47 protein-coding genes are annotated in these 41,844 nt (G+C 61.1%); 24 read left to right on the top strand and 23 right to left on the bottom strand.

Annotated features, from left to right (window positions below):
• From AC1DLV_RS27860 to AC1DLV_RS27885, 6 genes are all read left to right on the top strand, one after another.
• Nucleotides 1-384: hypothetical protein (locus tag AC1DLV_RS27860; protein ID WP_476836307.1), on the top strand; the 384-nt coding region annotated here is incomplete at its 5' end.
• Nucleotides 384-626, top strand: a complete 243-nt coding sequence (locus tag AC1DLV_RS27865; protein WP_476836308.1) for a hypothetical protein — start codon at nt 384-386, stop codon at nt 624-626. The genes AC1DLV_RS27860 and AC1DLV_RS27865, both read left to right, overlap by 1 nt.
• Nucleotides 623-1,396 carry a DNA cytosine methyltransferase gene (locus AC1DLV_RS27870; protein WP_476803277.1) on the top strand — a complete coding sequence of 258 codons (774 nt, stop codon included), beginning with the start codon at nt 623-625 and terminating at the stop codon, nt 1,394-1,396. The genes AC1DLV_RS27865 and AC1DLV_RS27870 overlap by 4 nt, the downstream gene beginning before the upstream one ends.
• Entirely contained in the window at nt 1,393-1,860 is a 468-nt protein-coding gene (locus AC1DLV_RS27875) for a hypothetical protein (RefSeq protein ID WP_476836309.1), read from the top strand. The genes AC1DLV_RS27870 and AC1DLV_RS27875 overlap by 4 nt, the downstream gene beginning before the upstream one ends.
• A 467-nt stretch (nt 1,861-2,327) precedes the next feature.
• Nucleotides 2,328-3,416: a tyrosine-type recombinase/integrase gene (locus tag AC1DLV_RS27880; protein ID WP_476803279.1), complete on the top strand. Its 1,089-nt coding sequence runs from the start codon at nt 2,328-2,330 to the stop codon at nt 3,414-3,416.
• A 631-nt stretch (nt 3,417-4,047) separates the two neighbouring features.
• Entirely contained in the window at nt 4,048-4,350 is a 303-nt protein-coding gene (locus AC1DLV_RS27885; RefSeq protein WP_476803280.1) for a DUF982 domain-containing protein, read from the top strand.
• Between the two features lie 14 nt (nt 4,351-4,364).
• Here the strand turns inward: AC1DLV_RS27885 and AC1DLV_RS27890 are convergent, their stop codons facing one another.
• Nucleotides 4,365-6,230, bottom strand: coding sequence for a L,D-transpeptidase family protein (locus AC1DLV_RS27890; RefSeq protein ID WP_476803281.1), 1,866 nt, complete (start codon nt 6,228-6,230; stop codon nt 4,365-4,367).
• A 276-nt stretch (nt 6,231-6,506) separates the two neighbouring features.
• Between AC1DLV_RS27890 and AC1DLV_RS27895 the strand changes: the two genes are divergently transcribed.
• The 3 genes from AC1DLV_RS27895 to AC1DLV_RS27905 all read left to right on the top strand — a co-directional run bounded on the left by AC1DLV_RS27895 (nt 6,507) and on the right by AC1DLV_RS27905 (nt 8,724).
• Entirely contained in the window at nt 6,507-6,902 is a 396-nt protein-coding gene (locus AC1DLV_RS27895; protein ID WP_476803282.1) for a rhodanese-like domain-containing protein, read from the top strand.
• Nucleotides 6,903-6,976: 74 nt separating this feature from the next.
• Entirely contained in the window at nt 6,977-7,783 is an 807-nt protein-coding gene (locus tag AC1DLV_RS27900; protein WP_476803283.1) for a MerR family transcriptional regulator, read from the top strand.
• Nucleotides 7,784-7,794: 11 nt separating this feature from the next.
• Nucleotides 7,795-8,724: a hypothetical protein gene (locus AC1DLV_RS27905; protein ID WP_476803284.1), complete on the top strand. Its 930-nt coding sequence runs from the start codon at nt 7,795-7,797 to the stop codon at nt 8,722-8,724.
• A 19-nt stretch (nt 8,725-8,743) separates the two neighbouring features.
• Here AC1DLV_RS27905 and AC1DLV_RS27910 read toward each other — a convergent pair whose 3' ends face one another.
• The gene (locus AC1DLV_RS27910) at nt 8,744-9,655 is read right to left on the bottom strand and encodes an alpha/beta hydrolase (RefSeq protein WP_476803285.1); all 912 of its coding nucleotides are present in this window, start codon (nt 9,653-9,655) and stop codon (nt 8,744-8,746) included.
• 47 nt (nt 9,656-9,702) lie between these two features.
• On the opposite strand from AC1DLV_RS27910, the gene AC1DLV_RS27915 reads away from it, so the two are divergent.
• On the top strand, nt 9,703-10,152 hold the full coding sequence (locus AC1DLV_RS27915) for a MarR family winged helix-turn-helix transcriptional regulator (RefSeq protein WP_476803286.1): 450 nt from the start codon (nt 9,703-9,705) through the stop codon (nt 10,150-10,152).
• 1 nt (nt 10,153) lies between these two features.
• Here the strand turns inward: AC1DLV_RS27915 and AC1DLV_RS27920 are convergent, their stop codons facing one another.
• The 4 genes from AC1DLV_RS27920 to AC1DLV_RS27935 form a co-directional block, all read right to left on the bottom strand.
• Entirely contained in the window at nt 10,154-11,038 is an 885-nt protein-coding gene (locus AC1DLV_RS27920) for a protein-methionine-sulfoxide reductase heme-binding subunit MsrQ (RefSeq protein WP_476803287.1), read from the bottom strand.
• 81 nt (nt 11,039-11,119) lie between these two features.
• A complete protein-coding gene (locus AC1DLV_RS27925) occupies nt 11,120-11,848 on the bottom strand; it encodes a class I SAM-dependent methyltransferase (protein WP_476803288.1) in 729 nt (242 codons plus the stop codon).
• A gap of 26 nt (nt 11,849-11,874) precedes the next feature.
• Entirely contained in the window at nt 11,875-12,486 is a 612-nt protein-coding gene (locus AC1DLV_RS27930; protein ID WP_476803289.1) for a pyridoxamine 5'-phosphate oxidase family protein, read from the bottom strand.
• A gap of 63 nt (nt 12,487-12,549) precedes the next feature.
• Nucleotides 12,550-12,903 carry a gamma-butyrobetaine hydroxylase family protein gene (locus AC1DLV_RS27935; protein ID WP_476803290.1) on the bottom strand — a complete coding sequence of 118 codons (354 nt, stop codon included), beginning with the start codon at nt 12,901-12,903 and terminating at the stop codon, nt 12,550-12,552.
• Nucleotides 12,904-13,111: 208 nt separating this feature from the next.
• On the opposite strand from AC1DLV_RS27935, the gene moaA reads away from it, so the two are divergent.
• The 10 genes from moaA to AC1DLV_RS27985 all read left to right on the top strand — a co-directional run bounded on the left by moaA (nt 13,112) and on the right by AC1DLV_RS27985 (nt 21,038).
• On the top strand, nt 13,112-14,107 hold the full coding sequence (moaA, locus tag AC1DLV_RS27940) for a GTP 3',8-cyclase MoaA (RefSeq protein ID WP_476803291.1): 996 nt from the start codon (nt 13,112-13,114) through the stop codon (nt 14,105-14,107).
• Nucleotides 14,108-14,135: 28 nt separating this feature from the next.
• Complete coding sequence (locus AC1DLV_RS27945) at nt 14,136-14,606, top strand: hypothetical protein (protein ID WP_476803292.1); 471 nt, start codon at nt 14,136-14,138, stop codon at nt 14,604-14,606.
• An 89-nt stretch (nt 14,607-14,695) separates the two neighbouring features.
• The gene (locus AC1DLV_RS27950; RefSeq protein ID WP_476803293.1) at nt 14,696-15,616 is read left to right on the top strand and encodes a DMT family transporter; all 921 of its coding nucleotides are present in this window, start codon (nt 14,696-14,698) and stop codon (nt 15,614-15,616) included.
• A gap of 2 nt (nt 15,617-15,618) precedes the next feature.
• Nucleotides 15,619-16,242: a molybdenum cofactor guanylyltransferase MobA gene (gene mobA / locus AC1DLV_RS27955; RefSeq protein ID WP_476803294.1), complete on the top strand. Its 624-nt coding sequence runs from the start codon at nt 15,619-15,621 to the stop codon at nt 16,240-16,242.
• On the top strand, nt 16,242-16,754 hold the full coding sequence (gene mobB, locus AC1DLV_RS27960; protein ID WP_476803295.1) for a molybdopterin-guanine dinucleotide biosynthesis protein B: 513 nt from the start codon (nt 16,242-16,244) through the stop codon (nt 16,752-16,754). Before mobA ends, mobB begins: the two co-directional genes overlap by 1 nt.
• A gap of 161 nt (nt 16,755-16,915) precedes the next feature.
• Nucleotides 16,916-17,692 (top strand): ABC transporter substrate-binding protein, encoded by a 777-nt coding sequence (locus AC1DLV_RS27965; protein WP_476787614.1) that lies wholly within the window; start codon nt 16,916-16,918, stop codon nt 17,690-17,692.
• Nucleotides 17,693-17,827: 135 nt separating this feature from the next.
• A complete protein-coding gene (locus tag AC1DLV_RS27970; RefSeq protein WP_476836310.1) occupies nt 17,828-18,541 on the top strand; it encodes an ABC transporter permease in 714 nt (237 codons plus the stop codon).
• Nucleotides 18,538-19,362, top strand: a complete 825-nt coding sequence (locus AC1DLV_RS27975) for an ABC transporter permease (protein WP_476803297.1) — start codon at nt 18,538-18,540, stop codon at nt 19,360-19,362. The genes AC1DLV_RS27970 and AC1DLV_RS27975 overlap by 4 nt, the downstream gene beginning before the upstream one ends.
• A 93-nt stretch (nt 19,363-19,455) precedes the next feature.
• Entirely contained in the window at nt 19,456-20,325 is an 870-nt protein-coding gene (locus AC1DLV_RS27980; RefSeq protein WP_476803298.1) for an NAD(P)-dependent oxidoreductase, read from the top strand.
• Between the two features lie 11 nt (nt 20,326-20,336).
• Nucleotides 20,337-21,038, top strand: a complete 702-nt coding sequence (locus AC1DLV_RS27985; RefSeq protein WP_476803299.1) for a DNA alkylation repair protein — start codon at nt 20,337-20,339, stop codon at nt 21,036-21,038.
• Here the strand turns inward: AC1DLV_RS27985 and AC1DLV_RS27990 are convergent, their stop codons facing one another.
• The 4 genes from AC1DLV_RS27990 to AC1DLV_RS28005 all read right to left on the bottom strand — a co-directional run bounded on the left by AC1DLV_RS27990 (nt 21,039) and on the right by AC1DLV_RS28005 (nt 23,383).
• Nucleotides 21,039-21,530: an Lrp/AsnC family transcriptional regulator gene (locus AC1DLV_RS27990; RefSeq protein ID WP_476782515.1), complete on the bottom strand. Its 492-nt coding sequence runs from the start codon at nt 21,528-21,530 to the stop codon at nt 21,039-21,041.
• Nucleotides 21,531-21,638: 108 nt separating this feature from the next.
• Nucleotides 21,639-22,256 (bottom strand): uracil-DNA glycosylase family protein, encoded by a 618-nt coding sequence (locus AC1DLV_RS27995; RefSeq protein WP_476803300.1) that lies wholly within the window; start codon nt 22,254-22,256, stop codon nt 21,639-21,641.
• Nucleotides 22,257-22,258: 2 nt separating this feature from the next.
• Nucleotides 22,259-22,870 carry a glutathione S-transferase gene (locus tag AC1DLV_RS28000; protein WP_476803301.1) on the bottom strand — a complete coding sequence of 204 codons (612 nt, stop codon included), beginning with the start codon at nt 22,868-22,870 and terminating at the stop codon, nt 22,259-22,261.
• A gap of 45 nt (nt 22,871-22,915) precedes the next feature.
• Nucleotides 22,916-23,383, bottom strand: coding sequence for a thermonuclease family protein (locus AC1DLV_RS28005; RefSeq protein WP_476803302.1), 468 nt, complete (start codon nt 23,381-23,383; stop codon nt 22,916-22,918).
• 226 nt (nt 23,384-23,609) lie between these two features.
• On the opposite strand from AC1DLV_RS28005, the gene AC1DLV_RS28010 reads away from it, so the two are divergent.
• Nucleotides 23,610-25,127 carry a sensor histidine kinase gene (locus AC1DLV_RS28010; protein WP_476803303.1) on the top strand — a complete coding sequence of 506 codons (1,518 nt, stop codon included), beginning with the start codon at nt 23,610-23,612 and terminating at the stop codon, nt 25,125-25,127.
• A gap of 2 nt (nt 25,128-25,129) precedes the next feature.
• On the opposite strand, the gene AC1DLV_RS28015 is transcribed toward AC1DLV_RS28010, so the two are convergent.
• Nucleotides 25,130-26,125, bottom strand: a complete 996-nt coding sequence (locus AC1DLV_RS28015; protein ID WP_476803304.1) for a nicotinate-nucleotide--dimethylbenzimidazole phosphoribosyltransferase — start codon at nt 26,123-26,125, stop codon at nt 25,130-25,132.
• A 202-nt stretch (nt 26,126-26,327) separates the two neighbouring features.
• On the opposite strand from AC1DLV_RS28015, the gene AC1DLV_RS28020 reads away from it, so the two are divergent.
• Both AC1DLV_RS28020 and AC1DLV_RS28025 read left to right on the top strand, forming a co-directional pair.
• The gene (locus AC1DLV_RS28020; protein ID WP_476803305.1) at nt 26,328-26,558 is read left to right on the top strand and encodes a DUF1289 domain-containing protein; all 231 of its coding nucleotides are present in this window, start codon (nt 26,328-26,330) and stop codon (nt 26,556-26,558) included.
• Nucleotides 26,559-26,573: 15 nt separating this feature from the next.
• A complete protein-coding gene (locus tag AC1DLV_RS28025; RefSeq protein WP_476803306.1) occupies nt 26,574-27,275 on the top strand; it encodes a TIGR02281 family clan AA aspartic protease in 702 nt (233 codons plus the stop codon).
• Nucleotides 27,276-27,277: 2 nt separating this feature from the next.
• On the opposite strand, the gene dusA is transcribed toward AC1DLV_RS28025, so the two are convergent.
• From dusA to AC1DLV_RS28065, 8 genes are all read right to left on the bottom strand, one after another.
• Nucleotides 27,278-28,282: a tRNA dihydrouridine(20/20a) synthase DusA gene (gene dusA / locus AC1DLV_RS28030; protein WP_476803307.1), complete on the bottom strand. Its 1,005-nt coding sequence runs from the start codon at nt 28,280-28,282 to the stop codon at nt 27,278-27,280.
• 184 nt (nt 28,283-28,466) lie between these two features.
• Complete coding sequence (locus AC1DLV_RS28035) at nt 28,467-29,171, bottom strand: GntR family transcriptional regulator (RefSeq protein WP_476803308.1); 705 nt, start codon at nt 29,169-29,171, stop codon at nt 28,467-28,469.
• 109 nt (nt 29,172-29,280) lie between these two features.
• Nucleotides 29,281-30,018: an aspartate/glutamate racemase family protein gene (locus AC1DLV_RS28040; RefSeq protein ID WP_476803309.1), complete on the bottom strand. Its 738-nt coding sequence runs from the start codon at nt 30,016-30,018 to the stop codon at nt 29,281-29,283.
• Nucleotides 30,019-30,028: 10 nt separating this feature from the next.
• On the bottom strand, nt 30,029-30,751 hold the full coding sequence (locus tag AC1DLV_RS28045; protein WP_476803310.1) for an ABC transporter ATP-binding protein: 723 nt from the start codon (nt 30,749-30,751) through the stop codon (nt 30,029-30,031).
• Nucleotides 30,752-30,753: 2 nt separating this feature from the next.
• Entirely contained in the window at nt 30,754-31,533 is a 780-nt protein-coding gene (locus AC1DLV_RS28050) for an ABC transporter ATP-binding protein (protein ID WP_476803311.1), read from the bottom strand.
• A 4-nt stretch (nt 31,534-31,537) separates the two neighbouring features.
• Nucleotides 31,538-32,518 carry a branched-chain amino acid ABC transporter permease gene (locus AC1DLV_RS28055; RefSeq protein WP_476803312.1) on the bottom strand — a complete coding sequence of 327 codons (981 nt, stop codon included), beginning with the start codon at nt 32,516-32,518 and terminating at the stop codon, nt 31,538-31,540.
• A gap of 4 nt (nt 32,519-32,522) precedes the next feature.
• Nucleotides 32,523-33,389 (bottom strand): branched-chain amino acid ABC transporter permease, encoded by an 867-nt coding sequence (locus AC1DLV_RS28060; RefSeq protein ID WP_476803313.1) that lies wholly within the window; start codon nt 33,387-33,389, stop codon nt 32,523-32,525.
• 69 nt (nt 33,390-33,458) lie between these two features.
• A complete protein-coding gene (locus AC1DLV_RS28065; protein WP_476803314.1) occupies nt 33,459-34,658 on the bottom strand; it encodes an ABC transporter substrate-binding protein in 1,200 nt (399 codons plus the stop codon).
• A 777-nt stretch (nt 34,659-35,435) separates the two neighbouring features.
• On the opposite strand from AC1DLV_RS28065, the gene AC1DLV_RS28070 reads away from it, so the two are divergent.
• Nucleotides 35,436-36,122: a helix-turn-helix transcriptional regulator gene (locus AC1DLV_RS28070; RefSeq protein ID WP_476803315.1), complete on the top strand. Its 687-nt coding sequence runs from the start codon at nt 35,436-35,438 to the stop codon at nt 36,120-36,122.
• Nucleotides 36,123-36,217: 95 nt separating this feature from the next.
• Here the strand turns inward: AC1DLV_RS28070 and AC1DLV_RS28075 are convergent, their stop codons facing one another.
• The 4 genes from AC1DLV_RS28075 to AC1DLV_RS28090 form a co-directional block, all read right to left on the bottom strand.
• The gene (locus AC1DLV_RS28075; protein ID WP_476803316.1) at nt 36,218-37,657 is read right to left on the bottom strand and encodes an HlyD family type I secretion periplasmic adaptor subunit; all 1,440 of its coding nucleotides are present in this window, start codon (nt 37,655-37,657) and stop codon (nt 36,218-36,220) included.
• A complete protein-coding gene (locus tag AC1DLV_RS28080) occupies nt 37,657-39,390 on the bottom strand; it encodes a type I secretion system permease/ATPase (RefSeq protein WP_476803317.1) in 1,734 nt (577 codons plus the stop codon). The genes AC1DLV_RS28075 and AC1DLV_RS28080 overlap by 1 nt, the downstream gene beginning before the upstream one ends.
• 105 nt (nt 39,391-39,495) lie before the next feature.
• Complete coding sequence (locus AC1DLV_RS28085; protein ID WP_476803318.1) at nt 39,496-40,101, bottom strand: PE-PGRS family protein; 606 nt, start codon at nt 40,099-40,101, stop codon at nt 39,496-39,498.
• Nucleotides 40,102-40,373: 272 nt separating this feature from the next.
• On the bottom strand, nt 40,374-41,480 hold the full coding sequence (locus AC1DLV_RS28090) for a hypothetical protein (RefSeq protein ID WP_476803319.1): 1,107 nt from the start codon (nt 41,478-41,480) through the stop codon (nt 40,374-40,376).
• Nucleotides 41,481-41,844 lie beyond the last annotated feature (364 nt).

Below are 41,844 nucleotides of genomic sequence, written 5' to 3' on the forward strand. Positions count from 1 at the left end.
CTCCCTCCCGCGTGGATCAGTCCTGACGGCGTCCATCATGAAGTGGCAGACGTTGAGGCTGGTGCCATCGCGGCTCAGACCCATTTCGACGCGGCCATCCGCTCTGCGCTAGTCCACACCTCACCAGTATCCGCGCCGGGGGTGGTGGAGGCGCCTCGCAAAGGGTGGCCGGAGCCCGGCGACAAGATGCAGTTCCTCGACAAGAACGGCTACGACCATGATCTGAAGGAGGGCCGCGCCCTCTTCACCAAGGGCCAAGTTGTCACCGTCAAGCACATCAACGTTGGCAGCTACAGCCACTCCATCGAGTTTGAGGAAGCCCCCGGCAAGCACCTCAACGGCGTCATGTTCGAGCTCCGCTCCCCGGCTGTGGAGGGCAAGTGATGGCGAAGCGCGTCACCGTCGACCATCTGTGGGCGCTTGTTCATGCCGTCGAACTGGCGGAGGAGTTTTTCTCCTGCGCCGACCCTGACGACATCCAAAACGCACCCGGCCTCCAAACGATAAAGCTCGCGAACGAAAGCACGGCTTGGCTGCGTCGAGAGATCGTGAGGCGTCAAAATCAGAAGGCAATCCGCGCCGCTCTCGCCGCCCATAGTGCCKGCGCGCGGGGTAACGCAGAATGAGCGCCCGCGCCTACTACAACGAATTTGACCCATATGCGGCCCAGTGGCTGCGCAATCTCATTTCCGCTGGCCTGATCGCGCCTGGCGACGTTGACGACAGGAGCATCACCGATGTCCGAGCGGACGACCTTAGAGGCTACACCCAATGCCATTTCTTCGCTGGCATTGGCGGGTGGTCCCTCGCCCTCAGAATTGCCGGATGGGGCGATGATAGACCTGTTTGGACAGGTTCGTGCCCATGCCAACCGTTCTCAGTCGGCAGCGCCGGCAATGGCGGCGCGAAAGGCCAAAGCGATGTCCGCCATCTCTGGCCAGCTTTCTTCGGGCTCATCCGAGAGCAGGCGCCTCCAGTTGTCTTTGGAGAGCAGGTTGTCGACGCGGTTAATTGGGGATGGTTCGACCAACTCTGTGGGGACATGGAAGGCATCGGCTACGCCTGCGCGGCGGCGTCTATTCCAGCTATTGCCGTTGAAGCGCGACACGTCCGCAAACGCCTCATCTGGTTGGCCGACGCCAGTGGCCCGGGACGGGAAAGACATAACACGCTCGAACGCCTTCCTGTCGCAAAGGCTCCGCCACTCCCCCTCTATGGCGACCCGCTTGTTGACGCAGGGCGCGCCTTGGACGGTGATTACAGCCATTTACTGCCTTGCGATGGGGTATCCGTCGCAGTGGAACGACACGCGGCCAAAGGCTACGGCAATGCCATCGTCCCGCAAGTCGCGGCAGAAGTGATCGGCGCGTATCTCGAAGCGAGGTCCGCAGCATGACCGCCCTCCCCACCGACAGCACGAGAACAGCAATGACCGCTGAGAAGACGAGCGCGCGCCCTTCATATTGCGCAAAATGCGGCGAGGAGATGGGGAGCAAAGGTGGCTTGCTCATCAGCAACAAGCTTTATCACCATGGGTGCTCGCCTTACCCGCCGAGCTTGGGTGACGTGGTGCTCACCTATCAGGATTTCACCATCGCAGCCAACCGCCGTGCCGAAGCAGCGGAGGCCGAACTCGACCGCCTGAAAGCGCGTGTAGCGGAGATGGAGCGCAAGCTTCTGCTGACACCGATGGCCGAGCGCATTGCCGAGCTTCCCCACTTCATGGCCGCGATGTCCGAATGGGGATGCGAAGACCCGAACGAGCGGGCCGACGCGATCACCGCGTTTCTCAACTCGGCGGTCGGTCTTCGCGAGTACCTGGAAGACCAGAGCAAGGCTGGAGGGCGCGATGGCCACTGACCTCCCTCCCGTCCCCTCCCCACCAAAGGAGACACGAATGAATGAGGCGCTGAAGGCGTCGAAGCGCGCCGCTTGTCAATTCGCGGATATCACCCCGGACGTAAGAGGGCGTGTGGCCATGCGGGCACATACCGTTTGGCGCTGCGAATGGCCAGCACCGGACCTGCCGACACTGCCGGTGTCGATGACATCTGCCTATAGCTTCTCTTGGCCGCCAGACAGGCGATGGGTCGGACCAGGCGATTGCGCAAAGTGTGCCTGCTGGGTCGCCCGCCCCGCAGCGAAGGACGAGGCATGACGAGAGCCCTCACCATGGACGAAGCGGCCGATGTTCTGCGCATCTCGCGTCGATCGATGCAGGACATCGTCAAACGCCACCCCCACTATTACTGCAATGGCCGCCGGAAGCTATTCACCGAAGCCGACATCGCCGCTATCGTAGCCGGCCTCCGCCAGGAAAACCCCTCATGCCGCTCAAGCTCCGGCCGCCCCGCAAAGGCAAATCGCCAAATTACTCGATCCGGGGCACACACCTCGGCGTCTACGTTGACCGAACTACAGGAACTCCTGTCGAGGCGACCGCGAAGCAAATCCTCGCGTCCATCAAACGAGACATCGAACGTGGTCGAACTGCCGAGCCGGTAGACCCTGGCAAGCCGCAAGAACCCGTGTTTGAAGAGGCCGCTCTGGCTTACATCAAGGGCGGCGGCGACGGCCAATATCTTGGCAAGTGGGACCCGGCTGCAAAGGCATGGGTCGGCGGCCTTATCCCTCATTTTCTCGGGACTGGCCTCTCGAAGATCGATCAGCAGGCAATCGATCAATGTGCGGTGAAGCTCTACCCGCAAGCCTCCGCCATGACGCGCAATCGGCACGTCTACACTCCGGTCTCGGCGGTGCTGAAGCACGCCGGCATCGACTTCAAGATCAAGCGACCGAAAGGCTGGCGCGGTAAGTCCCGCGTCGACTGGCTGCAGCCCGATCAGGTCTTTCGGATGATCGACAAGGCACGCGCAATTGATGCCGAGTTCGCCGGTCTCCTGACCTTCCTCTGCTACACCGGTTGCCGTTTGAACGAGGCCCTGGGTCTGACTTGCGACAGGCTGATCATTTCCGAAGCGTTCGCCTATCTGCCTCAGACCAAAAACGACGATCCCCGCGGCGTCCACTTGCCCCCAGTGCTTGTTGCCGAGCTTGCAAACCATCCGCGCGGGCTCGACCGTGGAAAGCAGAAGCTATTCCGGTTCCGCAAGTGCGGGCGACTCTACACGCTCATGAGGAAGGTCAAGGAAGCTACCGGCCCAGATGTGGAATTCGCCACGTTCCACACTTTCTGCCACACTTGGGCGACATGGATGCGCCGCTATGGCGGGCTCGATACGCGCGGCCTGGTCGGGACTGGACGCTGGCGTGACCAGAAATCGGCGGCTCGCTATGAACACGTGGTCGCTTCAGAAGAGTCGAAGCGGGCCGATTTACTCCCCACCCCGCGACAGCCTAGAAAAGCAAGAAACGTGGAGAATCCGGGGAAAGCTAAACTGAAGGTGGTCAAGTAACTGATTTCTTTAGATGCGGTCTTGCCTTCACACGGGTGGGGTCGCAGGTTCAATCCCTGCATCGCCCACCATATTTTCAAGCACTTAGCCGCGTCGCTAATTTCCCTTGTACAGTTTCAGCCTCAGGGCTGTTCAGCGTTTTGATCCTGCTGCCGCCTGGCACCAGGGAGGCGTTCGAAACGGTCGCCGAGGACGTCGGGCTGTTGCGGCATTCTAATTAGCGCTCTGCCAAGAATCGTCGGCACACTGCCACGTAGCCGTTGCACAGCCACTTCGCTCTTCTGGGAACCGCGCATCAATCCATTGATCTAATTGCAAATGAGGCCCCCAAGGCGCAACGTTTGTAATTGGGCGGATGGAGCGGCCGACGCGACGCCGGACATCCACTAAATGAGTGTGGCGTCGGCCATCCGCCAACTTCCCTAGGAGCAATCGGCTGACAAAAATCCCCACCGCCCTTGGGCGGGTGGGTTTGGCGGCGCAAGCCCTGCTTCATCAATCTTGCCGCGCAAGAGGGCAGAGCTGAATGCCTGCCCTTGACCGCGTACATCACCGCCCCATGTTTTTGACAACTGCCTGAGATCGGCAGCTTTCGCTTGCTCAAAAGACGCCCAAGAAAATGGAGGAAGTGATGAAAGCCAAGGCTTTCAGTCGCCCGCTATTCGTCAAGCACGAACACGTCACTTGCGAAATCACCTGCATAACCGACGCGATCGCCTTTCTGACCGATTGGCCAGAAAAACGCCGAGGACCGATCTACAGCGTTGCCGCGCGCGCTTGCCATGCGGCACGCAACGGTCAATTTCCAGTCGAAGGCGCGCGCAGTGCTGTGCAGAGTTTTGCAAGGTCGGCAAACATCCTTGAACAAAACCCCAAGCCGGTCGAGGCATGGATGGTCGCGACCAAAAGCAGGCGCGGCGGCCTGCCTGTCTGACGGATGAGGCGCTACTAGATGCTTGGAGCCCGTGCGGCGTCGGTGCGCGCCATCGCGTCCTTCAGCCGTGCGTCGCGGTCGTAGACATCGCCGAAATACTCGACCTTGCCGTTGAGGTCAGGCCAGGCGGTGAAGTAGGCGACATAGACCGGGATCTTGCGAGTGACCTTTTCAGACGAGTGGCCCTGCTTCAGCTTTGCCGCGATGTGATCGACATCGGTTCCGAGCACGGCGGCTGCCATGCCGCGCGGATCGGAAAGACGGATGCAGCCATGGCTGAAGGCACGGTTGTCGCGGTCAAACAGCGCCTTTTGCGGCGTGTCGTGCATGTAAATCGCATGCTTGTTCGGAAACAGGATCTTGAGCTCACCAAGCGCATTGGCCTCGCTGGGCGCCTGGCGCACGCTGTAAGGCACCTTGGCGCCGTACTGCGCCCAGTCGATCGCCGATGAGGGGATTCGCTGGCCGCGCGAATCGGTGACCTCGTAGCCGGCACGGTCGAGATAGCTCGGATCGCTGCGCAGCCGCGGCAGCATCTCGTTGACGATGATCGACTGCGGCACACCCCAATAAGGATTGTAGTCGACCTGCTCGATATCATCCTGGAAGAAGCTGGTCTGGTTGGTGGCCCTGCCGATCACGGTCCTCATCTTGAGCTTCTCTACGCCGCCGTCGATGTAGCTCGCGGTGAAGGCCGGCTGATTGATGAAGACGCGTGGGCTACCCAGATCGGACGGCAGCCAGCGTAGCTGTTCAAGCGCGACCAGGACCTTGTCGAGACGATCAGCCTTGGATGTGCCGGCAAGGATCGACACGGTGCGTGGACCTACGACGCCGTCGGCCTTGAGCCCTGCCCGCTTCTGCACGGCCTCGATGACCGGTACCAGTTCAGGAGAATAGACCTCGCTGTTGCCGAGCCGGGCAAGGGTCTCGCCATATTCGCCGCCCATCTCGTCATCGAGATCGCGGGCAATGAGATGCAAAAGCTTGGGCAGCTCGGGGTTGGTCTCGCCCGGCTTGAGCAGCAGCTTGGGGTCAACGACGATGTCGTTTTCCTCGCTCGCCCTCAACGCCTCGAGCTCGACGCGCAGCGCCTTGTATTCCGGGTTTTGCGGGTGCTTTGATTCGAGGAAGGAGCGGACATCCTGCGCCTGGCTGAGCGCCTTGAGCGTGGCCACCATGTCGAGCGGCTTGGGCGCGAAGTCGTAATAGCCGGAGATGCGGTTTGGATCGATCCTGCCGCCTTGCGCATCATGCACGTAGCGCAGCGCGCGCGCCGACATCGCCATCTCGAATCGAATCAGCGTCTTCAGCCGGCCAGCCGCGTCGTCGGCCGGGTAAGTGGCGGGCGGCACCGACACGGCATAGTCTGCCGACATCAGCCCATGGCTCGCAGCATCGCTCAGTGTGCGGATCGCGTCTTCGGCCCGGCTGTTGGCCGCGCGATCGCTCACCCAGATGAATTCGGGATTGGCTGAATAATAATCGAGCAGCGCCTTGGCGATGTCTTTTTCGGCAACGAGGTCGAAGGCGTTGAGGCCGGCAAGCGCTTCGCGGAATGCGGTACCGGCAAGCGAGGGCTCGAGCGATACCGACTGTGTGCCGGCAACGAGCTTGGAGAAGTCGACCGTCACCATCGGGTCGGTCTTGTAGGTGTAGTAGGACGGCGCGCTGATCTTGGCTGCCGGGGCCGGTGCCCGCTTCTTCTGGTGCGAAGGGGCCGGAGGGAATTCGGCTTGCGGTTGGCGAGGCTCGCGATTGCCGCCGAAAAGCATTTGGAACAAGCCCTGCGCGCCCGCCTGCGGAGCGCCCATGGCAAGTGTTGCGGCCAAGGCGGCCAGCGGAAGCGAAATCGGCCTTTTCAGGAAAGAAAACGTCATAAAACACCTAACCCTGCCGGAAACCGCACTGGAATCCCCATGCGCCGGTGGAAGAATTCCTGTCGCCGAATGGCTGATGTAAGGCGCGACTGTATCGATTCATACCGATAACGTTAAGCTTTGATAAATTTCCCGATAGCTGTTGCCGAACAGTTTCACATCATCGTGAGGTTGCCGGGCCACTGGCATGATCCGGCCGGGATGACAGGCCTTGCTGCTTCATGCGATCAATTGGCCGACAATGACGGCGTTGAGCAGGATTGGCGCGAGGGCAAGATGAAAAAGGGCTACAGGGAACTGCTCGACGAGGCCAATGCGGTGGTCGAGGTGGTGTCGCCGGAGGAAGCGGCAACGCTGCTTGACGATGCCGAAACCGTCTTCGTTGACCTGCGCGATCCGCGTGAAGTCGAGCGCGAAGGCAAGATTCCAGGCGCCCAGCACTGCCCGCGCGGCATGCTCGAATTCTGGATCGACCCGGAGAGCCCCTACCACAAGCCGTTCTTTTCCAGCGGCAAGAGCTTCGTCTTCTTTTGCGCTGGCGGCTGGCGTTCGGCACTTGCCGCCAAGACCGCGCAGGAGATGGGGCTGGAGCCAGTTCACCACATTCTCGGTGGCTTCACCGCCTGGCGCGCAGCGGGCCTGCCGACCGAACCGGGCGACAAGAAAGGCTGAGGCCTGGACCGCCATGGCGAAAGCCTTTTCGAGCGCTTGACCTCGCCCCAGGGGCTGACCCTAGACATGCGCTCATGACCGATTCTTATCTTCTCGCAGGGCGTTTCGGAGCCGCCACACGATTGTCGCCGAAGGCGTTGCGGCTCTATGCCGAACAAGGCCTGCTGGCGCCGGCCTATGTCGATCCGCAAACAGGCTATCGCTACTACGCAGCCGAACAGGCGCCGCGTGCGCGGCTGATCGCGAAGCTGCGCCGGCTCGGCCTGCCGGTGGCCAGGGTCGCACGGCTTGTCGAGCTCACGCCTGAGGCGCGAATCGTCGAGCTGCAAGCATGGCTGGCCGCGCAAAACGACATGTTAGCCGAGCAGGCTGAAGGTGTGCGGGCGCTTGCCCGGCAAGCCGCTGGTGGCGAACCCGCATTGACTGGGGCGATCGGCCTTCGCGAAATGGCGGCCAGCAAAGTCGTGTCCCGCCAGCGGCAGGTCAGCGTCGAGGCATTGGACGATTTTATCGCCAGCGCCGAGGCCGATATCCGCGCGCATCTGCGTGCCTCGGCATTGCCAGGCGACGGACCAATGAGCGTGCACTATCACGACCTCATCAGCCGCGACAGCGAAGGCTTTGTCGAGGTCGCCATCGCCTATGAAGGAAACCTCGAGCCTGCCGGCGACCTACGCATCAGGCTGCAGCCGGCGCGGCGCGAGGCCTATGTGCCGGTGCCCAAGGCCTATGAGAATTTCCCGCTCATCTTGCGCGTCTACGACGCTCTTGAAGCATGGCTCGATGCGCGAAGCGATCTGAGCTGCACCGACAGTCCCTACGAGACCTATCCCGGATCCGGCGGCGCGCGTTTCGACGTCGCCTATCCGATCACCCTCTAAGAGAGCCCGTCATGACGCATTTTTCCTACACGGGCTCCGGCCCGTATTGCTATGCTAATTCCTTCGCGATGATGTTTGGCGCCGATGCCGCCTCCACTGCTGTCATCGAAGTCGCCACCGGCAGCCCGTTCGGCATGCAGCTGATCGGCGGAACGATGCCGTTCTTCGACCCCTATGGCTGGGATCCCGAGAAAGGTTTTGAAGACGCGCTTTCGGCACTTGGCTGGACATCGACTGTCACCCAAGGCGGAGACGCCGACGAGGCCCTCGCCCGCCTCAAGGCGGCTCTCGCTGGCGGGCCGATCTGGATTGGCCCTGTCGAGATGGGACATCTCCGGCACCAGCCGGGCATGCGTGGGCCGATCGAGGCCGACCACTATGTCGTTGTCCTGGAAGTCGATGACGAACGTGTGCTGATGCATGACCCGCAAGGCTATCCCTATGCCTGCCTACCGATCGCCGACTTCATGGCCGCATGGAGCGCCAAGACGCTGACCTATGGTACGCCTTACACGATGCGGACCGGGTTCAATCGCATTGCCGAAGTCGCCGAGGTGGACACCATCAAGGCGTCCATCGCCGCAGCAATCCGCTGGCTGACGATGGAAGGCGATCTCGGCATGCCCTCGGGCAGCCTCGGCAATGGCGAAGCCGCTGAAACACTGGCGGCGAGAATCGAGGCCGGATGCGACGACGCGTTGCGAGGCCATATGATCCATTTCGCGGTCCGGGTCGGCACCCGCCGCGCCGCCGACGCCGCGACTTGCCTGGCGCGAGCCGGATACGCCGAGGCAGCACAGATTGCCGGCAAGCAGGCGCGCCTCATCGGCGCGATGCAATATCCGCTGGTTGTCGGCAACGACGTTTTTGCGGCGGCAGCCCTTCGTGATCTGGCGCCCACCTACGACATGCTGCGAACAGCTTTGCAAAACCAAAGCTGAATGCAGGCGTGGGCCCTCACTAGTGAACGGTGGTGAGTTCAGGCGCGTCGGCCAGAAAGGCGACCGCCTCATCCACCACCGTAGCCGCGGACAAGACGCGCCTGTGGCCGAGCCCGTCGGCCCAGAATAGCCTGACATGGCCGCCCGCGCCTGCCATGGCGCGTGCATCCGTAGCCGGCACCTCCCTGTCGTCTGGCGCGTGGATGACGAGAGTTGGAACATCGAGTCGCATCAGCAGCCTGGAGCTGACGAAATGGCTGATCGGCGTGCCGGTGACACGCTCGACCTGGCTTGCAATGGCGCGCTGCGACTTCGGCCCGAGCTTGATGTAGCGGCCGAAATCCGCAAACAGCCTGGGCATCGAATCGGGCGCTGAAATCAGCACAAGCCGTCCTGCCGCCAGCGGCGCGAAACCATTGACCGTGCCGGCAGCAGCATTGACGGCCACCGCCCCGCCGAAGGAATGGCCGACAATTGCCTCGAATGGACCGAACCACTGGGCCGCGAGGCTGGTGGCTTCGACCGCCTTGGCCATGTCGAGTGCGCGACCGAGCGAGCCGCCATGGCCAGGCAGGTCGAGTGAGATCACCCGATAGCCGGCATCCCGGTAGCCTTCGATCAGCGCCCGCATGTATTCGGTGCGCGAGCGCCAGCCGTGGATGACAAGCACTGTGCCTCGGTCGCTGCGCTCCTGAGCAGGACGAAACTCGTGCATGGCAACGCAGCCGCGTTGTGTCTTGATTCGGTGATGGCGGGCCTCCGCCATGAAATCGGATGCCTTGGCGATGGCTCGCTTTTCGCCTTCGGACAGAGACCGTTCGGCTGGCGTGTGCCGGAATAGCTCGAATGCCACACGGCCGGCGAGACGCGGCGAAACCAGCTCGGCCGCGCCGAACAGCCGCCGGATGACCTGCAGCCCGATTGATGCCATAGTGATCGTCCATCCATAAGTTCAATCATGAACATAATAGTTCAATCATGAACAATAAGCAAGATTTGCCGTGGGACAACCCGCGGTTCCGCAACTGGGTCGCGGTGGCGAAAGCGTGCCACTCGATGGAGCGTGCCTTGGCGAGCGCGCTGCAGCCGCATGACCTCAAGCCGGCACAGCTCGATGTGCTGATGAACCTCTATCGCCATCCCGGCATGTCGCAGCACGATCTCGCCCGCAAGCTTTTGGTCGGGCGCTCCAACATCACCATGCTGTTGCCGCAGCTGGAAAAGCGCGCGCTGGTCAGCCGCGAGGCCGACGCCAAGGACCGCCGCATCATGCGACTGACGCTGACCGAAGGCGGCGAATCTCTATTGATGCGAGCGCTGAAGACCTATGGCGCGTTGATCGAAAAGGCGATGAGCGCCTCGACGCCCGAGCAATGCGACCTGATCGGCGCGCATATGCTGCGCGTTGCCGATGCCTTGAAAGAATAGGTCAGGCTGCCGCACTAGCGGCCCGCCTGCCCCGTGGCGCCTTGGCATTTCCAAGCGATCTGACATAGCCGAGCACAGCCAAGGCCAGACCTGTCGCCAGGATCCACCATGCCGGCCGGATAGTGTAGGAAAACTGCAGATTGGCCCAGAGTACGCGGCCTGGCGGCACACCGGTCGCAAGCCCATACCAGGCCGCCTCGACCACAACAGTCGAAAGAGCCGCCGCAACGGCGATGCCAATGAGTACAAGCGGCGACGTGAGGGCGAACCCGCGCCACTGCGCCAACCGGTAAAACATCAGCAGCATGAAGAAGCCTGCCATCAAGGTCGGCTGGTAGACGTCGGCCTTGGACTGCATGAAGAAATGCAGCGCCGCCAGTATGCCTATGCCGTAGACGATCTTGTGCAGCAGGTTCCAGTTGCGCCCGAGCCTCTTGATCGCCGCATCGGTCGATGTCGCGCCGAGAGCTATGAGCCCGAGCAGCGCGACAAAGCCGATGGTGAGATAGATGCGCAGCGCGATCTCGCTGACCACGCGCAGCACATCCCAATTCTGGTCGAAGACATAGAGCACCAGGTGCCCAAGCGCGTAGCACAGCGCCGTCACCCCGAGCATGCGGCGGATGAGGATCAGCTTCGGCCACTGCCCGATGCGGCGTAGCGGCGTGACCGCCAGCGACAACAAAAGGAAACGGATCGCCCAGTCGCCGGTTTCATGGATCGCCGCAGTGTATGGTCGCGGGCCAAGCAGCGTGCCGGCACCCGCCCCTTTCGGAAAACCTGCCAGCGCGTAGTAGGCAAGGAGCAAAACCGGCACCAATGTGCCGGCAAATGCCACAGCCTTCAGCGGCGAGAATTGTCCGGCGCGGTCTGTCCAAGGTGTCATGCAAAAGCTCCAGCAGTTTTGCCGGTATACGTCGCCAAAGCCGCTTGAGTTACACCGACGGCTATCACTTTGTTTTGAGGCCTAGCGATCAGCCGCAAGCAGAAGCATCATCGGCCGCAACCGCTCTTCCGCCAATGCCGGCCACGCCTCGATCTGGGCGTCGCTTGGTCCCCACTCCTCGACATGCGCGATGGTGAAGCCAAGGCCGATCAGAAGATTGAGATAGGTGCCGATGGTGCGATGCTGTTTGATCACGCCTTTGGCGAGCCAATCCGTGCTGCGTCGCCCCTCCACCTGGTAGCTGTCGACAGGCCAGGTCTTGTTGCCGCTGGCGTCGACCGACCAGCCCGGACGCGTAGGTGCTGTGTAGATCGGGTGTTCCACCGAGGCGACCAAGCGGCCGCCCGGCACAAGCGCGCGATGCACGTTCGCCAACATCTCGGGCAGGTTTTCGATGTAGTGGAAAGCAAGCGAACTGTAGGCCAGATCGAAGGAGGCTTCTGGCAGAGCAAGCTTTTCGAGGTCCGCGCGCTCGTAGGTGATGGCAGCGTCGGACGTCATTTCCCGGGCGCGGGCCAGCATGTTTTCCGAAACGTCGAGGCCGAGCACCTCGGCTGCGTCCTGCTCGCGTGCCCAGCGGCTGAACCAGCCGAAGCCGCAGCCGAGATCCACGACCTTGCGGCCCTTGAGATCAGGAACCAGCGCGCGCAGCGCAGGCCATTCCGGCGCGCCCGCCAAGCCTTCGACCGATCGGTTGAGACCACTATAGCCTTCGAAGAAATCGGGATTGTCGTAGATATTCTGGGTCATGGACGCACTCACAGGCAGGCAGCTACCTACCACATCGATTTCTTGGCACGCTCGGGCCATTCGCGGTCATAGCTCTCGCCGTCGATGCTTTTGCCGCTGGTGACGGCGAGGATCTGTCCTGGCGTCGGCAGCGACTTCGGATCGACATGGCGTTCGGGGTTCCACAATTCGGACCGAACAATGGCACGGGCACACTGGAAATAGACCGCGTCGACATCGATCACCGTCACCGAGCGCGCCGGCTTGCCTTCGACGGTGAAGGACGCGCACAGCTCGGCATCGACGCTGATATGGGCGCGTCCGTTGACGCGCAGCGTCGTGCCAGAGCCCGGCACCAAAAACAGCAGCGCCACGCGCGGGTCGCGGATGATGTTCTTGAGCGAATCCGCACGATTGTTGCCGCGTCGGTCAGGCATCATCAACGTGCGCGGATCATGGATGCGCACGAAGCCGGCAAGATCGCCGCGCGGCGAGCAGTCGAGACCTTCGGGCCCGCTGGTCGCCAGCGACACGAAAGGCGAGGCCTCGATGAAGGCTGCGTATTCGGGAATGACGTGGTCGAGTTCCTTGACCAGCGACGTTTCGCCGGGAAGGCCGTAAAGTGCTTCAAGTTGTTCGACGGTGGATATGACCGACATCGCCAGCCCCTCTTGCTTTGCTCCTGCCGCACTTAGCCGGCCAATTTGAACCGCCGAAGACAGTTACCGCTCGCGGCTCAGCCCTTTTTGCGCCAGCTCGCCGAGATATTCCTGCCAGCGCTTGTCCTTCTCGTGGCTAAGCGTGTGCAGGTAATTCCAGGTGAAGATGCCGGTGTCGTGGAAATCGTCGAAGGTGATACGCACGGCGTAATTGCCCACCGGCTCGACCTTGAGGATCGTAACCTCTTTCTTGCCCGGAACCGTCACGCGCTGTTCCGGTGAGTGGCCTTGCACCTCGGCCGAGGGCGAAAGCACACGCAGCAACTCGGCTGGCAGCTCGGAGGGGCGATGGTCGGGAAAGGTCACCGTCAACAGCTTGCGGTCCTTGGAGACCCTCAGTTCTTTCGGTGCCGTCATGATCCGTCCTGCAAATTTGAACTGCCTTTCACTACTGCGCTTCGAACGCTGCGAAAAGCACTATCCGCCGCGCCGAACCGACAAAGCGAGCGACTCCACCCCAGGGCAAGAAACTTTCATCTTGATTGACAGGCTCAAGCGTACAACATAGCCGTAGTATGCAGGCGCTGCACAAGATGCCGCAAAACGGGAAACGGAAGCGCAGACCATGGATATGATCGATCCTTTCGGTCGCTCGATCAGTTATCTGCGCGTGTCGGTGACCGACCGCTGCGATTTCCGCTGCACCTATTGCATGGCCGAAGACATGGCCTTCTTGCCCAAAAAGGACCTGCTCTCGCTCGAAGAGCTCGACCGGCTCTGCACCGTCTTCATCGAAAAGGGCGTCAAGAAACTGCGCCTGACCGGTGGCGAACCGCTGGTGCGCAAGAACGTCATGCACCTCATCCGCCAGTTGTCGCGTCATCTCGATAGCGGCGCGCTGGAGGAACTGACGCTGACCACCAACGGCTCGCAACTGTCGCGCTTTGCCCAGGAACTCGCCGATTGCGGCGTCAAGCGCATCAATGTCTCGCTCGATACGCTCGATCCCGACAAGTTCCACGCCATCACGCGCTGGGGCCACCTCTCCAAAGTGATGGAAGGCATCGACGCCGCACAGGCGGCCGGCCTGCACATCAAGCTCAATGCAGTGGCGCTCAAGGGCTTCAACGACGCCGAGATCCCGGACATGCTGCGTTGGGCCAATGGCCGTGGCATGGACCTGACCGTCATCGAGACCATGCCTATGGGCGAGATCGATGCCGACCGCACCGATCAATACATGCCTTTGTCACTGCTGAGGGCCAATCTCGAACGGCAGTTCACGTTGACCGACATCCCGTTCAAGACAGGCGGTCCTGCGCGTTATGTCGAAGTCGCCGAAACCGGCGGGCGGCTCGGCTTCATCACGCCGATGACGCATAATTTCTGCGAAAGCTGCAATCGGGTGCGGCTGACCTGCACCGGCACGCTCTATATGTGCCTCGGCCAGGAAGACGCCGCCGACCTCAGGGCGCCGCTCAGGACCTCCGAGGGCAACGAACTGTTGTCGAACGCCATCGACGAGGCAATCGGGCGTAAACCCAAGGGCCACGACTTCATCATCGATCGCCGCACCAATCGTCCGTCCGTCTCTCGTCATATGAGCGTGACTGGCGGCTGACAGGCGCGTTTCTCGAAGAGGGAACCGCATGATCCGCAAGGTGGCAACGACGCTGTCGGCATGCGCGCTTGCCTTGGCAATCTCAAGTCCCGTCTCCGCCAAGCCCTTCACCTACACCAATGCCCAGTTCGGAACGTCGGTGACGTTTCCCGACGAAATCTTCACCAGCCATGCCGAGGAACCGGCCAATGGCGACGGCCTGCTGTGGCTGGCACCTGACTGCGGGAGCCTTGCTGTCTACGGCTCCATCAACGCGCTCGAACAGACGCCTGAACAGCTTGCCGATTTCAGCTCCAAGGGAGTGGATGTCAGCTACCGCAAGGTGGGCAGGGATTGGGTTGTATTGTCGGGCCATGAAGGGCCCAACATCTTCTACCACCGCCTCGAGTTCGGCAGCGGCGGAGTCATTCACGCGTTCCTGCTCAAGTACCCTGCGTCGACCAAGGCGAAATACGACCCGTTGGTCAGCGCTATCGCCGAAAGCCTCAACGGCCCATAGGCCGAATGCTGCCTGGTCCATGCGTTTGCCATTGCTGTTTCGCGCACCGATGCTAAAGCCGTAGGCAACAGCAGCAACGGAAAGCTCAATTGCCACTTTCCTCGAATATTCGCGGCGCTATGTTCATGGTCGTCGCGATGGCCGCCTTCACCTTCAACGACACGCTGAGCAAGCTCGCTTCCCAGACGATCAATCCGGGCCAGCTGATGCTCGTGCGCGGACTGTTTGCGACCACGCTGATCAGCCTGCTGGCGTGGCAGCAGGGCGCGCTCCGGGGGTTCCGCCAGTACTGGCATCACATGGTGTTTTTGCGCCTTGTCGGCGAAGTCGGCGGGACGGTGTGTTTTCTCGCTGCCCTGCCGCATTTGCCGCTGGCCAACATTTCCGCCGTGCTCCAGGCACTGCCGCTGGGCGTGACCATGGGGGCGGCACTGTTTCTGGGCGAGAGCGTCGGCTGGCGCCGCTGGGTCGCGATCGCAGCCGGCTTCGGCGGCGTGCTGATCATCGTGCGTCCCGGCTTCGACGGCTTCAACGCCTTTTCGATCCTGGCGCTGCTCTCGGTTGCCTTTTGCGCGGTGCGCGACCTTGCGACGCGCAAGATCCCCAGTCACGTCCCATCCCTGTTCGTGTCGACCGTCACCACCATCATCATCACCGTCACCGGGGCGCTGACGATCGTGCCCTTCGGCGGCTGGGTGCCGATGACATTCGACCTCGTCTTGTTCCTCGCAGGTGCGGCGGTGCTGGTTCTCTTCGGCTATCAGTTCGTCATCATGGCGATGCGCGAAGGTGAAATCTCCTTCATCGCGCCGTTCCGCTATACTGCCCTGATATGGGCGATCACGCTCAGCATCGTGGTCTTCGGCGATGTCCCTGATTTCGCGATGATGGCAGGTGCGGCGGTCATCGTCGCGTCAGGTCTTTATTCGCTCTATCGCGAGCGCGTCGTCGGCAAAGGCCGGCCGGCAGCCGAGAGCACAAGCGCCTCCATGGCGCCCGACGGGGTGTAGTCATGGCGACTGAGATCGCAGGCCTGATCCTTGCCGGCGGCCGTTCGAGCCGGATGGGCGGCACCGACAAGACGCTGCTGCCGCTCAACGGGCGCCCTTTGATCCGCCAGGTGCTCGACCGGCTGCAGCCGCAGGCATCTCCTGTCGTCATCAATACCAACGCCGATCCGTCTCAGTTTGCTGGCTTGGGCGTTGAAATCATTGCCGATACAATCGCCGGCTATCAGGGACCGCTTGCGGGAATTCTTGCCGGGCTGGAATGGGCTGTCGGCAAGCACGGCGTGACTCACCTCCTCAGCGTTGCCGGCGACACACCATTCTTCCCGGATAATTTTGCCCGGCAACTGGCAGCGCGCGCTGTTGGAGGCCGGATCACCGTTGCGGCCTCGAACGGGCGCGTGCATCCGACCTTTGCGCTGTGGCCGGTTTCGCTTCGCGATGCGCTTGCAGCCTTTCTGGAAAGCGGCGATACCCGCAGGGTCATGACGTTCATCGAGCAGGCAGGCCTAGACGTGGTGGATTTTGAAGCCGTGCAGCGCGGCGCAAGGAGTGTCGACCCGTTCTTCAACATCAACACGCCTGAAGACCTCGCCGAGGCCGAGAGCCTTTTGGGCGGAGCCAATTGATGGCGCATCGTGTTTTTGGCATCACCGGCTGGAAGAACTCCGGCAAGACGACCTTGACCGAGCGGCTGGTGACGGAGCTCGTCGGGCGCGGCTGGAAGGTCTCGACCATCAAGCACGCCCACCACGATTTCGACATCGACAAGCCAGGCGCCGACAGCTTTCGTCATCGCGAGGCCGGTGCGACCGAAGTCGCCATCGTGTCGGGCCGCCGCTGGGCGTTGATGCACGAGCTGCGTGGTGAAGACGAGCCGACACTGGACCAGGTTTTGGCGCGGCTCGCGCCTTGCGACCTGGTGCTGGTCGAAGGCTACAAGCGCGAAAACCATCTCAAGATCGAGGCGCGCCGTCTGGAGGCCAAGGACCGATCGCCGCTGACCACGAAAGACCCCGCGATCGTTGCCATCGCTTCCGATCATCCAGCCGACGACGAGCAGGTGCCGGTGTTCGGCATCGACGACATCAAGGCTATTGCCGACTTTGTCGAAATTCGATCCGGCCTGAAGGGACAGTGACGCTGCGTCATCATGAGCAGCTGGAGTCCATGTCGCAAAAGCCCTTTTCACGATTGATTTTTAACTGAAAACAGTGGGAGTATCGCCGCTACTGGCGGAGATCACCCGCCCAACGGCCGCAATGGACAGGAACCGGCCGGATGGTAACAGAGAGGAACATGATGCGTATTTCCAAGATCGCTTTGGCTGCGTCGGCAGCGCTTGCGCTGACCATCGGCATGGCACAGGCGCAAGAAAAGAAACTCACGATCGCCACCGAAGGCGCCTACCCTCCCTACAACAATCTGACCCCCGACGGTAAGCTTGTGGGCTTTGACGTCGACATCGCCAACGCGCTTTGCGACGAGATGAAGGTGAAGTGCGAGATCGTCGCCCAGGAGTGGGACGGCATGATTCCGGCACTTCAGGCCGGCAAGTTCGACGCCATCATCGCGCAGATGTCGATCACGCCTGAGCGCAAGCAGAAGATCGACTTCTCCAAGAAGTACATCAACACCCCTGCCGTGATCGCTGCTCCCAAGGACACCGACATCAAGGGCGTGACCAAGGCCGACCTCGCTGGCAAGACCATTGGCGTTCAGGGCTCGACCATCCACTACAACTACGCCGAGAAGGTCTTCACAGACAGCACGGTCAAGTCCTATCCGAGCGCGGAAGAGTACAAGCTGGACATCATCAATGGCCGCGTCGACGCAGTCAGCGATGACCTCGTGTCCATCCAGGGTTGGCTCGACACTCCGGATGGCGCCTGCTGCAAGATCGTAGGTACGATCCCCAACATGCCTGAAATCCATGGCGAAGGTGCCGGCGTCGGCGTCCGCAAGGGCGAAACCGCGCTTGCCGACCAGTTCACCACGGCGATCGCAGCCATTCGCGCCAACGGAAAGTACAAGGAAATCAACGACAAGTACTTCAAGTTCGACGTTTATGGCGATTGAGTCGACCAGAGGCTGACGAGACTGAACAGGCGGCGGGACAAGTTCCCGCCGTTTGTCTAACATAGGCACAACAACAAGCCGTCATTGAAGGCGGCGGCATTCCCGCAGCGGGAATGCAATGGGGATAGTCTACCGATGCAAAGCGTTTGGGCGCTTCTGGGTTTCGGGCCCGACGGATGGGGAAACGCACTCGCCTACGGCGTGCTCGTCACCGTTTCGCTCGCTGTGGTAACGCTGCCGCTGGGGTTGCTGATCGGTTTCCTGGTCTCACTCGCCAAGCAGTCGAGCGAACCGTCGATGCGGCTCGCCGGCAACATCTACACCACCATCTTCCGTGGCCTGCCGGAGCTGCTGACGCTGTTTCTGGTTTTTTATGGCGCGCAGATCGGCATCCAGCAGATCGTGCAATTTGTCAGCCCTGGCACGACTGTAGATATCAACAGCTTCGTCGCCGGCATGGTCGCGCTCGGCGTCGTCTTCTCGTCCTACGCCAGCGAGGTTTTCCTTTCTGCCTTTCGCGCCATCCCACGCGGCCAATATGAAGGCGGCTATTCGATAGGGCTGTCGCCGCGTCAGACCATGCGGCTGGTGATCTTGCCGCAGCTCGTGCGCATCGCCCTACCCGGCCTGGCCAATCTCTGGCTCATCCTGCTCAAGGACACGGCACTTGTGTCGGCAATCGGACTGACCGACATCTTGCGCCAAGCCAGCATCGCCTCTCGAGCAACCAAGCATGCATTCCTGTTCTTCGGAGTCTCCTGCCTGATCTATCTCGTGCTGGCCATCATCTCGTCCTTCGGCATCAACGCCATTGAGCGCTGGGTCGGCAAGCGGGAGGCGCAACGATGAGCACGACCAGTGAGGCAAAGGCACTGAGGCCTGTGGCACCCCCTCGCGGATGGTCACGTGAACGTATCTTCGGCTGGGTCTTTGTCGCCCTTTGGATCGCACTAGGCCTTGGCCTTGTCACCTATCTATTCAGCGCGTGGAATCCCGACCTTTTCGCCAAATATGCGCCGTCCTATCTCTCGGGACTGCGCGTGACATTGACGCTGGTGGCGATCTCCATCGTGCTGGGCGCGATCCTGTCACTGCCGATCTGCTATGCTCGCATGTCGAAGAACCGCGTACTGAACGCAATTTCCTACGGCTATGTCTATTTCTTCCGCGGCACGCCGCTGCTCGCCCAGACCTTCCTGATCTACTACGGCTTCGGTTCGTTCAGGCCGCAACTGGAGGCGATCGGCCTATGGAGTTTCTTCCGCGAAGCCTGGTATTGCGCCGTCTTTGCCTTTGCGCTCAACACGGCTGCCTATCAGGCGGAAATCCTGCGCGGCGCGATTGAAAGCGTCGGCAAGGGGCAGTGGGAGGCCGCATCCGCACTTGGCCTGTCGAAGCTGCAGACGCTCTACAAGATCGTCCTGCCGCAAGCTCTGATCGTCGCGCTCAGGCCATACGGCAACGAAATCATCCTGATGATCAAGGGCTCGGCCATCGTCGCCATCATCACGGTTTACGACCTGATGGGCGAGACGCGCCGCGCCTTTTCACGCACCTTCGACTTCCAGACCTATCTCTGGGCGGCCCTGCTCTATCTCTCGCTGGTCGAAACCTTGCGCCATTTTGTCGATTGGATCGAACGACGCATCACTCGCCATCTGCATCGCTGAGCAAGTCCTGGCCCAACCACGATCGCCTTGACGAATCCGCCTGATGTCATAGACCTCGGGCACCACAACATTTGCACTTCGAAAGGGTGAACCATGGCATCGGTCGCGTTCCTTGGTCTTGGCGTCATGGGCTACCCCATGGCAGGGCATCTCAAGAACAAGGGCGGTCACGACGTGACAGTCTACAACCGCACCACGGAGAAGGCGCAAAAGTGGGCCGCCCAGCATGGCGGAGCCTTTGCGCCGACGCCTGAGGAAGCCGCCAGGGACAAGGATTTCGTCTTCGCCTGCGTCGGCAATGACGACGACCTGCGCGAAGTCACCATCGGTGCACAGGGCGCATTCCGTTCGATGAAGAAGGGTGCGATCTTCATCGACAACACCACCGCTTCGGCCGAGGTAGCCCGCGAGCTCGATGTCGCAGCCAAGGCCGGCGGCTTCCATTTCCTCGACGCGCCGGTGTCCGGCGGCCAGGCGGGCGCTGAAAACGGCGTGCTCACGGTCATGGTCGGCGGCGAACAGGACGCCTTCGACCGCGCTCGTCCGGTGATCGATTCCTTTGCCCGCATGGTCGGCCTGATGGGTTCAGCCGGCGCTGGCCAGCTGACCAAGATGATCAACCAGATCTGCATCGCCGGCCTCGTCCAGGGCCTCGCCGAGGGCATCCACTTCGGCAAGAAGGCAGGCCTCGACATCGAAAAAGTGGTCGACGTCATCTCCAAGGGTGCCGCCGGCTCCTGGCAGATGGAAAACCGCCACAAGACCATGAACGCCGGCAAATACGATTTCGGCTTCGCCGTCGACTGGATGCGCAAGGACCTCGGCATCTGCCTCGAAGAGGCTGACCGCAACGGCGCCAAGCTGCCGGTCACAGCCCTTGTCGACCAGTTCTACAAGGATGTGCAGGGCATAGGCGGCAAACGCTGGGATACCTCCTCGCTGCTCGCACGGCTCGAGAAATAAGGCCATCCGCCGTGGCGCTGTCGTCAGAATCCACTGTCGATGAGATTGTCACGCATCTGCGCACGCTTGGCTCGGAGGAAGACCGCGCCGGAATCGCCCGTTTTGGCATTCGCAACGACCGGGCACTCGGCATTTCCAATGCCGTACTGCGGCCGATCGCCAAGACGCTCAAGCAGGACCACGAGCGCGCGCTGGCACTTTGGGCGACCGGCATCCGCGAGGCGCGGATCCTGGCGGTTGCCACTGATGAGCCTCAAGTGGTCACACGTGCGCAAGCAGATGCCATAGCGGCCGATTTCGACAGCTGGGAGATCGTCGACCACGCCGTCTATCTCTTCTGCGATGCCGGACTCGCCCATGAGACCATCGCAGCCTATGCAGCCGATGAGCGCGAATTCGTCCGCCGTTCTGCCTTCTCGGCGATCGCAACCGCTGCGGTGCACCTGAAGAAGGAGCCGGATGAAACCTTCATCGGCTGGCTGGCTCTGATCGAGGCGCATTCCACCGACGAGCGGAATTTCGTCAAAAAGGCCGTGAACTGGGCGCTGCGCCAGGTCGGCAAGCGTTCGCCGGCCCTGCATGCTCCAGCGCTAGCATTGTCGGAAAAGCTCGCCGCCTCGCCCGACAGGACAGCAAGATGGATCGGCAAGGACGCGGTGCGCGAACTTACCGATCCCAGGACGCTTGAGCGTCTCCATGCAAAGAAGCGCTGATCAGGCTGCCGACGCGCCGCTTTCCTTGTCGAGGGTCATGTAGTCGAGTGGCAGTTCGGTCGTGTACTTGATCTGCTCCATGGCGAAAGCCGACGACACATCGCGGATTTCGATCTTGGCGATCAGGCGCTTGTAGAAGGCATCGTAGGCGGCGATGTCGGGCACGACGACCCGCAGCAGATAATCGACATCGCCGCTCATGCGGTAGAACTCGATGACCTCGGGGAATTCCTGGATGACCTCGGAAAACCGCCGCAGCCACTCATGGCTGTGCGAATTGGTGCGGATCGACACGAAGACGGTGACGCGCGTGTTGATCTTTTCCGGATCGAGGATGGCGACGCGCCGCTTGATGACGCCTTCCTCCTCGAGCTTCTGGATACGGCGCCAGCACGGCGTGGTGGACAGGCCGACTTTCTTGGCGACATCGGCCACCGCCAAAGTCGCGTCCTCCTGGAGGAGGCGAAGGATTTTCCGGTCGAGGCGGTCCATATGCAGGCTCCGTTAGAAAAGGTTCGCCATAATCCTGTGATTTACCCCATCATACAAGAAAGGAATTCTCCGCACACCCTGCATTTTCGGTATCGATTTCCATACCACCTAGGAAAGACGACGCTGGATTTCCGTCCTGAGAAAAGGCAGCAATTCCATTTCGAACCACGGATTTCGTTTGATCCAGCCGGTGTTGCGCCAGGACGGATGCGGCAGTGGCAGCACATGCGGGCCCGATGAGCGCGCCCAGACCGAACGCCAATCGGCGACTGTGTCGGTCAAGGACGAGCCCCGCGCGGCGCCCATGTGCCAGCGCTGCGCATATTGGCCGATCGCCAGCACCAGATCGACCTGGGGCATCAGTGCCATCAGGCGCGCGTGCCAGGCCAGCGCGCATTCCCGTCGTGGCGGCAGGTCGCCGCCCTTCGTGTCCTGCCCTGGAAAGCAGAATCCCATCGGCACGATGGCGAACTTTTCCGGATCGTAGAAAGTCTGCGAAGAAACGCCCAGCCAGTCGCGCAGCCGATCGCCTGAGGCATCGGTGAACGGTGCGCCACTCAGATGCACCTTGGTTCCAGGCGCCTGCCCGGCGATGAGGATACGTGCACGTGATGACGGCACCACCACAGGCCGCGGCTCATGCGGCAAGAGCCTGCCCAATGGCTGGTCAACGCAGATGCGGCAGGCCCTGATCTCCACAACGAGCTGATCGAGTTCGGCAGACATGGTCAGGCCGCTGCACTCGGGCGGGCGGCAATCGCGCGGTACCAGCGCAGCACATTCGTAAACGCCTCCGGCACCACGATGCGCGCCGGCTTCATGAAATCGATGGCAATCATTCCGGTGATGTCCGCGATGGAAAAATCGTCGCCGGCGGCAAATTCGCGCGTCGCGAACTCCTTGTCGAGCAGCGCCAGGAACTCGATCACCTTCGGCTTGTTGGCTTCGCCCCATTCCGGCACCTGCGGCACCTCCCATTCCTTCATCGCCGGATGGATGTGACGGAATGCGAAGCTGACCGGCTGGAACAGGTTGAACTCGATGCGCCGCTGCCACATCTCGACCAGCGCCTTGCCCAGCGCCCCACGGCCAAACAGCGCTGGTTCCGGATGAAGCTCCTCGAAATAGCGGCAGATGGCGACGGATTCGGTGAGAATGGTGCCGTCGTCGAGTTCGAGAACCGGCAAGCGCTGCAGGGGATTGCGCGTGGCGACGTCCGCTTTCTTGTGCTCCATCGCGCCCATGTCGACTGAAACCATCGGCACCTCGATGCCCTTTTCGGCAAGGAACACCCGCACGCGCCTTGGGTTTGGCGCGCGGCCTCCGTCAAACAGCTTCATCTGTTTCTCCTGGGTTGCTGCGATCTCGCAACTATAGCCCTCAAGCTACGAGAATCGAAAGATTTCCCGCAGCCAATTGAGTATCCGCCCGAAGCTGCCATGTTCGACTTCGATCATGTCGCCATGCATGTTGCGCCAGTCGCGCGGTCGGTCGAATTCGCCTGCCCACAAACCCCTATGGTCGCGGCGAGCGGCGGCTTCTTCGGCTTCGTAGCCGCCATAGGCAATCGCCCAGCCGGCCGCGACCTGGGCACGGTTGAGATCGATGCTGCCGACGCTGCACTCGCCAAGCAGGCGGCCGTATTTGTCGCGCTCCCAGCCATTGCAGCTCACCTGGCGCCCGGCGACAAGTTGCGACAGCGCCTCGCGCGAACGGCGGCCGCAGGGATATTCGGCACCGTCCTTCCTGCAGATCTGTGAATATTCCGGCGCATCGATGCCGCGCAGACGGATGCGTTCGGTACCCAAGACGATCGAATCGCCATCACTAATGACAGCAGTGCCCTGGGCCATGCGTGTCTCCACCCTGTCGAGGCGCGCCGATACGAGGATGAGGGTTCCGAGTATCGCGGCGGTCAGCGCATAATCCAGAATCTTGCGCCAACGGCTGCGCGGACGCCGAAAATTCCGCTCTCGCGGCCTGCCCGACCACGAACGGCTCATATGGCAAACAATCCCTTAATCATTCGGTCGTAGCGTGCAGGCTTAAGGTAAGTGCGCGCGAAAATCGAAATATCACATGCCGTTGCAACGCTCCAACACGGCGGACAAGATCATTGTGGACCGCAGGAAACGCCATCGCAACAGCGATGTCGCGCGTGCCGTGCGCAAGACACGTGATCAGCTGGCACAGCAGCCTGGCGGGCAAGCCTTCGACCGTGAACTGCTGAAGCTTCATGCCGGCTCGATCAAAGCCCATTCAGCTACGCTCCCATTGTTGGTCGTCATCTTTGCCGGTATCGGCCTGCTGCTAGGTGCAGAAAGGGACATCCTGTCCTGGGCGCTCGTTGCCATCTTGGGTTATGGCGGCCTGGCGCTGCTTGCCCGTCGCGCCGACGAGACAGCACCTGCCGCAATGTCGCCCTCGGCCATGCGCCGCAACTTCCTCGTCGGACATTTCATCACCGGCCTTGCCTGGGCTTACCTGGCAGCATTGACCTGTGGTGCCTGCGCGCCTGATCAACTGGCCGTCGTCAAAGGCGTTTTCCTGCTTGTCGCCATGGCCGCGACCGCGATCGTTGCATCTTCGCTGCGCGGCGCGCTGACCGCGACCTTCCTTGTTCCGATCGCCGCTTATGCGGCCTTTGGCGTCAAGCTGACCGAGCCGCTCGGCATGATCATGGTCGCGTTGCTGGTGGTAGCCCTTCCCTTCTTCTCCCAGGTCGCCAAGATCAAAAACCGGTCGGCAATCATGCTGATGTCGTTTCGTTCCGAGATGGACGCGCTGATAGCCGAACTGGAGACGGCAAAGTCGATGTCCGACGAGGCACGCCGCCGCGCCGAAGACGCCAACCTGGCCAAGTCGCGCTTCCTCGCAACCATGAGCCACGAGCTGCGCACGCCGCTCAATGCCATCCTCGGCTTCTCCGAGGTCATGGCTGGCGAAGTGCTCGGGCCCATCAACAGCCCGACCTACCGCGAGTATTCCCGCGACATCCACGATTCAGGCCAGCATCTGCTCGATCTGATCAACGAAATCCTCGACCTGTCGCGCATCGAAGCTGGCCGCTACCAGCTCAACGAGGAACCCTTGACGCTGCTTACGGTGGTCGAGGACTGCTGCCACATGATGGAGCTCAAGGCGCGCAACAAGGATTTGCGGATCGTCGAAGAATTCGAGCCCGCACTGCCACGCCTGCTTGGCGATGAACGCGCCATCCGCCAGGTCACGCTGAACCTGTTGTCCAACGCCATCAAGTTTTCGCCCACCGGCGGCGAAATCCGCGTGCGCGTCGGCTGGACCGCCGGCGGTGGCCAATACATCTCGGTCAAGGACAATGGCCCCGGCATCCCGGCCGAGGAAATCCCGGTCGTGCTGTCGGCTTTCGGCCAGGGCTCGATTGCCATCAAGAGCGCAGAGCAAGGCACAGGCCTCGGACTGCCCATCGTGCAGGGCCTGCTTTCGCTCCACGGCGGCGAATTCGAATTGCGTTCGAAACTGCGCGAAGGCACCGAGGCCATCGCCATCTTCCCGGCCGCGCGGGTCATCGACGGCTTGCCGAAGCTGGAACCGCGCAGCGCCGCCGGCAGCCGCTAGCTTCAGCTGACCGCTGCTGCCATCCCCGAGCTGATCTGGGCCGCGGTCTTTACGAGACCAGCCGCAAGCCCCGCCCCTACAGCCTCGCCGTGATCGATGCCAAGGCCCAGCAAGGGCCTTGCGCCGAGCTTTGCAAGCAGGCGGGCATGGCCGGGTTCGGTCGAGACATGTGAGAACATGCAGTGGTCGAGTGCTGCCGGATCGACGGCATAAAGCACTGCAGCAGCAGCGGACGTCGCAAAGCCGTCGAGCAGCACCGGAATCTTTTCCATGCGCGCAGCAAGGATGGCGCCGGCAATCGCAGCGAATTCACGGCCGCCGACACGACGCAGCACCTCGAACGGGTCCTTGAGGTGAGGACCATGCAGAGCCAGTGCGCGGTCAACCATTTCGGCCTTGCGCGCCTGCATCGCGGCATCCGCACCCGAGCCCGGCCCGACCCAATCCGCACCCTTGCCGCCAAACAATGCGGCACAAATCGCCGCCGCAACGGTGCTGTTGGCGACACCGAGGTCGCCGATGCAAAACAGATCGGTCCCTCCGGCAATCGCCTCCATGCCAAAAGCCATGGTGGCCGCACAACCGCGCTCGTCGAGCGCGGGCTCGAGCGTGATGTCGGCGGTCGGCAGATGCAGCGCCAGATCAAGCACTTTCAGGCCGAGATCATTGGCGAGGCAAATCTGGTTGATCGCAGCGCCACCGGCGGCGCACAGCTCAACCCGTCTGGCCGTCGCTTCCATTGGCCTTGGCGATACGCCCTGGGCCGCCACGCCATGATTGCCGGCAAAGATGGCGACCATGGGCTTGAGCACCGAAGGCGGCGCGCGCCCGCTCCAGCGCGCCAGCCAGGCGGCGATGTCTTCGATGCGACCAAGCGAGCCTTTCGGCTTGTCGGCTTTGGCAAACAGAGCCCACACCTTGCCGGCCTGAGCCACATCGCCCTCGGGCAGATGCGCAAACAGATTGCGGAAATCATCAAAGGGGGAAGCGCTGGTCATGCGGGGCTACCTGCTGTTCGTCATCGTCACGCGCGGCATAGCCGCCTGAGCGCACGAAAACAATCGCGACAAAGCGCTCGTGGAAAGGCAGCACGTTGATGTGACGTCGCGGGAAAGCGCTTGCAATGACGCACAGGCTACATCATCTGTGATTGGCCCAGTGTATACATCGGCGCAAAGCATTGCTGCCACGGACGACGTGATGACCGCCATTGAATCTCCCTGCATCATGCTGTGTTCGGTCGACGATACGACTGGCTACTGCTTTGGCTGCGGGCGCACGCGCGAGGAAATCGGTGCCTGGCTTGGCATGACACCGGAGAAACGCCGTGCCGTGGTGGCCACCTTGCCCGCACGTCTGGAAACCATCGAGCGCAAGCCGCGCCGTGAAACCCGCCGTTCGCGCATGGCCCGCGAAAACGCGTCCAACTGAGGATATCCAGCAGACATGAGCCGCCTTTACTGGGTCGTCATAGCCTTGCTCGGCGGCGGACTGCTGCTTTTGCTGTTCAACCACTCCTCTGGCGAGACCCTTGGTCTCAACAATGACAGCTTCGGACAGCTGATCTATGCCGGCGCGCTAGCCCTTGTCATCGGTGCTGGCATCCTGCGCCGTGGTACACGCCTGGGCGACACCATGCGCAGCCTCGCATTGTGGGTGCTGATCGTGCTCGTGTTTGTCGCCGGCTATCAGTATCGCTACGAATTGCAGGATGTCGCAAGCCGCGTGACTGCCGGCCTGGTACCAGGCAGCCCGATGTCGGCGCTGGATGGCGACGGCCGCGCCACCGTCACGCTCGACAAGCTGCCCAACGGGCATTTCGGAGCGCGCATGCAGATCAACGGCGCGACCATCCAGGCGATGGTCGACACCGGCGCCACCAGCACGGTGCTGACGATTGCCGACGCCCGCAAGGCTGGCTTCGACGCGGCAAGCCTGAGCTTCACCATCCCCGTATCGACCGCCAATGGCATTGCGCACGCAGCGCGCATCACCGCAGGCAGCGTCCAGCTTGGCGCCATCGAGCGCAAGAACCTGCCGATGCTCGTCGCCGATCAGGGGCTCGAGCAGAGCTTGCTGGGTATGAATTTCATCGGCTCGCTGTCAGGCTTCGATGTGCGCGGCGACCGGATGATTTTGCGCGATTAGTGCTACGCCGCTTCGCTGGCGCGGCTCATGTCGACAGCGGCGAAGGCATCCCGCAGCACTTGAGGCCCCGCCCCCGGCTTGTTGGCTTCGGTCGACAGGATCTGGCGAAAACGCCGCGCGCCTGCCAGTCCATGGAACAACCCCACCATGTGCCGCGTGACATGGCCGAGACGGCCACCGGCCGCGATATGCCGGCCGGCATAATCCGCCATGACCTCGATCAGGGCTGCGAAGTCGAAGTCTTCAGCCGCCTCGCTGCGCAACATCGCATCGACGCCAGTCAGAACGCTTGGCGTGTGGTAGGCGGCGCGGCCGAGCATCACGCCGTCGACCTTTTCAAGATGCGCGCGCGTTTCATCCAGCGTCTGAATACCACCGTTTATGCCTATGAAGCGGTGAGGCATTCTGGCTTTGAGTCGATAGACGCGGCCATAATCGAGTGGCGGGATGTCCCGATTTTCCTTGGGGCTCAGCCCTTCCAGCCAAGCCTTGCGGGCGTGCACCCAAAGCGCGTCCGCACCAGCCGCGAAGACAGCGTCGGCAAGCGTATCGAGTGCCGTTTCAGGATCCTGGTCGTCGACGCCAATGCGGCACTTCACCGTGACGGGAATCTTGACCGCGCCCTTCATTGCCGCGACGCCCTCCGCCACCAGGTCCGGCGTCTTCATCAGGCAGGCGCCGAAGGTACCCGACTGAACACGATCCGACGGGCAGCCGACATTGAGATTGATTTCATCGTAGCCGAAATCCGCGCCGATGCGCGCGGCCTCGGCGAGCTTGACCGGATCGGATCCGCCAAGCTGCAAGGCGACCGGATGCTCGCAATCGTCAAAACCCAAAAGCCGTTCGCGCGCCCCATGGATGACAGCATCTGCCACCACCATCTCGGTATAGAGCAGCGAATCCCGGGTGATCTGCCTGTGAAAATAGCGGCAGCACCGGTCAGTCCAATCCATCATGGGTGCGACGGCGAGTATTTGGGCGCCGTTGGCGTAGAGCTTGGTCATGGGTTCTTCGAATTTGTGCAGGGGCTCAGGTGGCCTTCAGATAAGGCCGCTCCCTAGCACGACAAGGCTGCCAAGGCCAAATCGCCCGACAGCAAACGCGTGATGAAGCCAGCCCAACTTTCCGAAGGGCACTCCGCCCACGCGTCCCCGCCATCGCGGGACTATGGATCAACGCGAGAAACAATCAGCGCAGAATATCGGACAGGCTTTCCGGCTTCTGACCGGTTCGCGCCAGATCCAGGCCTGACAACAGGTCAACCAAGTGGCTGTTCATGAGCTCGGCCGCAGTCGTCGGCTCACCGGCCTCGATTGCGTCGACCAGAGCGTGGTGGGCGTGACACTCGCAGGTGGTGTCGCGCCGCTTCCAGTAGAGCGCGATGATCAGCGAGGAGTGCGAAACGAGATCGCGCACAAACCCAGTCAGGATCGAATGGTCGGCGATTTCGGCGACACCGACATGGAAGCGTGCCGACAGCATGATTGCGTCGCTGTCGCGACCGGCATGCAGTGCCTCGTGCTCCTTTTCGAGATGCCGGCGCAGGAGAAGAACGTCTTTCGGCTTGGCCACTTCGGCCGCAAGTGCAGCCACTTTCGGCTCGATCAGCGCCCTCGCCTCAAAAACCTCGCGCGCTTCCTTGGGTGACGGCTGGGCGACGAAGGCGCCGCGGTTGGGCTCCAGCCGGGCCAGTCGGTCGTGCGCGAGCGCTTGCAGTGCCGCGCGAATGACTGTGCGGCTGACCGAATAGATTGCCGCCAACTCATCCTCCGGCAGCTTCGTGCCGGGAGCGAGACGGTGGCCAACAATGGCATCCCTCAACCCATGATAAATGGGCGACCAGCGCGCGGCCGGTTTGTCGCTATCGTTTTCCGGGCGAAGGGCGGTCAACATATTCATTGCTTCTGGCAAGCTCTCCGTTGTCGCCCGCCGTTGTTGGGATACGGTCGAACTTCGCACGGAATCTCACATTGCGCGCCGGGCGGTCAATCCCTCCCCAACCTTAAGCGCCTATGCCGGGCGATTGCGAGGCGTAGATTCCAGCGTAGCGCTTGACGAGCGGCATGGCGTAGGCGCCGACCTTGGACGTCTTGAGACCGAGCGAGGACAGGCTCTCGGCCAACTTGACCGCACAGGCCACGCCGTCGAGCACCGGCACGCCATGGTCGCGCGCGAGCTCAGAGGCCAAGTCGGTCATGCCGGCACAGCCGAGCACGATCGCTTCCGCCTTGTCTTCGGAGACCGCCTTGGCGATCTCGTCCGAGATCTTGCGGCGGGCATCCGAACCCGGCAGTTCGAGGTCGAGCACGGCGACATCAGACGCTCTCACCTTGGCGCAGCGCGAGGCCAGCCCGTATTTCACCAGGTTATGTTCGATCGCCGGCACCGAACGCGCGAGCGTGGTGACAACGCTGAACTTGCCGGCGATCAGGCTAGCGAAATGGAATGCCGCTTCGCCGATGCCGAGCACCGGAACATCGGTTGCACAGCGCGCCGCATCGAGACCGGTGTCGTCGAAGCAGGCGATGACATAGGCATCAATCCCCTTGGACTTGGTCATTTCGGCAAGCATGCCGGGCACAACGAAGACCTCGTCGAAATAGCCTTCGATGCTGGGTGGACCGTCCTTCGGGTTGACGGCGATGATTTCGGTTCCGACTGATGCAACGAACTCCGCAGCCTTGCCGATCTTGTCGGTCATCGAGGCCGTCGTATTGGGATTTATCACGAGGATTCGCATGTGATCCCGCCTAGGATTCGACGCCGAGATAAAGATTTCTGACCCGCTCGTCGTTCAGCATCTCGGCCGAATTGCCGCTGAGCGCCACCTTGCCGGTGGTCAGCGCATAAGCGCGTTGCGAGATGCGCAGCGCCATGCGCGAGTTCTGTTCGACAAGAAGTACGCTGACTTTTTCGTCGCGATTGATCGCAACGATGGAGCGCGCGATGTCTTGCACCAGCTTGGGCGCGACGCCGAGCGACGGTTCGTCGAGAAGCAGCAGGCGTGGCCGAGCCATCAACGCCCGGCCGATCACCAGCATCTGCTGCTCGCCACCGCTCATCGTTCCGGCCTGCTGCGAATAGCGCTCCTTGAGGCGGGGAAATCGCGCCAGTACCATGTCAATGCTTTGCTGGACCTCGGCCTTGTCAGTTCGGGTGAAGGCGCCCATCAGCAAATTGTCGCGAACCGTCATGTAGGAGAAGACACGACGCCCTTCGGGCACCATGGAAATACCCATGCGCACGATCTCGTCAGGTGCAGCGCCATCGATGCGCTTGCCGTGGTAGCGGATTTCGCCCTTGCGGACCTTCTTGAGGCCGGTGATGGCGCGCAGGATCGAAGTCTTGCCGGCCCCGTTGGCACCGATCAGCGCTACCGTCTCGCCCTCGCGGACTTCCAGCGACACCCCCTTCAGCGCATAGACGTGGTCGTAGTAGAGTTCGACTTCATCGAATTTGAGCAGCGGCTCCATGGCTACATCCCGATCGATTCATCTTCGGCGCCGAGATAGGCTTCGATCACCTTGGGGTCCCGCTGGATTTCGGCCGGCGTGCCTTCGGCGATCTTCTGGCCGAAATTGAGCACGACGATGCGGTCGGAGATATTCATCACCGCGGCCATGTCGTGTTCGACCAGCAGCACGGTGATGCCGCGTCCGCGTAGCTTTCGCACCATCTCGACCGCGCGCTTGGTCTCGTCATGGTTCATGCCGGCGAACGGTTCGTCTAGCAGGATCACCGACGGGTTAGTGGCCAGTCCGATGGCGATGCCGAGCGCCCTTAGGTGGCCGTGGGGCAAGGTGCTGGCGACCTCGTTTCGCATGGGCGCGAGGCCGAGGAAGGCGAGGATCTCGTCCGCCGATTCGCCGAATGCTTCCAAATCCTGGCGGGCGGCGGCGCTGCCGAGATAAAAGCCTGCGAGGCTGGCGCGCGAGCGCAGGTGATGGGCGGTCACGACATTGTCGCGCACGGTCATGCTCTTGAAGATCGTGGTTTCCTGGAAGGTGCGCACCACGCCTTTACGGGCCGCGATATGCGGCGCGAGCCCCGAAATCCGTTCGCCCTTGAAACGCACCTCGCCGTCGGTCGGCCGAAGAAATGAGGCAATTAGCTTGAACAGCGTCGACTTGCCGGCGCCGTTCGGTCCGATCACGGACAGGATCTCGCGTTCGCCCACCGCAAACGATACGTCATTGACCGCAACGAGGCCGCCGAAACGCTTGGTGAGCCCGGAGATTTCGAGAATGTCGGCCATGGCCTCAAGCGCTCCTCTTGGCCGGCAGGGTCAAGCTGAGCAGGCCATTGGGCAGGACCAGAATGAGCGCGATCAACACGGTCGAGAAGATCAGGAGCTGGTATTCCCCGGTCTGGAACAGCATGTCCCAGCCGAAATAGAGAACGAAGGTCCCGAGCATCGGTCCGAGCACATAGCCCAGCCCGCCCAGGAAGCAGTTGAGCATGAAGTTGACGGAGTCGGCGACGGTGAAGCTCGACGGGTAGATCGACTGCGAGATCGAGGCGAACATCGCCCCACCGACGCCACCCAGGAAGGACGAGATGGCATAGGCGACAACGCGGAGATAGGCGATGTTGACGCCAATCGAGGACGCGAGTTCCTCATTTTGCTGAAGCGACTGGCAGAGCTGGCCGATGCGCGAATGGACGAGCCGATATAGCCCAGCGAAGCACAGGGCCATCAAGAGCACGGCGACGATGTAGAAGGCGAGACGCGGGTTGGCGAGCGTGGCGAAATCTGGAACCAGCTTGATGCCGAAAAGGCTGATGCCGGACGGCAAGGGTATGCTGACGATGCCCTTGGCGCCGTTGGTGATGGGCAATGCGAGCGCGAGCAGGCGAGCAACCTCGGTCAACACCAGCGACACCATGGCGAAATAGACACCGCGCAGCCGCAGGATCGGCAAGCCGATGAGCACGCTTGCCGCGGCACAAAACAGCCCGGCAATCGGCAGCGTGAGCCAGAAGGACACGCCATAGTTCATGACGAGGATGGCCGAGACATAACCGCCCATCAGCGCATAGGCGCCCTGGCCGATATTGATACGGCCGATGTAGAAAGTGATCCAAACGCCCGCACTAATGATGCTGAGAAGTGCTACCGAGGTCAGCGTGTAATAGAGGTCGCTGCGACCTGTGGCGTTGATGAAAAGCGGCACGCCAACGAGGAGCACCAGCAGGAACAGGACTGCCGAGACGATCTTGGTGGTCGGGGCTCTCGTCATCGCGTCAACCCCACGGCTTGCCCATCAGCCCGTTGGGGCGGATGCTGAGGAAGACCATCAAAAGCGCGAAAATGACGAGATAGGTCACGTCGCCATATTCGCGCAGCACGGTGAGGCCGACCGACTCCATCATGCCCAAGATGAAGCCGCCGGCGATGGCGCCGCCGACGACACCGGCGCCACCGATCATTACCATCAAGAAGGCCTTGATCGAGATCGGGCCGCCGATGCCTGAGTTGATGCCGGTAATGCTGACCAGCAGCCCGCCGACGATCCCCGCAAGCATCGCGCCCAGGGCAAAGCCGAGCATCGAATAGCGGTTGACATTCACCCCCATCAGTTGCGCGGCGATGCGGTCCTGCGCCAGCGCACGCATGGCGCGGCCGGGCCTGCTGTATTGCATGTAGAGCATGAAGGCGGCGATCATCAGGATGGCGACCACGCCGACAACCATGCGGTCGTAGGGCATGATCAAGCCGTCGGAAACGAAGACACCGTTGATGATCTTGGGCACGCCGCGCTGCTTTTCTCCGAACAGGAGCAGGATGACGGAATCGAGGAAGAATGCGGTGGCTGCCGCGAGCAGCATCGTGCTCTCTTCGCGCTTGCTGCGTCTTATCACCGTGCGAAAGAGAAACTTTTCCATCAGCGCGCCGATGATCGCGAGTGTCACGCCCGAACAGATCAGCGCAACGGCGAAGGGCAGCTTGAGCTGGCCGTAGATCGAATATGTGACGAAACCACCCATCACATACATCTGCCCATGGGCGAAGTTGAGCACGTTCATCAGCGCAAAGATCAACGTCAGACCGAGCGCGATCAATGCGTATTGGGCACCGAGATAGAGCCCGTTGGCGATCACCTGTTCCATGACGGCAAATCCGGTCGGCAAGAGGTCCGGGATTTGCCCCGAACCTCGGTTGAAGCGCTGCGTCGAACGTCAGTCCACTTCGCCGACGAACAGCGTCTTGAACGCGCCGTTCTCGAACTCCGTCACCACCATCGGCACCGAAACCTGGCGCTTCTGGCCAAAAGAAGTCGTGCCGACATATTTCAGTGTGCCGTCCTTGGCGTAAGGATTGGGCGCCGAGAACGTGTCCATGGTCTTCTTGAACTCGTCGACATTGTCGATCGCCTTGGGGTTCGCCTTCAGCGTTTCGATGATGTATTCGAGCGCATAGACCTTGGTGTTGGACTCGTCGTTGTATTCGCCGAACTTCTTGGTGTAGCGGTCGATGAACTCGTCCATCACCGGCGTGCGGATTTCGGGCGTGGAAGCGCCGCCGACCGAGATGAAGCCGTTGGCGAGTTCGCCTGCACCTTCCTGCAGCACGCCCGCATCCTGTGCCGTCTCTGCCGAGATCAGGCCTTCATAACCAAGTTCGCGCGCTGCGCGGATGAGCAGCGGCGCATTGGCCGGGGCGACCCCCGAAAGCACGAGCAGGTCCGGCTTCAATTGCACGATCGGCGTCAGAACTGGCGTAAAATCGCGCGTGTCGTTCTGGTAGGTGTCGGTCTCGGCAACGACGTCGAGGCCGAGCGCCTTGGCAGCTGCGACGCCTCCGTCACGCTGGCTAAGCGGGTCGGACTCATTGGCAGCGATGAAGGCGATCTTCTTTACCCCCTTCTTTTCCATCAGATATTTGTAGATCGCCGGGCCGGACTGGTAGTTGGCGACCATGCCAAGTACGGCGTTGGAAGCGGGCGGGACATAGAGCGATTTCGGGAAGGCATAGGGGAAATAAATGATCCCCTTGGATTCCGCCACCGGACGGACAGCGGCCGCGCCGTCGTCGACATTCGGGCCGACGACATAGTGGATACCTTCCTGGGCCATTTTCTCCATGCCGGCGATGGCGCGCTTGGGGTCCTTCTGGTCATCGAAGGTCACGATATTGATGTTGTAGGTGTCAGCACCAATTTTCACGCCGCCGGTTTCATTAAGCCAATCGGCGCGTGTCTGCATTGAGCGCACGTTGGATGTGCCCCAGGCCGCGGCGGGACCACTGGTCACGCCGACGAAGCCGATCTTGAGTTCCTTGTTTGCAGCCTGGGCCGGAAAACTGGTTCCGGTTGCAATTGCCAATACCGAGACGGCGCCGAGCGCCAACGATTTCAATGTCGAGCGTCTGTTGATCATGTCACTCCCCATTTTTGGCATCCGGCGCGGTGTTCCCTGTTTTGTGCAGCTCGGATGACGTAAGGGAAAGCCTAAAATACATTCTTGTCAACATATGGCTTTAGTTTTGTATACAAAATGATGATGGTAAGAGTAAGCGGCCAGCTCTGCCGGGCCGGCCTGGACGCCGCGGTCACCGTTTCCGCAATGGGTTTTACAATCCGAGGTAGCGGCTGAATTGATCGGGGGGACGCGACGTTCAAACCCTGCCACTACGAAAAACCATGAACAACTTCCTCGGCATCTCGCCGACGTTGTCGGCCTGCAGCTTCTGCCGCAGACCCAAGGCCTGACGCCCTACCGGACCAAAACACGGTGTCGAACCGACGCCTCCTGTGAGGCTCAATCTCAGGACGCTTCACATGCGCGTGATAGCGAACATCGAAGAATACCGCATATCTGATCACATCCCCAGGGTAGTGGATACCCTTGAACAAAATCATACCGGCCTCGTCGCGTCAGCGACTGCGATATTGAAAGACTGAAACCAAATTCGTTCAGGATCAATACCTGAACTTGCCGGCATTGCCTTCCATGCACATGTAACTTTCGGATAGACTTTCCAGAAAAATCATTCTTTTAGATGCTTCTTGGCCATTGAATGCTTTTACATTCGCCAATTATTTCGCTGTGACCAAACAGGTGGACGTGATACATTCGCGAGCTTGTTTGTGTGTCTCAGGGTGCCAACAAGGGGGGAGCATAATGCCCCGCCATTCCTCGCATAGCCCATGCGCTATGATCGTGATAGGAAACCACGCACTCGCAAGAACTTCGATCGTCAGGCTCCTCAAAGCTGAATTCCCCGGATGGGATTTTGTCGAGATGGAGTCGGTCGACAGCTTGTTCAGTGCATGCGGCATGGACGTTCGCATCGTTGGTTTCTACATGGGATCGAGAAGTATCGAAGATCCTAAGCTGCGCGACGATCTCGCCGCGGTGCAAGAAGCCTTCCCACAAGCCGAGATTGCACTCCTGTCGAATGCCGACGACCCGTGCATGGCCGTGCAGGCGCTGCGGATGGGCGTCGCAGGCTTCTTCACCACTTCGCTGTCCCTTGACGTCGCCCTTGCAGGGGTTCGCCTTGTCCTAGCAGGCGGCGTGTATTGCCCGCATCCCAGGGGCACGCATGTCGAGGAGCCAGCTGGGCTCGAGACATACGTCAACGGACATACCTACGCCCCGGAAAGCATTGACGTTCTTGACACCGCCTCAGGTTTTACCCATCGGGAGGAGGACGTTCTCGCGCAGTTGCTGCTCGGTCATTCGAACAAGGTCATCGCAGCCAACGTGAATATCTCCGAAAACACTGTGAAAATGCACATCCAGCACATCATGCGGAAGCTGCGGGTCCAGAATAGAACCGAAATCGTAATTCAGCTTGGCAAGAGAGCAGCGCAAGATTCGAACAACAACCATAGATAGGCAGCGCCGCCAAGAATGTCAGCGTGCGCCGTTGCCATGCGCGACATACCAGGTTGCTCATTGCCCTGGTTTCGTCGATGGCTTAGTGGACCTGATCAATCCTCGCGGAAAGACCTGTTGAAACTATCGAGTATCGGCCTTAGCGCATAGAGTGCCACGGTGCTTTGACCGGTCTCGATCAACGCCTGCGCAGGCATTCCAGGCACCAACCTCACATCCGTCATCGCAGCCAGTTGTTCATCCGAAACACGGATCGTTGCCGCATAGTAGGATTGGCCGGTCTGCTTATCCACGAGGCGATCAGCAGAAACGTAAGTGACCGTACCGGAAATGAGCGGAACCCGCCGCTGATCGTAAGGCAAGAGGTGGACTTTGGCCGGCAATCCGACATGCACGACATTAATGTCCTCCGGCCTGATGTGCGCGGTAACGATGAGACGGCCCTCTTTCGGCACGAGGTCAAGAAGCGGCTCGCCTGCGCCCACCACCCCACCCGTCGTGTGAATGCGAAGATCGGTAATCACCCCATCCTCGGAGGCTCTGATCTCGGTCCTGGCAAGTTGATCATCGGCGGCTCGCATTCGCTCTTCGAGCTGCAATAGCTGACTCTCGGTGTCCCGAAGGCTCTGCGCGATCTCATTTTGACGGCCGCTTTCAAACTTCAAAAGATCAGCCTGCGCTTCGCTGATGGTCTCTTCGGCGCGAGCGATCTGAGCGGCCGTTTCGCCGTGCAGGTCGTCGACGTTCGCACTTTCGCGCATGAGATCAAAAAGGCGGCCTTGCCTTTCGAGCTTCTTGGCGACGAGATCGGTGACGGTATTTAGCTCCTTCCGCGCGATGTCGGCCCTGGTCGACAGCGCGACCTGCCGCGCTTGAAGCCCGACGATCTCCTGTTGGATTTCAGCCATCTTTTCCTGGATCAGCCGGATCTGCGATCGCGTGACCTGTAGCCGCGTTTCGAAGATCTTTTGTTGCCCTGCCAGGATCGCCTGGATTGCCGGGTGGGTGCTCGCCGCAGCCTGTATTTCCTCCGAGACGACGACGTGGTCTTTTTCGCCCTGCTCGGAAAGCAACCGTGCTTGACGTATCTTGGCATCCCAGAACTGCCCGCTCAGACTGTTGCTTTCCGAACGTGGCTTCACGTCGTCCAGCTTTATCAGGACCTGTCCCGAAGAAACCACATCGCCATTCTTGACGAGTATCTGTCGAACGATCCCGCCTTCCAGATGCTGGATGGTCTTGCGGCTCGATTCCGGCTCGACAATTCCGGATGCGATTGCCGCACTCTTGAGGGGGGCCAAAACCGACCAGATTCCCAGTCCCAACACGAAACAGCCAATAAGCAGGTTACCCGTCCAGGCGACGGCGCGAAGCCTCGGCTTCGGCGGCGCTGGCGCAAATTCCGCATACCCCCCGAATTGATCGCCGTTTGGTGCATAGCTTACGGGGTTCGGAACCCGAACGGCTCGCGATCTCCGCAGTGCTTCAGCGCTGCCGGCCAGAGGGACAACTGAGGTTGGCGAGGTTAAGGTCATTAGCCGGCCTTCAGGCCTTGTTCGAGTTGCGGCGGCGGGCGAAGATGGGCATCGAATATCTTCTCACTATCGCCGAACGCGTTGAGCGTTCCGTTCCTCAGGATCGCGATCTTGTTGGTGATCGGCAGGATACCCATCCGATGAGTGATGACCACGACGGTCACTCGTCTGGACTTCAACCGCTCAATGGTCTCGAACAGAATGCGCTCTCCGCGATAGTCCAGACTCGAATTGGGATCATCAAGGACCACGAGGCTCGGATTGCCGTAGACGGCTCGAGCCAGGCCGAGTTGTTGTCTCTGTGCCCGAAGCAGCGCGGTTCCGCCTTCGCCGACATCCGTTTCGTAACCTTGTGGCAAGCCCATTATCGTGTCGTGCAAGCCCACGAGCTTGGCTGCTTCGATGACTTTTTTCGGGTCGCCGCCATCAAGGCGTCCAATGACATCCCTGATTGCGCCTCCGAAGAGATCGATGTCTTGGGGAAGGTAGCCGATACGGCGCGCGTCTGCGGAGCATCGCAAGGTCGAAAGTTCCAGCCCGTCAAGCAAGGCGAGCCCTTCGTTCGGCCGCGAAACGCCGGCAATGATGCGCCCCAGCGTGGACTTTCCGGAACCCGAAGGGCCTATCAAGGCAACGCAATCGCCGCCGATCAGGCGCATTGAAACGCCTTGGAGAACCCGCTTACCCGAAACAGGCGAGGCAAAACCGACATTGTCGAGCACAAGGTCGCCCATCGGGTTGAGCAAGGCCGTCTCCCGAACACCAGGATCAGGAGCAACCGCGACAAGCATCTGATTGAGTTGCTCGCAAGCATTGCGAGCGAAAGCGAATGCCCTCCAGGTGCCGATCGCGCCCTCTACCGGGGCCAGACCACGTCCAAGCAACAGGCTGGCGACAAAAATGATGCCCGGGTTGCTATTGTCCCAAAGCACCAGCCAGGTGGCTGCCCCCATCATCAGGATCTGCGTCAATGTCCGTGTAGATTTCGACAGTGCCTGAATGACTTCCGCCCGTCTCGATACCGTGTCCTGTGCAATCCTCGCACTCACGGCGTCCTTGTAGACAAAGCGCGCAGCGCCTTCCTGCATGCCCATGGCGCGCACGATCTGAATGTTTTTGAGCGCGGTCCCGAGCCGGGCGTAGCTCGTCGCATGTGCGAGATTCGCGCTCGCGGTCGGCGCCCGCGTCGCCCATTCCATGGTGAGGGCAAAAAACAGAAGCAGCAGCGCGCTGCCAAGACCGATCATTCCAAGCAAAGGGTGGACCATGAACAGGAGCAGCAAAAATATCGGTGCCCAGAAAACATCGAAAAGGAGCACACTCGCGGGGGATTCCAGGAACTGCCGGATAGAAGCGAGATTCCGGTACGACTCCATTGCCTTGCCCGGATCGGAGCGGGCCGCGTATTCGAATGCCGCCGCAAGCACGATCGGGCGCAGCCGATGGTCGAGCCAACTGGCTATGCGCGAAAGAGCGGCCCGACGAACGACGTCGAGCAACGATCCGACCACCACCGCCACCGCCATGATCAGAGTGATCATGATCAGCGTGTCCACGCTCCGGCTCGACAACACGCGGTCATAGATTTGGAGCAGGTAGATCGAAGGGGCGAGAAGAAAGAGATTGTAGCCGCAACTGAACACGAAGACCAAGCCGAACGAACGAAGGCACGCCCGCAAAGCGGTTTCCAGCGGCGTCGCCGAGCGGAGAGGTTGTGTGAACAATGTCCTCATCACGTGAACCCAAAGCGGGCGTCTCTTGGCGCTCTTCGTCTGGCGGTCGAGGCTCTGCAAAACCGGATCGGCGGCGCGGGCCGCCGATCCAAAGCCGGGACTGCATCACACCGGCAAATGGGTGAAATCGACATCGTGATTAAAATTGAAACTGTCGGCGATCGAGTTCGTCGCTGTATCTGTATCTGTAGTGGTATTGGTAGTGGTAGTGGTGCTGGGGTCGGTATGCACGAGAGCGGAAGAGATATCCCCTCCCCGCGCCATGCTGCCGGCACCGCCATTGCCGCCCATGCCGGCGATGATGGTGGCATGCTGATCCGCCAGAAGGGTCGTGGTCTGGGTGGCGGTGGTGTCGGCACTCACTGCCGCTACATCAGCACCGCTTGTTGAACCCAAGCTGCCGTTGGAAGTGGAGCTGCCGCCGGCGCCGCCGGAGCCATTGTTCGTAAGGGTCGAAAGGGTGGCGTTTTCCGCTTCAGCTTCACCACCGTGCCCGCCGAAGCCAGCATCCCATGTTGCCCAATCTGCGACATGGTCGCCATTGTGCACGTCGACGTCCGCGCCCGTTACGGTCTGGACGTTGGCGACATATGCGACGGGGTTGTAAGTAATATTGCCGTTGCTGTATCCGTCGCCGCCATTGCCGGCGCTGGCATTTCCGGCATGTGGGTCATCAAGTTGGATGGTGTCGGACAGTGTGGGGATAGGCATGATGTTGCTCCTTTCCAGCCCCCGCCGAGTGTTGCCCGGAAAGACACCAGAGGCTGCCCGCCCAGTGTGGAATGCGGGCCCCAGCGCGACTAGCTACAAGATCGGTCACGTCCGTTCGGGTGGCTCCATTTTGTCTGCATGACACGTCGACAGAACTGGAACTGCGTTCCGTTCGCGCATCGGTTTCGCCCCCCCATCCATATGTTTGGAATGGAGGCGACGATGACGAGAAACTGGGAATGGATACGCGAGGGGAAGTGAACTCGTGCTAGCTAGGCATGAACGAGCAGATCATGGACCAGATCGGCGTGGGTGGGGTCGACGACATTGAAGTGGCCGGCGGTACCGCCGACCCCTGCCATCTGGAGACTATGCTGGTCGTACAAGACATGGTCGACCTGCTGGGCTTCAGCCGTGCCGCCGGCGGGAACGGCGATGTTGACCGGCTCGAAATATCCCACATTGACGCCGACCATACTCCCAACGGAATGGCCGTCGCCGCCCGACCCGGTCGTGCCGCCGCCCGTGAAAATTGTGTCCGACGCCATATTGAAGCTTCCGCCAGCGCCACCGACGCCTGCGATCTGCGTTGAGCCCTGGCTGAAGAGGACGTTGTTTGACTGATCGGCATGGGCGGTGCCGCCAGCCCCCGCAATAGCAATGTTGATGGGTGAGTAGATTGCTACGTTCACGTCGACAAGCGAACCGAAGAACGTACCGTTGCCACCTGCACCGGCGTGATTGTCGCCGGTGAAGACGAGCGAGGCTGCACCGCCTCCCGGCCCGTAGCCGCCAGCGAAGTTATGGTCTCCTCCGGATCCACCAACGCCCGAAATCTGGGTGCCGCCCTGCAGGAGTACGGCATTGTTCGTCTGGTGTGCTGTCGCTGTCGAGTCAGGCCCAGCTGCCACGGCGGTGTTCACCGGGGTGAAAACTCCAACATCGGAACTGACGAGCGCTCCATAAAATATGCCGCTGCCGCCGCTCCCGGCGTGTCCACCGGTATCTCCACCGATCACGACATTCCCGTTGCCGCCATTGCCGCCAACTCCTGCCATTTCGGCGGAATGCTGGTTGACCAGTGCTTGGTTGGTCTGCTCAGCGTCGGCTGAGGAGCCAGCCAAGGCGAGCGCCGCGTTCGAAGGCGAGAAGACTGCGGTGGGCGTAGCGCTGATGACCCCGATACTGACGCCATCGCCACCGCTGCCAGCCGAGTTCTGTCCTGTGCCGAGTAGCAGCGAACCCGTTGGATCGGCTGGAAGGCCGAACGGAAGCCATGTAGGCACCAATGCAAGATGCGCCTCACCGCCAGTGGAATCGCCGCTTTGGCTGGCACCCGAGATTGGCATGTTATCTGGGGTAGAACGAGTTACCGCCATGACCGGCTCCCAATCCAGCTTCGCGCCAACGCGTTGCGGGCGAACTAGTGGTACGTCAGAGCATTGTTTCGCCTATTGGTGGAAAAATAGAGCCTGCAATTCGTATACGCCGAAAGTGATGTGGACGGACTGAACATTGGTTCTGAGGTGGACGGTCTCCGCTCCCGGCATCGCGTGCCATGGTGCGACTGTCAGAAGTCGCTTTTGAGGAAATCCGTCCACATGGGGTAATCGCGGGAGCGATGCACCCTGGAACCAATCATAACCTTGGAGGGTGGCTGTTCCCCGATAAGATGGAAGTACGGGCTCACGACTGGACGTCAGGCCCAAGCATCTAAGGGAGAACAGCCATGGAAGAATATAT

The organism is Aminobacter sp. 01T433 (genome assembly GCF_056398585.1).

Coding starts and splice junctions, on each gene's coding strand:
- AC1DLV_RS27905 (WP_476803284.1), top strand. CDS start 7,795: ATGACGCATTTTTCCTACACGGGCTCCGGCCCGTATTGCTATGCTAAT.
- AC1DLV_RS27880 (WP_476803279.1), top strand. CDS start 2,328: ATGCCGCTCAAGCTCCGGCCGCCCCGCAAAGGCAAATCGCCAAATTAC.
- AC1DLV_RS27895 (WP_476803282.1), top strand. CDS start 6,507: ATGAAAAAGGGCTACAGGGAACTGCTCGACGAGGCCAATGCGGTGGTC.
- AC1DLV_RS28070 (WP_476803315.1), top strand. CDS start 35,436: ATGATCGTGATAGGAAACCACGCACTCGCAAGAACTTCGATCGTCAGG.
- AC1DLV_RS27965 (WP_476787614.1), top strand. CDS start 16,916: ATGCGTATTTCCAAGATCGCTTTGGCTGCGTCGGCAGCGCTTGCGCTG.
- AC1DLV_RS27890 (WP_476803281.1), bottom strand. CDS start 6,230: ATGACGTTTTCTTTCCTGAAAAGGCCGATTTCGCTTCCGCTGGCCGCC.
- AC1DLV_RS27995 (WP_476803300.1), bottom strand. CDS start 22,256: ATGTCTGCCGAACTCGATCAGCTCGTTGTGGAGATCAGGGCCTGCCGC.
- AC1DLV_RS27970 (WP_476836310.1), top strand. CDS start 17,828: ATGCAAAGCGTTTGGGCGCTTCTGGGTTTCGGGCCCGACGGATGGGGA.
- AC1DLV_RS27910 (WP_476803285.1), bottom strand. CDS start 9,655: ATGGCATCAATCGGGCTGCAGGTCATCCGGCGGCTGTTCGGCGCGGCC.
- AC1DLV_RS28025 (WP_476803306.1), top strand. CDS start 26,574: ATGAGCCGCCTTTACTGGGTCGTCATAGCCTTGCTCGGCGGCGGACTG.
- AC1DLV_RS28080 (WP_476803317.1), bottom strand. CDS start 39,390: ATGAGGACATTGTTCACACAACCTCTCCGCTCGGCGACGCCGCTGGAA.
- AC1DLV_RS28005 (WP_476803302.1), bottom strand. CDS start 23,383: ATGGCCCAGGGCACTGCTGTCATTAGTGATGGCGATTCGATCGTCTTG.
- AC1DLV_RS27990 (WP_476782515.1), bottom strand. CDS start 21,530: ATGGACCGCCTCGACCGGAAAATCCTTCGCCTCCTCCAGGAGGACGCG.
- AC1DLV_RS28090 (WP_476803319.1), bottom strand. CDS start 41,480: ATGGCGGTAACTCGTTCTACCCCAGATAACATGCCAATCTCGGGTGCC.
- AC1DLV_RS27900 (WP_476803283.1), top strand. CDS start 6,977: ATGACCGATTCTTATCTTCTCGCAGGGCGTTTCGGAGCCGCCACACGA.
- AC1DLV_RS28020 (WP_476803305.1), top strand. CDS start 26,328: ATGACCGCCATTGAATCTCCCTGCATCATGCTGTGTTCGGTCGACGAT.
- AC1DLV_RS28060 (WP_476803313.1), bottom strand. CDS start 33,389: ATGGAACAGGTGATCGCCAACGGGCTCTATCTCGGTGCCCAATACGCA.
- AC1DLV_RS28050 (WP_476803311.1), bottom strand. CDS start 31,533: ATGGCCGACATTCTCGAAATCTCCGGGCTCACCAAGCGTTTCGGCGGC.
- AC1DLV_RS27945 (WP_476803292.1), top strand. CDS start 14,136: ATGATCCGCAAGGTGGCAACGACGCTGTCGGCATGCGCGCTTGCCTTG.
- AC1DLV_RS28035 (WP_476803308.1), bottom strand. CDS start 29,171: ATGTTGACCGCCCTTCGCCCGGAAAACGATAGCGACAAACCGGCCGCG.
- AC1DLV_RS27930 (WP_476803289.1), bottom strand. CDS start 12,486: ATGTCGGTCATATCCACCGTCGAACAACTTGAAGCACTTTACGGCCTT.
- AC1DLV_RS27920 (WP_476803287.1), bottom strand. CDS start 11,038: ATGACACCTTGGACAGACCGCGCCGGACAATTCTCGCCGCTGAAGGCT.
- AC1DLV_RS28075 (WP_476803316.1), bottom strand. CDS start 37,657: ATGACCTTAACCTCGCCAACCTCAGTTGTCCCTCTGGCCGGCAGCGCT.
- AC1DLV_RS28085 (WP_476803318.1), bottom strand. CDS start 40,101: ATGCCTATCCCCACACTGTCCGACACCATCCAACTTGATGACCCACAT.
- mobB (WP_476803295.1), top strand. CDS start 16,242: ATGGCGCATCGTGTTTTTGGCATCACCGGCTGGAAGAACTCCGGCAAG.
- AC1DLV_RS27980 (WP_476803298.1), top strand. CDS start 19,456: ATGGCATCGGTCGCGTTCCTTGGTCTTGGCGTCATGGGCTACCCCATG.
- AC1DLV_RS27870 (WP_476803277.1), top strand. CDS start 623: ATGAGCGCCCGCGCCTACTACAACGAATTTGACCCATATGCGGCCCAG.
- AC1DLV_RS28000 (WP_476803301.1), bottom strand. CDS start 22,870: ATGAAGCTGTTTGACGGAGGCCGCGCGCCAAACCCAAGGCGCGTGCGG.
- moaA (WP_476803291.1), top strand. CDS start 13,112: ATGGATATGATCGATCCTTTCGGTCGCTCGATCAGTTATCTGCGCGTG.
- AC1DLV_RS28065 (WP_476803314.1), bottom strand. CDS start 34,658: ATGATCAACAGACGCTCGACATTGAAATCGTTGGCGCTCGGCGCCGTC.
- dusA (WP_476803307.1), bottom strand. CDS start 28,282: ATGACCAAGCTCTACGCCAACGGCGCCCAAATACTCGCCGTCGCACCC.
- AC1DLV_RS27875 (WP_476836309.1), top strand. CDS start 1,393: ATGACCGCCCTCCCCACCGACAGCACGAGAACAGCAATGACCGCTGAG.
- AC1DLV_RS28040 (WP_476803309.1), bottom strand. CDS start 30,018: ATGCGAATCCTCGTGATAAATCCCAATACGACGGCCTCGATGACCGAC.
- AC1DLV_RS27885 (WP_476803280.1), top strand. CDS start 4,048: ATGAAAGCCAAGGCTTTCAGTCGCCCGCTATTCGTCAAGCACGAACAC.
- AC1DLV_RS28045 (WP_476803310.1), bottom strand. CDS start 30,751: ATGGAGCCGCTGCTCAAATTCGATGAAGTCGAACTCTACTACGACCAC.
- AC1DLV_RS27925 (WP_476803288.1), bottom strand. CDS start 11,848: ATGACCCAGAATATCTACGACAATCCCGATTTCTTCGAAGGCTATAGT.
- AC1DLV_RS27975 (WP_476803297.1), top strand. CDS start 18,538: ATGAGCACGACCAGTGAGGCAAAGGCACTGAGGCCTGTGGCACCCCCT.
- AC1DLV_RS28010 (WP_476803303.1), top strand. CDS start 23,610: ATGCCGTTGCAACGCTCCAACACGGCGGACAAGATCATTGTGGACCGC.
- AC1DLV_RS27935 (WP_476803290.1), bottom strand. CDS start 12,903: ATGACGGCACCGAAAGAACTGAGGGTCTCCAAGGACCGCAAGCTGTTG.
- AC1DLV_RS28015 (WP_476803304.1), bottom strand. CDS start 26,125: ATGACCAGCGCTTCCCCCTTTGATGATTTCCGCAATCTGTTTGCGCAT.
- mobA (WP_476803294.1), top strand. CDS start 15,619: ATGGCGACTGAGATCGCAGGCCTGATCCTTGCCGGCGGCCGTTCGAGC.
- AC1DLV_RS28055 (WP_476803312.1), bottom strand. CDS start 32,518: ATGACGAGAGCCCCGACCACCAAGATCGTCTCGGCAGTCCTGTTCCTG.
- AC1DLV_RS27915 (WP_476803286.1), top strand. CDS start 9,703: ATGAACAATAAGCAAGATTTGCCGTGGGACAACCCGCGGTTCCGCAAC.